This is a genomic window from Candidatus Pantoea symbiotica (genome assembly GCF_056491525.1).
The window spans coordinates 3,214,136-3,271,806 of the sequence record NZ_JBSZHR010000002.1; the positions used below are offsets into that span (position 1 = coordinate 3,214,136).

At 55.5% G+C, this 57,671-nt stretch carries 52 protein-coding genes (2 of these 52 running past the window's edge); 21 read left to right on the top strand and 31 right to left on the bottom strand.

The window, feature by feature from the left end:
- Positions 1–462: the end of a membrane-bound lytic murein transglycosylase MltC gene (gene mltC, locus ACXIZX_RS15405; RefSeq protein WP_008107227.1), read on the top strand. Its footprint begins 618 nt before the window's first position; 462 of the gene's 1,080 nt are visible here — the last part of the coding sequence; the start codon falls outside the window, past its left edge; it ends in the stop codon at positions 460–462.
- A gap of 91 nt (positions 463–553) precedes the next feature.
- On the opposite strand, the gene ACXIZX_RS15410 is transcribed toward mltC, so the two are convergent.
- Entirely contained in the window at positions 554–2,701 is a 2,148-nt protein-coding gene (locus ACXIZX_RS15410; RefSeq protein WP_479404477.1) for an ornithine decarboxylase, read from the bottom strand.
- 208 nt (positions 2,702–2,909) lie between these two features.
- Between ACXIZX_RS15410 and acuI the strand changes: the two genes are divergently transcribed.
- Positions 2,910–3,893 carry an acrylyl-CoA reductase (NADPH) gene (acuI, locus tag ACXIZX_RS15415; RefSeq protein ID WP_179452185.1) on the top strand — a complete coding sequence of 328 codons (984 nt, stop codon included), beginning with the start codon at positions 2,910–2,912 and terminating at the stop codon, positions 3,891–3,893.
- Positions 3,894–4,286: 393 nt separating this feature from the next.
- Here acuI and ACXIZX_RS15420 read toward each other — a convergent pair whose 3' ends face one another.
- Genes ACXIZX_RS15420 through ACXIZX_RS15440 form a run of 5 tightly spaced genes read right to left on the bottom strand, consistent with a single transcriptional unit; the run spans position 4,287 to position 10,276 of the window.
- On the bottom strand, positions 4,287–5,066 hold the full coding sequence (locus ACXIZX_RS15420; protein ID WP_479404478.1) for a heme ABC transporter ATP-binding protein: 780 nt from the start codon (positions 5,064–5,066) through the stop codon (positions 4,287–4,289).
- On the bottom strand, positions 5,063–6,061 hold the full coding sequence (locus tag ACXIZX_RS15425; protein ID WP_479404479.1) for a FecCD family ABC transporter permease: 999 nt from the start codon (positions 6,059–6,061) through the stop codon (positions 5,063–5,065). Before ACXIZX_RS15425 ends, ACXIZX_RS15420 begins: the two co-directional genes overlap by 4 nt.
- Positions 6,054–6,875, bottom strand: coding sequence for a heme/hemin ABC transporter substrate-binding protein (locus ACXIZX_RS15430; protein WP_479404480.1), 822 nt, complete (start codon positions 6,873–6,875; stop codon positions 6,054–6,056). The genes ACXIZX_RS15425 and ACXIZX_RS15430 overlap by 8 nt, the downstream gene beginning before the upstream one ends.
- Entirely contained in the window at positions 6,872–7,894 is a 1,023-nt protein-coding gene (locus ACXIZX_RS15435; RefSeq protein ID WP_479404481.1) for a hemin-degrading factor, read from the bottom strand. Before ACXIZX_RS15435 ends, ACXIZX_RS15430 begins: the two co-directional genes overlap by 4 nt.
- A gap of 48 nt (positions 7,895–7,942) precedes the next feature.
- Positions 7,943–10,276 carry a TonB-dependent receptor domain-containing protein gene (locus ACXIZX_RS15440; RefSeq protein ID WP_479404482.1) on the bottom strand — a complete coding sequence of 778 codons (2,334 nt, stop codon included), beginning with the start codon at positions 10,274–10,276 and terminating at the stop codon, positions 7,943–7,945.
- Positions 10,277–10,497: 221 nt separating this feature from the next.
- Between ACXIZX_RS15440 and ACXIZX_RS15445 the strand changes: the two genes are divergently transcribed.
- Positions 10,498–10,785 (top strand): Rdx family protein, encoded by a 288-nt coding sequence (locus ACXIZX_RS15445; RefSeq protein ID WP_154192485.1) that lies wholly within the window; start codon positions 10,498–10,500, stop codon positions 10,783–10,785.
- Positions 10,786–10,844: 59 nt separating this feature from the next.
- Here ACXIZX_RS15445 and ACXIZX_RS15450 read toward each other — a convergent pair whose 3' ends face one another.
- From ACXIZX_RS15450 to ACXIZX_RS15460, 3 genes are all read right to left on the bottom strand, one after another.
- Positions 10,845–11,384: a PadR family transcriptional regulator gene (locus ACXIZX_RS15450; protein WP_479404483.1), complete on the bottom strand. Its 540-nt coding sequence runs from the start codon at positions 11,382–11,384 to the stop codon at positions 10,845–10,847.
- Positions 11,385–11,473: 89 nt separating this feature from the next.
- Positions 11,474–12,256, bottom strand: coding sequence for a siderophore-interacting protein (locus tag ACXIZX_RS15455; protein WP_479404484.1), 783 nt, complete (start codon positions 12,254–12,256; stop codon positions 11,474–11,476).
- Between the two features lie 243 nt (positions 12,257–12,499).
- The gene (locus tag ACXIZX_RS15460; protein WP_162129952.1) at positions 12,500–12,643 is read right to left on the bottom strand and encodes a hypothetical protein; all 144 of its coding nucleotides are present in this window, start codon (positions 12,641–12,643) and stop codon (positions 12,500–12,502) included.
- Between ACXIZX_RS15460 and ACXIZX_RS15465 the strand changes: the two genes are divergently transcribed.
- A complete protein-coding gene (locus tag ACXIZX_RS15465; protein WP_137386906.1) occupies positions 12,644–12,700 on the top strand; it encodes an SEC-C metal-binding domain-containing protein in 57 nt (18 codons plus the stop codon).
- A gap of 195 nt (positions 12,701–12,895) precedes the next feature.
- On the opposite strand, the gene ACXIZX_RS15470 is transcribed toward ACXIZX_RS15465, so the two are convergent.
- The 4 genes from ACXIZX_RS15470 to ACXIZX_RS15485 form a co-directional block, all read right to left on the bottom strand.
- Positions 12,896–13,762, bottom strand: a complete 867-nt coding sequence (locus ACXIZX_RS15470; RefSeq protein WP_008107201.1) for a helix-turn-helix domain-containing protein — start codon at positions 13,760–13,762, stop codon at positions 12,896–12,898.
- 222 nt (positions 13,763–13,984) lie between these two features.
- Positions 13,985–14,152, bottom strand: a complete 168-nt coding sequence (locus tag ACXIZX_RS15475; RefSeq protein ID WP_008107199.1) for a DUF2474 domain-containing protein — start codon at positions 14,150–14,152, stop codon at positions 13,985–13,987.
- A gap of 1 nt (position 14,153) precedes the next feature.
- Positions 14,154–15,158 carry a cytochrome d ubiquinol oxidase subunit II gene (gene cydB / locus ACXIZX_RS15480; RefSeq protein ID WP_008107197.1) on the bottom strand — a complete coding sequence of 335 codons (1,005 nt, stop codon included), beginning with the start codon at positions 15,156–15,158 and terminating at the stop codon, positions 14,154–14,156.
- Between the two features lies 1 nt (position 15,159).
- Positions 15,160–16,581, bottom strand: coding sequence for a cytochrome ubiquinol oxidase subunit I (locus ACXIZX_RS15485; protein WP_008107195.1), 1,422 nt, complete (start codon positions 16,579–16,581; stop codon positions 15,160–15,162).
- Between the two features lie 564 nt (positions 16,582–17,145).
- Here ACXIZX_RS15485 and yghX point away from each other — a divergent pair.
- The gene (yghX, locus tag ACXIZX_RS15490) at positions 17,146–18,036 is read left to right on the top strand and encodes a YghX family hydrolase (protein ID WP_479404485.1); all 891 of its coding nucleotides are present in this window, start codon (positions 17,146–17,148) and stop codon (positions 18,034–18,036) included.
- Positions 18,037–18,113: 77 nt separating this feature from the next.
- On the opposite strand, the gene ACXIZX_RS15495 is transcribed toward yghX, so the two are convergent.
- The gene (locus ACXIZX_RS15495) at positions 18,114–18,476 is read right to left on the bottom strand and encodes a winged helix-turn-helix transcriptional regulator (RefSeq protein ID WP_008107191.1); all 363 of its coding nucleotides are present in this window, start codon (positions 18,474–18,476) and stop codon (positions 18,114–18,116) included.
- 97 nt (positions 18,477–18,573) lie between these two features.
- Between ACXIZX_RS15495 and ACXIZX_RS15500 the strand changes: the two genes are divergently transcribed.
- Positions 18,574–19,428, top strand: coding sequence for an SDR family oxidoreductase (locus ACXIZX_RS15500; RefSeq protein WP_479404486.1), 855 nt, complete (start codon positions 18,574–18,576; stop codon positions 19,426–19,428).
- Positions 19,429–19,751: 323 nt separating this feature from the next.
- Positions 19,752–21,410: an alpha,alpha-trehalase TreF gene (treF, locus tag ACXIZX_RS15505; RefSeq protein WP_052026007.1), complete on the top strand. Its 1,659-nt coding sequence runs from the start codon at positions 19,752–19,754 to the stop codon at positions 21,408–21,410.
- 87 nt (positions 21,411–21,497) lie between these two features.
- Here treF and ACXIZX_RS15510 read toward each other — a convergent pair whose 3' ends face one another.
- On the bottom strand, positions 21,498–22,316 hold the full coding sequence (locus ACXIZX_RS15510) for an alpha/beta fold hydrolase (RefSeq protein ID WP_179452175.1): 819 nt from the start codon (positions 22,314–22,316) through the stop codon (positions 21,498–21,500).
- Positions 22,317–22,532: 216 nt separating this feature from the next.
- Between ACXIZX_RS15510 and ACXIZX_RS15515 the strand changes: the two genes are divergently transcribed.
- A complete protein-coding gene (locus ACXIZX_RS15515) occupies positions 22,533–24,122 on the top strand; it encodes an MFS transporter (protein ID WP_179452174.1) in 1,590 nt (529 codons plus the stop codon).
- On the opposite strand, the gene ACXIZX_RS15520 is transcribed toward ACXIZX_RS15515, so the two are convergent.
- The gene (locus ACXIZX_RS15520; RefSeq protein WP_479404487.1) at positions 24,123–25,031 is read right to left on the bottom strand and encodes a LysR family transcriptional regulator; all 909 of its coding nucleotides are present in this window, start codon (positions 25,029–25,031) and stop codon (positions 24,123–24,125) included.
- Positions 25,032–25,177: 146 nt separating this feature from the next.
- Here ACXIZX_RS15520 and ACXIZX_RS15525 point away from each other — a divergent pair, with 146 nt between their 5' ends.
- Positions 25,178–27,046: an amidohydrolase gene (locus tag ACXIZX_RS15525; protein ID WP_479404488.1), complete on the top strand. Its 1,869-nt coding sequence runs from the start codon at positions 25,178–25,180 to the stop codon at positions 27,044–27,046.
- 90 nt (positions 27,047–27,136) lie between these two features.
- Here ACXIZX_RS15525 and ACXIZX_RS15530 read toward each other — a convergent pair whose 3' ends face one another.
- On the bottom strand, positions 27,137–28,084 hold the full coding sequence (locus ACXIZX_RS15530; RefSeq protein ID WP_479404489.1) for a diguanylate cyclase domain-containing protein: 948 nt from the start codon (positions 28,082–28,084) through the stop codon (positions 27,137–27,139).
- A 379-nt stretch (positions 28,085–28,463) separates the two neighbouring features.
- Here ACXIZX_RS15530 and ACXIZX_RS15535 point away from each other — a divergent pair, with 379 nt between their 5' ends.
- From ACXIZX_RS15535 to ACXIZX_RS15550, 4 genes are all read left to right on the top strand, one after another.
- Positions 28,464–31,709, top strand: a complete 3,246-nt coding sequence (locus ACXIZX_RS15535; RefSeq protein ID WP_479404490.1) for a transporter substrate-binding domain-containing protein — start codon at positions 28,464–28,466, stop codon at positions 31,707–31,709.
- Positions 31,706–32,410: a response regulator gene (locus ACXIZX_RS15540; protein WP_479404491.1), complete on the top strand. Its 705-nt coding sequence runs from the start codon at positions 31,706–31,708 to the stop codon at positions 32,408–32,410. The genes ACXIZX_RS15535 and ACXIZX_RS15540 overlap by 4 nt, the downstream gene beginning before the upstream one ends.
- Before the next feature lie 131 nt (positions 32,411–32,541).
- Positions 32,542–33,606 carry a mannonate dehydratase gene (gene uxuA, locus ACXIZX_RS15545; protein WP_479404492.1) on the top strand — a complete coding sequence of 355 codons (1,065 nt, stop codon included), beginning with the start codon at positions 32,542–32,544 and terminating at the stop codon, positions 33,604–33,606.
- 153 nt (positions 33,607–33,759) lie between these two features.
- Positions 33,760–34,173 (top strand): ester cyclase, encoded by a 414-nt coding sequence (locus ACXIZX_RS15550; protein WP_479404493.1) that lies wholly within the window; start codon positions 33,760–33,762, stop codon positions 34,171–34,173.
- Here the strand turns inward: ACXIZX_RS15550 and ACXIZX_RS15555 are convergent.
- The 12 genes from ACXIZX_RS15555 to ACXIZX_RS15610 form a co-directional block, all read right to left on the bottom strand.
- A complete protein-coding gene (locus tag ACXIZX_RS15555; protein ID WP_179452167.1) occupies positions 34,156–34,578 on the bottom strand; it encodes a MarR family winged helix-turn-helix transcriptional regulator in 423 nt (140 codons plus the stop codon). The two genes, ACXIZX_RS15550 and ACXIZX_RS15555, sit on opposite strands and share 18 nt — an antisense overlap.
- Before the next feature lie 118 nt (positions 34,579–34,696).
- The gene (fabF, locus tag ACXIZX_RS15560; protein WP_479404494.1) at positions 34,697–35,959 is read right to left on the bottom strand and encodes a beta-ketoacyl-ACP synthase II; all 1,263 of its coding nucleotides are present in this window, start codon (positions 35,957–35,959) and stop codon (positions 34,697–34,699) included.
- Positions 35,960–35,995: 36 nt separating this feature from the next.
- Positions 35,996–36,538, bottom strand: a complete 543-nt coding sequence (locus tag ACXIZX_RS15565) for a winged helix-turn-helix transcriptional regulator (protein ID WP_479404495.1) — start codon at positions 36,536–36,538, stop codon at positions 35,996–35,998.
- A gap of 127 nt (positions 36,539–36,665) precedes the next feature.
- A complete protein-coding gene (locus ACXIZX_RS15570) occupies positions 36,666–37,358 on the bottom strand; it encodes an amino acid ABC transporter permease (protein ID WP_479404496.1) in 693 nt (230 codons plus the stop codon).
- Positions 37,359–37,373: 15 nt separating this feature from the next.
- Positions 37,374–38,060, bottom strand: a complete 687-nt coding sequence (locus ACXIZX_RS15575; RefSeq protein ID WP_218889374.1) for an amino acid ABC transporter permease — start codon at positions 38,058–38,060, stop codon at positions 37,374–37,376.
- Between the two features lie 99 nt (positions 38,061–38,159).
- Positions 38,160–38,975 carry a transporter substrate-binding domain-containing protein gene (locus ACXIZX_RS15580; protein WP_154155229.1) on the bottom strand — a complete coding sequence of 272 codons (816 nt, stop codon included), beginning with the start codon at positions 38,973–38,975 and terminating at the stop codon, positions 38,160–38,162.
- A 20-nt stretch (positions 38,976–38,995) separates the two neighbouring features.
- Positions 38,996–39,733, bottom strand: coding sequence for an amino acid ABC transporter ATP-binding protein (locus tag ACXIZX_RS15585; protein ID WP_008107154.1), 738 nt, complete (start codon positions 39,731–39,733; stop codon positions 38,996–38,998).
- A 10-nt stretch (positions 39,734–39,743) separates the two neighbouring features.
- Positions 39,744–40,310 (bottom strand): peroxidase-related enzyme, encoded by a 567-nt coding sequence (locus ACXIZX_RS15590; RefSeq protein WP_008107152.1) that lies wholly within the window; start codon positions 40,308–40,310, stop codon positions 39,744–39,746.
- Entirely contained in the window at positions 40,307–40,789 is a 483-nt protein-coding gene (locus tag ACXIZX_RS15595) for a CMD domain-containing protein (protein ID WP_479404497.1), read from the bottom strand. The genes ACXIZX_RS15590 and ACXIZX_RS15595 overlap by 4 nt, the downstream gene beginning before the upstream one ends.
- A complete protein-coding gene (locus ACXIZX_RS15600; RefSeq protein ID WP_479404498.1) occupies positions 40,786–42,240 on the bottom strand; it encodes an NAD(P)-binding domain-containing protein in 1,455 nt (484 codons plus the stop codon). The genes ACXIZX_RS15595 and ACXIZX_RS15600 overlap by 4 nt, the downstream gene beginning before the upstream one ends.
- 297 nt (positions 42,241–42,537) lie before the next feature.
- The gene (locus ACXIZX_RS15605; protein ID WP_479404499.1) at positions 42,538–43,497 is read right to left on the bottom strand and encodes a LysR family transcriptional regulator; all 960 of its coding nucleotides are present in this window, start codon (positions 43,495–43,497) and stop codon (positions 42,538–42,540) included.
- A gap of 100 nt (positions 43,498–43,597) precedes the next feature.
- Positions 43,598–44,506: a LysR family transcriptional regulator gene (locus ACXIZX_RS15610; protein ID WP_479404500.1), complete on the bottom strand. Its 909-nt coding sequence runs from the start codon at positions 44,504–44,506 to the stop codon at positions 43,598–43,600.
- Positions 44,507–44,636: 130 nt separating this feature from the next.
- Here ACXIZX_RS15610 and ACXIZX_RS15615 point away from each other — a divergent pair, with 130 nt between their 5' ends.
- From ACXIZX_RS15615 to ACXIZX_RS15645, 7 genes are all read left to right on the top strand, one after another.
- Positions 44,637–45,947, top strand: coding sequence for an MFS transporter (locus ACXIZX_RS15615; protein ID WP_179452158.1), 1,311 nt, complete (start codon positions 44,637–44,639; stop codon positions 45,945–45,947).
- 14 nt (positions 45,948–45,961) lie between these two features.
- Positions 45,962–47,050, top strand: a complete 1,089-nt coding sequence (locus tag ACXIZX_RS15620) for a tartrate dehydrogenase (protein ID WP_179452157.1) — start codon at positions 45,962–45,964, stop codon at positions 47,048–47,050.
- A gap of 140 nt (positions 47,051–47,190) precedes the next feature.
- The gene (locus ACXIZX_RS15625) at positions 47,191–48,597 is read left to right on the top strand and encodes an MFS transporter (protein ID WP_179452156.1); all 1,407 of its coding nucleotides are present in this window, start codon (positions 47,191–47,193) and stop codon (positions 48,595–48,597) included.
- 412 nt (positions 48,598–49,009) lie between these two features.
- On the top strand, positions 49,010–49,192 hold the full coding sequence (locus tag ACXIZX_RS15630; protein WP_007893075.1) for a con-10 family general stress protein: 183 nt from the start codon (positions 49,010–49,012) through the stop codon (positions 49,190–49,192).
- Between the two features lie 509 nt (positions 49,193–49,701).
- Positions 49,702–51,984 (top strand): autotransporter outer membrane beta-barrel domain-containing protein, encoded by a 2,283-nt coding sequence (locus ACXIZX_RS15635; protein WP_179452155.1) that lies wholly within the window; start codon positions 49,702–49,704, stop codon positions 51,982–51,984.
- Positions 51,985–52,152: 168 nt separating this feature from the next.
- The gene (locus ACXIZX_RS15640; RefSeq protein WP_479404501.1) at positions 52,153–52,770 is read left to right on the top strand and encodes a glutathione S-transferase family protein; all 618 of its coding nucleotides are present in this window, start codon (positions 52,153–52,155) and stop codon (positions 52,768–52,770) included.
- Between the two features lie 10 nt (positions 52,771–52,780).
- Positions 52,781–54,823, top strand: a complete 2,043-nt coding sequence (locus tag ACXIZX_RS15645; protein WP_479404502.1) for a 2Fe-2S iron-sulfur cluster-binding protein — start codon at positions 52,781–52,783, stop codon at positions 54,821–54,823.
- A gap of 18 nt (positions 54,824–54,841) precedes the next feature.
- Here ACXIZX_RS15645 and ACXIZX_RS15650 read toward each other — a convergent pair whose 3' ends face one another.
- Entirely contained in the window at positions 54,842–55,858 is a 1,017-nt protein-coding gene (locus tag ACXIZX_RS15650) for an NADP-dependent oxidoreductase (protein WP_479404883.1), read from the bottom strand.
- Between the two features lie 91 nt (positions 55,859–55,949).
- On the opposite strand from ACXIZX_RS15650, the gene ACXIZX_RS15655 reads away from it, so the two are divergent.
- Entirely contained in the window at positions 55,950–56,846 is an 897-nt protein-coding gene (locus tag ACXIZX_RS15655; RefSeq protein ID WP_179452152.1) for a LysR family transcriptional regulator, read from the top strand.
- A 58-nt stretch (positions 56,847–56,904) separates the two neighbouring features.
- On the opposite strand, the gene ACXIZX_RS15660 is transcribed toward ACXIZX_RS15655, so the two are convergent.
- Positions 56,905–57,671, bottom strand: the 3' portion of a protein-coding gene (locus ACXIZX_RS15660; protein ID WP_479404884.1) for a hypothetical protein. The gene runs 148 nt beyond the window's last position; 767 of the gene's 915 nt are visible here — the last part of the coding sequence; its start codon lies off the right edge, out of view; its stop codon occupies positions 56,905–56,907.

Below are 57,671 nucleotides of genomic sequence, written 5' to 3' on the forward strand. Positions count from 1 at the left end.
GCGTCATTGATTCTGGCGATTATGCAAATTGAATCGAGCTTCAACCCGTATGCGGTGAGCCATGCTGATGCGCTGGGACTGATGCAGGTGGTGCAGCACACCGCCGGTGTCGATGTGTTCCGCATGAAAGGCAAAGGCGGCAAACCAAGCCGCAGCTATCTGCTTGATCCTGAGAATAATATTGATGCGGGCACCGCGTATTTGTCGCTGCTGCAGAGAAGTTATTTAGGTGGGATTCAGGATCCGACATCACGGCGTTATGCGGTGATTACGGCGTACAACGGCGGTGCGGGCAGCGTGCTGCGCGTGTTCTCCAGCGATAAGGATCGCGCGTTCTCGTCAATAAATAGTATGTCGCCGACGGAAGTTTACCAGACGCTGACCACCAACCATCCATCTGCGGAATCACGTCGTTATCTGTATAAAGTGAGCCAGGCGCAGCGCAGTTATCGTCGGTTTTAATGCGGTGCGTTGATTGAAACGGTGGGCATAAATGCCCACCCTACGCGTAGGGTCGCCATTCATGGCGACCTTTTTAATAATTACGCAAATCTCACACCATCATATTCGCCACTAGACACAAACGTCCGCTCTCATCTTCTTCGGTGTAAACCCCTTGCAGCTCCGGCGAGAAGCCCGGCAGCAGGTTGATGCCCTCTTCCAGCGCGAGGAAATAACGCTGCACTGCACCGCCCCACACTTCGCCAGGCACCACGCAAAGCACGCCCGGCGGGTACGGCAAGGCGCCTTCGGCCGCAATGCGCCCTTCGGCTTTGGCAATCGGTACCAGCTCCACTTCGCCACGAATGTAGGCCTGATGCGCATCCTGTGGATTCACTTTCACCGGCGGGAAGCAGGCTGAACGGAACATCGCTTTCTGCAGATCCTTAACGTCGAAACTTACGTAGAGATCGTGCATCTCCTGACACAAGCGGCGCAGCGTGTAACCTTTGTAGCGCTCGATATTCTTGCGATACACGCTCGGCAACACTTCCGCCAGCAGCGCATCCTCGCGCACGTGCTGCTCAAACTGCACCAGCATCGCCACCAGATGCGCCATCTTCTCTGGCGTTTCCGCTGGCGTCAGCAGGAACAGAATCGAATTGAGATCGCACTTCTCCGGCACGATGCCGTTCTCGCGCAGATAGTTGGCCAGAATAGTCGCTGGAATACCGAAGCTGGTGTACTCACCGCTGGCAGCGTCAATGCCCGGCGTGGTAAGCAGCAGCTTGCAGGGATCAACCAGATACTGTTGCTGCGCGTAACCTTCAAATCCGTGCCACTTCGCGCCCGGTTCAAGGCTGAAGTAAGCGGGATCGGCGGCGATAGCTTCCGTTTCCGCCGCTTGCCACAGCTTGCCGTGGACCTTTTCCGGCAGGAACGGCTGGATCATCTCGCAACGTTCCAGAATCGCTTTGCGGGCATCAATGCCGATGGTGACGCACTCGTGCCACATGCTGCGTCCCGCCTCGCCTTGGTGCATGCGGGCGTTGATATCCAGCGCGGCAAACAGCGGATAGAACGGGCTGGTTGAGGCGTGCAGCATAAACGCATTATTGAGGCGCTTGTGCGGACAGAAACGCTTTTGCCCACGGATGTGATTGTCTTTCTTGTGGATTTGCGACGTCTGCGAGAAACCGGCCAGCTGCTTGTGCACCGATTGCGTCACAAAGATGCCCGGATCGTTCTCGTTCAACTCCAGCGTCAGCGGCGAACAGCCAGCCATCAACGGAATAAACTGCTCGTAGCCGACCCATGCCGAATCGAACAGGATGTAATCGCACAGATGGCCGATGCGATCGACCACCTGACGCGCGTTATACACCGTGCCGTCGTAGGTGCCGAGCTGAATAATCGCCAGACGGAAAGGTCGCTGATCGTTGGCGCGCTCAGGCGCCACTTTGGCGATTTCTTCACGCAGATAAGCATCGTCAAAACAGTGCGCGTCAATGCCGCCGATAAAGCCAAACGGATTACGCGCTGCTTCCAGATAGACCGGCGTCGCGCCCGCCTGAATCAGCGCGCCGTGATGGTTGGATTTGTGGTTGTTGCGGTCAAACAGCACCAGATCACCGCGCGTCAGCAGCGCGTTGGTCACCACTTTGTTGGCGCTGGACGTGCCGTTGAGCACGAAGTAGGTTTTGTCGGCGTTAAACACTTTCGCCGCAAACTTCTGCGCATCTTTGGCTGAGCCTTCGTGGATCAGCAGATCGCCGAGCTTAACGTCGGCGTTGCACATATCAGAACGGAAGACGTTCTCGCCGTAGAACTCATAAAACTGACGTCCCGCCGGATGTTTGCGGAAGAAAGCGCCGCCCTGATGTCCCGGACAGGCAAAGGTGCTGTTCTGCATATCGACGTAGCGCGTTAGCGTGTCGAAGAACGGTGGCAGCAACTCGGCTTCATAGGCCTGCGCGGCCTCTTCCAACGCATCCCACTCTTCTGGCGCGCCGTTGATTTCACCGGTGACGCCGGGCAGCTTCAGCACTTCTTCATCGAACGCATTGGCGACAAACACCGGCAGATTAAAGCCGATTTTGCGTAACAGCGTCAGCACGCCACTGCGCGTGTCCGACAAGGTGATCACGACCGCAGCGACATCGGTAAAGTCGGTATTGTCCAGCGTCACCACGTCGCGCGCAGTGTTCAGACTAAGGGTTGGCGCTACAGCAACGCTGGCAGCAATTTTCAATGGGTTCATAACACAAATCCCTGAGAGAGGATGAGTGGGTGCCGATGGCACAGCAATGAGGAGGTTTCCTCGGCGAAGTAAATCTGGGAGTTGATCACTAACTGGGGCGCAATAATGTCATCTTTTTTTTGCGGGAACAACCCGCGGCGGGTAAGGGTTGGGTAAGGCAAAAAAAGGAGTACTATTACCCCACTTTCCTCAACCAGCCGGAGGCTGCATGTTCAAGGCATTGGTCATTGAAAATGATGAACAGGGATACCGCACATCCCTGAAAGATCTGTCAGAAAAACAACTGCCCGATCAGGATGTCACCCTCGAAGTAAGCTACTCCACGCTCAACTACAAAGACGCGCTCGCCATCTGCAACAAAGGCCCGATTGTGCGGCAATTCCCGATGGTGCCCGGCATCGATTTTGTTGGCCGGGTGATCAGCAGCCGCCATGCCGAATGGCAGCAGGACGACGTGGCGCTACTCACCGGCTGGGGCGTAGGCGAGAAACATTGGGGCGGACTGGCGCAGAAAGCCAGCGTCTCGGGCGACTGGCTGGTGAAAGTACCGGCCGCACTGAGCCCGCTGCAAACCATGGCGATTGGCACCGCTGGCTTCACCGCCATGCTATGCGTGCTGGCGCTGGAAAAACAGGGCATCACGCCGCAGCACGGCCCGGTTTTGGTGACGGGCGCGAGCGGCGGCGTTGGCAGTTTCAGCGTCAGCTTACTGGCGCGTCTCGGCTATGAGGTTATTGCTTCCAGCGGTCGCGCCAGCGATAGCGATTACCTGATCAACACGCTTGGCGCCTCGTCGATTATCGATCGTGCAGAACTGAGCGAGCCGGGCAAACCGCTGGCAAAAGAGCGCTGGGCGGCGGCGATTGATAGCGTTGGCAGCCACACGCTGGCCAATGTGTTAGCGGGCATCAAGCGCGATGGCGTGGTAGCAGCGTGCGGCATGGCACAAGGTTTGGATCTGCCGACCAGCGTCGCGCCATTCATTCTGCGCGGCGTGGTGCTAGCGGGCGTAGATAGCGTGATGTGCGCGAAACCGCTGCGTCAGCAGGCGTGGCAGCGCCTGGCGGAACTGGTGGATGGCGACCTGTTGCAGCAGTTAACCAAGGTGATTCCGCTGAGCGAAGCGCGCGAAGGTGCCGAGCAATTGTTAGCGGGTAAAGTACGCGGACGTTTGATCGTCGATTGCCGCTGATGTATTCGTAGGGTCGCCATTCATGGCGACCTTATACACATCAATCACGGCCAGGTGGGCATAAATGCCCACCCTACAAAACCCTGCACGTAGGGTCGCCTTTCATGGCGATCTTATACACATCAATCACGTCCTGGTGGGCATAAATGCCCACCCTACGAAAACCCTACGTGCATAAATGCCCACCCTACAAAACCCTGCACGTAGGGTCGCCATTCATGGCGACCTTGTACACATCAATCACGGCCTGGTGGGCATAAATGCCCACCCTACGAAAACCCTACGTGCATAAATGCCCACCCTACAAAACCCTGCACGTAGGGTCGCCATTCATGGCGACCTTGTACGCATGAATCACCACCTGGTGGGCATGAATGCCCACCCTACGAAACATCATGCGCGCAGCTGAATCTGCGGCCTGCCCTTCTCATCCTGCATCACCACATCCAGTTCCGCCTGATACCAGCGCGTCAACGTGCTTTCAGTCATCACTTCATGCGGCGCGCCTTCTGCCACCAACTTGCCCTGATGCAGCAACAGCACGCGATCCGACCACAGCGACGCGAGATTCAGATCGTGCAGCACAGTACAAACGCTGAAGCGCCCGTTGCGCGTCAGGCGATGCAGCAAACGCAAACTGTGCTGCTGCCAGAACAGATCCAGCGCGGAAGTGGGTTCGTCGAGAAACAGCCAGCCGCGCGGACCATCGTCATGCCACAGCTGAGCCAGCACGCGCGCCAGCTGCACGCGCTGCTGTTCACCACCGGAAAGCGATCGATAATCACGCTTTGCCAGCTCAAGGCTGCCGGTAATCTGCATCACTTCTTCGATTACCGCTTTGGATTGACCGCCCGGCCAGGGCGCACGCCCCATCGCCACCACATCGGCGGCGGGCAGCGGAAAACTCACGCTATTTTGCTGACGCATCACCGCGCGGCGCTGCGCCAGCGGTTCGCGCGGCCAATCATTTAGGGGCCGATCGCCGAGCCAGCATTCACCCGCTTCAGGCGTGAGAAACCCGGTGAGTAAACGCAGCAGCGTGGATTTCCCCGCGCCGTTGGGGCCGATCAGCGCGATCATTTCGCCAGGCTGTAAAGTCAGGGAAACGTCGTCGATCAAGGCGCGTGAGCCGTGGCTAAAACGCAGTCCGCGCGCCTGCATGCAGTCACTCATTCATCCCCCTTGGGCTCTCGCAGAATCAGCCAGAGAAACCACGGACCGCCCAGCAGGCTGGTTAATAAGCCAACCGGCATTTCCGCCGGCACCACCACCGTGCGCGCCAGCGTATCGGCCAGCAGCAGCAAAATCGCGCCCGCCAGCGCCGATCCCGGCAGCATCCAGCGATGATCGCTGCCGAGACAGAAGCGCATCAGGTGCGGCACCACTAAACCGACAAAGCCGATAATGCCGCTCACCGCCACGGCGGTGCCCACCAGCAACGCGCTCAGCACCAGCAGCTGACGCTGCGTGCGTTTAACGTCAATGCCCATGTAATGCGCATCCTCTTCGCCGAGTTGCAGCAAGTTGAGACGACGCGCGCGCAGCTGAATCGCCATCAATGCCGGCAGAATCAGCACTGCGCACACCATCAAACTTGGCCACTGCGCCGCGCTCAAACTGCCCATGCCCCACAGCGCTAGCTGACGCAGCTGCTGATCGTTACTCAGCCACGACAGCACGCCAACCGCCGCACCGCACAAGGCATTGATGGCGATGCCGACCAACAGCAAGCGCGACAAATTGCCCAGCGCCAGACGGCTAAAACTGAAGATCAGCAGCGTCACCACCAAACTACCCATAAAGGCAGCGAGGGTTGGCAGCCACAGCGCCAGCAACGGCGGCAAGCCGAGCGGGATGACAATCGATATCGCCACCGCCAACCCCGCTCCGCTGCTGATGCCGAGCAAACCGGGATCGGCCAGCGGATTGCGAAACAATCCCTGCATCACCGCGCCGGATACCGCCAGCGCCATGCCGAGCAACACCGCCAGCAGCACGCGCGGCAGACGGATGTTGATCCAGATTTGCCACGCCATATCGCTCAGCGGCGCACGCAGCAAGGTGCGCATTGAAAGCGGCATCGCGCCGAAGTTGGCGGCCATCAGCATTAATATCAGCGTGCTGATGGCCATCAACAGCAGCCAGCGCATCACCGATGCATTAGTCATGTTTTATAGCTTCAGCGGCACGGCGCAACTTCACAATCGCACCCGGCGTATCAAGACCAAAGCTCAGCAGCGCCATCTCATCCACCACCAGCAAAGCGCGATGCTGACCGGCTGGCGTCAGTGCCAAACCGGGCAGCGCCCACACTTTCTCTTCGCCGCCCAGCGTACGCAGGCCATCTTCACCCACCACGATCAAATCCGGTGCGGCTGCGACCACGCCTTCCTGCGACAGCTGCTGATAGTGCGGCACCGCCGCCATCGCGTTGATCAGACCAGCGCTGCGAATCGCGCCGTCCGCGCCGGTTTGCGCGCCCGCCGCCTGGGTGCGCATGCCGCCGTGCGCCATGATAAACAGCACTTTAACTGGCAGAGATTGTTGCGGGATCTGCGCGCGCTGTTTGTTGACCTTTTCAATCAACGCGTTGGCTTCATCTTCACGATGCAGCGCCTTGCCGATGGTGGCGATTTTTTCCGGGATGGCGTCGAGGCTGTTTTTGCCGGTGACATCCACCACCTTCACGCCCGCCTGCTCCACCTGCTGCAATACCAGCGACGGTTTTGCCAGCTCGCTGCTCAGCACCAGCGTCGGCTTCAGTGCCAGAATCCCTTCGGCATTCAGCTGACGCATATAACCGACATCCGGCAGCTTGTTGGCCTGCGCCGGATGCTGGCTGGTGCTGTCGCGCGCCACCAGATCCTGCTGCGCATCCAATGCGTAGATGATCTGCGTGACGTCACCGCCAATCGAGATCACCCGCTCGGCCGCTACAGCGGGCAGCGCCAGCGCAGTCAGCAGCAACAAAAGTTTTTTCATGCTAACGCCTCCAGCGACATTACCTGCTCGCGCCAGCGCGCCTGCTCCGGCGTGCCTTCGCTGCGCTGACCGTACAGCTGCGCGATCTGCGTGCCGTCGGCGGCAAACAGTTCCAGGCTGGTGACGAAGCCGTCGCCGCTTGGTTTGCGCGTCACCCAACTTTCGCTGATGTGATCCGCCATTAAATGCAGCGTGAAACTCGGATTGAAAATGTTGATCCAGTTATCCATCGGCATCAGCTTCTCTACCGCGCCGGTAAAGATCTGCGTGCAGCCACGGTTGCCGATGAAAATCATGATTTCGTTGCCATCCTGCTGCGCCAGATCCAGCAACTGTGCCAGCGCGTCATTGCTCACCTGACGCGCCAGATCGTCCGCCACCGCGCGGAACGCCTGCGGGCGCGAGATGTTGTGACGCTTCAGCAGACCAAAGAACTGATGCACATCGGTGATGGCGCGCCATTCGGCTTCCACTTTGCTGGCATCAATCGCGTTGCTGTATTGCGGCGCGCTGGCGGGTTGCGGATCTAACGCCGCCGCGTTCTCTTGCACGAACTCCGCAATCAACGCATCCCACGCGGCGAAATCGGTGTTGTCGGTGGTGTAGATTTTCAGCACCGCATCAGCGTGGCGATCAAAAATCTGGATGCTTTGACGTTCTCCATGAGCGCTCTGCTCGCGCAGGAAGAATGCGCTGTGCCACTGACTCGGGAACAGACGCTGATCGAGCGCACGCGGGTTGAGAATCAGTCCGGCGTGTTCGCCGAGGTGCAGGTTTTCATATTTGCCCACCTGCTCGTGGACTGCATATTCATTGCGGGTAATGCTTTTGGTTTCACCTACCGCCGCCAGTGCCGCCAGCAGCGCAGGGAAATCGGTTTTTAACGCCTTTGTATCCTGGCCAACACGCGCTTCACACAGCTGCGCTTCGCCAATGCCCATCAATGCCGCGAGATCGCGGGCGTACTTTTTCGGATGCTCGCCTTTTAGCGCCAGATAGTGATCGTAACGTGGGTTCATTGCCTTGCTCCATGAAAATGCCCTGCGCTGCCGCAGGGCGAAAAGTGATTAGAAATCGACGTTCACACCCAACTGGAAGGTGCGGCCTGGCATCACCGCCAGGTTGATGTCATTGCGTTCCTGGGCATTGCTGCTGGTCAGCGTGCGGCTGCTGGTGTAATCCCAGTATTTGCGATCGGTAATGTTGTAGATGCCGCCGCTCAGCTTGACGTTTTTCGTCGCCTGCCAGTAAGCCGTCGCATCCACCATGCCGTAACCCGGTACGCGCATATATTCCGAGGTGGAATCAGTGATTGCCGTGCCGGTGTTGGTGTAGCTTTCGCGGTTGGTCGCCGTGGCCTGTTTGCCTTTCACGAAAGTGGCGGTCAGCGCTGCGCCGTAGCCGCGTGCTTTGTCATCCCACGCCAGGCCGACAATCGCTTTCAGTGGCGCGACGCTATCGAGATCGATGTACTTGTCACCGGCGTAGCTGGACTTCGATTTACCTTCGTTATAGCCCAGCGCAAAGGTGCTGCTTAGGCCATCGACCTGCGGGAACCAGGTGCCGTAATTCACTTTGGTGGCGATCTCAGCACCATAAATGTAGGCCTTATCGCGGTTTTCAGCCTGATAGCTGGTGTAGATGTTGCTCGGTACGTTGACGAACATCTCCGGATTGGCCGAGCGACGATAGCGGGTGTAAGCGATGAAGTTTTTGTACTGGTTGTAGAACACCGAGGTATTGACCGTTACGCCTTCAGTCGCCTGGCCTTTCAGGCCCCACTCGAAGTTGTTGCTGGTTTCGGTTTTCAGATCGGTGTTACCAATCAGCGCATACTGCGCGCTCCCCGCGTAGCTGGAGCCAAGGTTCCATGAACCATACAGCTGGCTGGTGGTAGGGAACTGCACGCCGCGTTTATATTGCAGATAGGTGGTTAGCGCTGGCGTTAAGTCGTACTGGAAGGTCAGCGATGGCAGCACTTGCGTATCGGAGTTGGTTTTGCCGTACAGCGCATCGACCTGCTCTTCGGTCAGCACCGTGCTGCCGTTAGTCAGATCGCCCAGATCCTTGGGTTTGGTGCTTTGATACATCACGCGCACGCCGGGAATAACCGCGAAGTTGTGGCTATCAAGATCGAAATTGATCTTATCTTGCAGGTAACCTGCCACCGCGAAGGTGCGGCTGTCAGACTGCGGCTGCGTGATGGCGCTAAAGGTGCTCGGCGTTGGCTCCTGACGGAACGGACGCTCGCTGTTATCCAGGCGCGCGTTGACACCGGCACTCAGCTCATGACGGCCCAGCGTTTTGGTGCCGCGCGTGTCGAAGCCATAGGTATCGACGTTGAAATCAGAGTAAACAAAGCCGTACTGGCTGGCGCTGGTTGGCAGATACGTATTGTCGTGCGCCTGCGTTTGCTGCCAGTAAAGGCGCGTGGTCAGCGTATCGATAAAGTCGTTGTACGGCGTCCACTCATCCGCAAGATTGATGCCCCAGCGGCGCGTATCACTCTGCTGCTGCGCGGTGCCCCAAACGGTGTTGCCGCTGGTGTCCCAGGTATCGTAATGGCTGTGATTGGTTTTGTGATAGTAATCGAAAGTAGCGCTCAGCTTATGTTGATCGTTCGGCTGCCAGATACCGGAGGTCATAAAGGCGTCAGAGTGCCAGTTGGCCGGATAAGCATCGATCACGCCGCTGTTGTTCTCGGTCTCCTGACCATCGCGACGACTGTAAACAAACAGGCCACGCAACTCGTCATCGCCGGCGGCGGCGGTGATGCCGTTGTGCCAGCTACGATTCGATGAGTCGTAACCGCTCTGATAACCGAAGTAAGTATTTTTGTCGCTGCTAAGGTAATCGTCGGCGCTTTTGTTATGGAACGAGACGTTACCGCCAATCGAGGTATTCGGCTGATCCACCGCCGTGGCGCCCTTCTCGATATCAACGCTGCCGAACATGTAGGGATCGATGTAATCGCGGCCAATACCAAAGGTGTTGTTGCCGGTGCGGCTGACGTAAGGACGTCCTGTGGCATCCGGAATCGGAATGCCGTCGATATCCATGCCGACGCGGTTACTCTCCAGGCCACGAATGTTGTAACCGGTATAGCCCGCGCGGTCGAAACCGCTTTTGCCGGCCGAGGATCCGCCGCTTGAACCGGTGGCGCTGATCAGCGGCTCATAACGCATAATCGAGCCGAAATCATTCGCGCCGCGTTTTTGCAACTCTTGTGCCGTAATGGTGGTTTTATTACCGGCCTGCTGTTTTGGCGCGGTGACGGTGAGAACCGGTTCATTGCTGGTGCTGTCGCTGGCGGCAAAGCTGCAAGCGGCATGAATGGCTGAAGATAAGATGGCAACTTTGAAAAGACGTTGCTGGGCCGTTCCCTGAAAGAGTGAAGACATGCGCGAAATACCTGGTTAATTGTTAGTATTCGCTCACTTGCTTGCTGCCTGAAAGTACGGGCTTTGGTTAAAAGACCGTAAAAAAATATGGACTTATTTTATGTAATAAATGATGTCGACAGGAATGTAATGCAAGTGGTAATCATTATCAACTAGCAGTAAGCTAAGATGTATCTTGGACCGCACATTTTGTTAACTTCATTATCTAAACGAGACAGGTTATGTCACAAAAACCAGCGATTACCATTCATTACTGCACACAATGTAACTGGCTGCTGCGTTCCGCCTGGATGGCGCAGGAACTGCTGCATACGTTTGCCGAGGATTTAAGTGCAGTGACGCTAAAGCCGGGAACCGGCGGCGTGTTTGAAATCACCATTGATGGTCAGGTGATTTGGGAGCGTAAGCAGGAAGGCGGATTTCCGGATGCGGCTGCGCTGAAGCAGCGCGTGCGCGATATTTGCTGGCCGGACCGCGCGTTGGGGCATGTGGATAAAAAGAAGAGTTGATTTTGGTTGGTGCGGTTTTCTGGGCGGTCGCCATGAATGGCGACCCTACGTTCGTCATGCTAACTTTTGGCGATTTTCTCGGCCGCCTGATGCAACGCTTCAATCACGATTTCCAGCGCCTCCTCCGAAATATCTTCCTGCGCCAGACGATGATTCAAGGTGTGTTTGATCAGGTGAATCGCCTGCTCAACCTGCGGAATGCTGCGGTTATTCACCAGAATCGCCAGTGAGGTTAAGCGCTCGATAATCGCATCCACATTGTCACGATTCTCCGCCAGCAGCGCCACGCCGCTCTCATTCAGCGCATAGGCTTTCCGCGATGCCTGCGCATCGACCACGCGAATCGCATCCATCTCTTCGAGCAGCGTCAGGTTGGGATAAATAATGCCGGGACTCGGGGAATATTCCCCTTTGGAGAGCTCTTCAACCGATTTGATCAGCTCATAACCGTGCGCAGAACTGTTGGCCAGAAAGTGCAGCATTAACAGGCGGATATCGCTGGCATCCAGCATCCGCTCCCGACGCTTCTTACGTGCGCCTGCACAGACGGCACGCTGTGCGTGATCGGACTGCCATGGAAAATCCCGCTGCTGTTTCATTGCCTTCCTGAGCGCTAATTAAGGGAGGTTGATAGTAGTCTGCCACCTGGCAAAATTCAACACAGGCGGCAGCGCGCGCGGCGTTTGCGTTATTTCTGATGCCAATAAGCTACGGCGCGCACGAAATCGGTATTTGCACCGCGTCCCTGGGTGAAGTAATCGCTCAGCAATTTCACCGCTTCGCCCTCGCCGGTCAGCCAGATGAAGTATTCGGTGGCGGGCAGCGCAATCTGATCCAGCTGTGCCGTTATCGGTGCCAGGTTATCGGCCTGCATGCTGCCGCTTCCCAACCAGCTCACCTGCACATTCGGCAAATCACCGAGATAATCGCGCCCGGTGGCTTCATCGGCATAGGCCAGCAGGTGAATTTCCTGCGCCTGGATTTCAGTGTAACGACGTTTAAAGGCCGGCAAACCGGTCTCATCACAGACGTAAATCTGGCAGGCATAATCTGTTGGTATCACCAACGAACCGCGCGGGCCGCCCATCGCAATTTGATCGCCCACTTTGGCTTGGTTTGCCCAGCTGCTGGCAACGCCGCCATCGTGGATGTAGAAATCGATGGTCAGAGAATCGACGCCGTTAAATTCCAGCGGCGTGTAATCACGCGCGGCAGGACGCACGCCATTTGGCCAAACGATGCCTTCATCGGTGATCTGCGGCAGCGCCAACTCAGCACCGGCATGTTCCGGGAAGAACACTTTGATGTGATCGTCAAACGATGGCGAGTTGAAGCCAGCAAGATCGCTGCCGTTGAAAACAATGCGCCAGAATTCACCGGCAATCAGCGTTTTGCTGACCACGGTGATATGGCGGAAACGCAGTTCATTGCGCACGCGGCGTGGCGCGCGTTCGGAAGGGGTAGTTTGCAAGTGGTGTCTCCCTAAAAGATAGTGAAAGTCATTCTCATCTGATGGGGAGAGAATAGTTATGATATATCTTCGACGCAATGCCGAAAAATGCTATCTGGGTGTTTGGTCGCCAGAATGGTACGCGCCATCGCAAAGGTCGCCATGAATGGCGACCCTACGGAAGGCATGTGCGAATGTAGGGGCGTCATTTATGACGACCTTCATAAAGGCTGCAGCAGATGGGAATTTTGTGACGGGACGAGATTAAGCCTGGTGATTGCCGCAGGTTACGAAACTGCCATCATCCTGGCTATGTTTCGGCAGCACATTGTCGCCGAGAATTTCATGCTGCGCGCAATGAGGTTGATGCGGATGCAGTCCGCCCGGCGGTGAAAAAGGCTCAGCCATCTGTGCACTTGCCAGCGAAGAAAACGCTACAAGCGCTGTCATGAGGAACAACGGTAGAAGTCGCATAATTTTTTTGTCTGTTCACTATAGCGGCCCGGAATGGACCAGAAATGCAGGTGATTATCCAGCCTGATGTGTGGCGGCTGGTGATTTACGCGGCCAATCAGGTTTCGATGAAGAATTTTACGCCGATTACCGCCTTGAGTTTATAAAATCGTGCGGTTTGTCACGGTTTACCGCACGAATTATGCATTACTTATCCGCCACCGGAATATAGAAGGTGCCTTGCAGCAGATCGGGCGTGCTGTATTTCAGATCCAGCTTGAGCAAATCTTTGCCCGCACGGCGTGCTACGCCCAGCGCTGGCAGGTGGTTGTAGTAAATCTCCGCGGTGAACGCGTTGATCTCTTCCGGCGCACCGTGCCAGTCAATCTCCGCATACAAACCACTTTCTCCGGTCCAGTTCTGCACGTTGCGCGGCAGTACATCGGCGTACTGACTTTCCAGCGCCTGGAACAGGCTGATGTGCTGCTGATCGGCAGAATGTACGCCTGGACTGAACTGGAAGCCCAGCCAGCCGCGATTCACGTGCTGACCAGCAAAAGCGATGAAGTCGCGCGTGTGCTGCGCCACCACATGGTTGTGGTGATCGATGTACTCCCCGAAGCGACATTCCCACTCAATCACTTCACCACACAGTTGAATCTCCGGCTTCTGCGCCAGACGCGCATTGACCCACTCACGCTGCGTGGAGATGCGGCTGTGGAAATCCTTCATCAGCATCTCCGGAATGCGGCGATAGGCACCCGGCGTCATTGAGAAGTGACTTTTAAACACGCGGGTAAAATTCTGCTGATTATCAAAGCCAAAGCGCACCGCAATATCAATCAGCGGCATGCTGGTCAAACGCAGCGCCATCGCCGCCATAGTCAGACGACGTTTGCGCGTGTAGGACGCCAGGGTTTGCCCGGTCATCTCTTTGAACATGCGCTGCATGTGCCATTTGGAGTAACCGGATTTCAGGGTAATCAGATCGATGTTGAGCTCGTCGGTCAGGTTCGCTTCTATCCAGTCCACCAGATCGTTGATGTACTGTTTTTTTACATTCAGGCTGAGCATGATTTTGATGGTCGAATGAGGTGGTTAACGTAATGAATTTGCGTTATTCGTCACATAAATATAACAAAAACGTATTACTAACGTAAGGAAGAGTAAACGTACCGAAGCGGGAAAAGCATTAATTGCTTAGGTTACTAACGTTTTTTTGATCGTGGAAATAAAAAAGGTCGCCATGAATGGCGACCCTACGGGGATATCAACGGATGCGACCGGTGCAAGGACTCAGTGCGAACGCATGCCCGCTGCCGTCATCATCATACGAAACAGTGATGCCACCACACCGAGTGCCAGCACGCTTGCGCCGTAAATGACCACCAGCCACATCAACTGCTTCCACCACGGAATCTTCGTTTCAGAGTGAGTTTTCATGTTGCTGACCTCGGTTTTCATATCAATGGTATCCTTCGTCGGCTTTGATTTTTCCGCGGAACACGTAGTAACTCCAGAAGGTGTAACCCAGAATGACCGGAATAATCAGCAAGCCGCCCACCAGCATAAACGCCTGGCTGCTCGCCGGAGACGCTGCCTGCCAAATGGTGATTGACGGTGGAATGATGTTCGGCCAGATGCTGATGCCAAGGCCCGAGAAGCCAAGGAAAATCAGCGCCAGCGTCAGGATGAACGGCGAGTAATGCGCTTCACGTTTGATGGCGCGCACAATCCCCCACGAACACAGCACTACCAGCACCGGAACCGGCAGGAACCAGAACAGGTTCGGACGCGAGAACCAGCGCTGCGCGATATCCGCATGCGTCAGCGGCGTCCAGATACTGATAATGCCCACCACCAGCAGCAGCGTCAGCGTCAGCGGTGTCGCCAGCGCAGACATCTTACGGTGCAGGTCGTGTTCGGTTTTCATGATCAGCCAGGTACAACCCAGCAGCGCATAGGCGATCACCAGACCAACGCCGCAGAACAGCGGGAACGGCGCTAACCAGCTCATCGCTGAACCCGCATATTCACGGCCAACCACCGGGAAACCATTCAGGATGGCGCCAACCGCCACGCCCTGACTGAAGGTGGCCAGCAGTGAACCGGCAATAAACGACTTATCCCAGAACGGACGGTGTTCTACCGTAGCTTTAAAGCGGAACTCAAAAGCGACACCACGGAAGATCAGGCCAATCAGCATCGCCGTCAAAGGAATCGACAGCGCATCCAACAGCACCGAATATGCCAGCGGGAACGCGCCGTACAGCGCCGCGCCGCCCAGCACCAGCCAGGTTTCGTTGCCATCCCAAACCGGAGCAACGGTGTTAACCATCATGTCGCGTTCGATGGGATCTTTGTTAAACGGCAACAGCAGGCCAATGCCGAGATCGAAGCCATCCATCACGATGTACATCAAGGTGCCAAACACAATGATGGCAAACCAGATAATTGAAAAGTCGATCATCTTAGTGCTCCCCACTCTTTTCGCTATGGGTTTTGGCCGCCGACAACGGACGCGCTGGCGTGTGATGCTGACCCGGACCACCGTGATCAACCTCTTTACCTTCGCCGGTCACCGGACCCTCTTTGATCAGACGCATCATGTAGAGGTAACCGACACCAAACACCGACGAATAGACCAGAATGAACGCCAGCAGGCTGATGCTCATGTGCATATCGCCATGTGCGGAGACCGCATCAATGGTGCGCTGCACGCCATAGACCACCCAAGGCTGACGCCCAATTTCGGTAGTAAACCAGCCAGCCAGAATGGCGATCAAACCCGATGGCCCCATCAGCAGCGTGAACCACAGGAACGGACGCGAGTGATACAAACGGCCTTTGAAACGCAGCCACAAAGAGACCACGCCGAGCGTAATCATCAGCAGGCCCAGCGCCACCATCACGCGGAATGACCAGAAGATGATGGTGGAGTTCGGACGGTCCTCTTTCGGGAAGCTCTTCAGCGCAGGGATCTGCTTGTCGAGGCTGTGCGTCAGAATCAGGCTGCCGAGGTACGGGATTTCCAGCGCGTACTTGGTGCGCTCTTGCTCCATATCCGGCACACCGAACAGAATCAGCGGCGAGGCTTCACCTGGCTTGTTTTCCCAGTGTCCTTCAATCGCCGCGATTTTCGCTGGCTGATGCTCAAGGGTGTTCAGGCCGTGCGCATCACCAATCATCGCCTGAATCGGTGCCACAATCAGCGCCATCCACAATGCCATCGAGAACATCTTACGAATCGCTGGATTGTCGTTACCGCGCAGCAAATGCCATGCGCCCGACGCACCGACAAAGAAGGCGCTAGCGAGGAAGGCACCCACCGACATATGGAACAAGCGATAAGGGAACGAGGGGTTGAAGATGATTTTCAGCCAATCTTCCGGCACCACGATGCCGTTCTGGATGATGTAGCCCTGCGGCGTATGCATCCAGCTGTTTGACGCCAGAATCCAGAAGGTGGAGAAGATGGTGCCGAGCGCAACCATGCAGGTTGCGAAGAAGTGCAAGCCAGGACCGACGCGGTTCCAGCCAAACAGCATCACGCCAAGGAAGCCCGCTTCAAGGAAGAACGCGGTTAACACTTCATAGGTGAGCAGCGGGCCGGTAATACTGCCAGCAAACTGTGAGAAACCACTCCAGTTAGTACCGAACTGGTACGCCATCACCAATCCGGATACCACGCCCATGCCGAAGTTAACGGCAAAAGCTTTCGACCAGAAATGGTAGAGATCGCGATAGGTCTCGTTACGGGTTTTCAGCCACATCCCTTCAAGCACCGCCAGGAAACTGGCGAGACCGATAGTGATGGCTGGAAAGATAATATGGAAGGAAACAGTAAATGCGAACTGAATCCTGGCCAGATGAAAGGCGTCTAATCCAAACATTGCTTACCTCATTGCCACAAATTACACCGAATTTTTACTTATAATTAACAAGCAGAGCGCAGCGGTTATTTCGCCGTGCTTAAAGAAATGTCGCGCCAATGTAAAAGGAAGTGGTGCGAACGAAAAGATACAGGGGAAGTCGGTAAAACTATAACAGTGTTTTTTGATTTCGATCATTGTTTTCAGCAGAAACTAATACTTTAAAATCACTATGTTAAGGTTAATCACCCTCACTCATTGTGACAATATTGTTATTATTTTACGTTTATTCCTGCTGTGCTTATCAGGTAACCACTTCATTTATTTATTTTTTAGTGCGCAGAAAAAAGGCGTTATTTACTGCTCCTCATTAGAGCATGTAAATATTTCCGGACAGCTCGGGATGATCAGAATTGTTAATTAAAAGATAATTAATTTAAAACGAAAAGCGTAATTCCTGCTGCTTATTGGTGACGTGATGTAAACGTGGTGACGTTAACCTGCTGCGGCATGGCATTTGCCAGCGGCGACAAGCTGTGCTTTTTTAGAGCAGTAATCAACCAGTTAAACAGCGAAGGAGAGGTTATGGCCCGTCTTACTGCACAGGATTTCCCTCAGGAACTGCTCGAGCTTTACGATTACTACGCCCACGGCAAAATCAGCAAACGTGAATTTATCTCGATGGCGGCGAAATTCACCGTTGCGGGCATGGCGGGCGCGACATTATTGAGCGCGATGAGCCCCAATTATGCGCTGGCGCAGCAGGTGGAATTTACCGATCCGGCGATCAAACCGGAGTACATTCACTATCCATCACCGCAAGGTCACGGCGAGGTGCGCGGCTATCTGGTGCGTCCGGCCAATGCAACCGGCAAAGTGCCTGCAGTGGTGGTGGTGCACGAGAATCGTGGCCTTAATCCCTACATTGAAGACGTGGCGCGACGCGTAGCGAAAGCCGGTTATATCGCGCTGGCACCGGATGGCTTGAGCTCTTTGGGCGGTTATCCGGGCAATGATGATGAAGGCAAAACGATGCAGGCCAAAGTCGACCCAACCAAGTTGATGAATGACTTCTTCGCCGCCATTGATTTCCTGATGCATCACGAGGAAGGCACCGGCAAAGTAGGCATCACCGGCTTCTGCTACGGCGGCGGCGTAGCCAATGCGGCTGCGGTCGCGTTTCCCGATTTAGCCTGCGCGGTGCCGTTTTATGGCCGTCAGCCTAAAGCCGAAGAAGTGCCGCGCATCAAAGCGCCGCTGTTGTTGCACTACGCCGCGCTGGATAAAGGCATCAACGAAGGCTGGCCAGCCTATGAAGAGGCGTTGAAGGCCAATAACAAAGTCTTCGAAGGCTATGTTTATCCCGGCGTGAATCATGGCTTCCATAATGATTCGACGCCGCGTTATGACAAAGCCGCCGCCGAATTAGCCTGGAGCCGCACGCTGGGTTGGTTTGAGAAGTATTTGCACGCCTGATTGCTGTGGTCGCCATAAATGGCGACCCTACTAATTCCACTGCATCGTTTGTAGGATCGCCATTCATGGCGACCTTCTCAATGCGCCTTCAATATCCGATGCACATTGCTCTCCAGCCAATCCGCCAGCCCTGTCACCTGCCCTTCCACTTCACGGCCTAACGACGTCAAACGATACTCGACGTGTGGCGGCACCACTTCATAGGCAATGCGCTCAACAAAACCATCCTCTTCCATATAGCGCAGCGTCTGCGCCAGCATGCGTTCGCTGACGCCGCCAATCTTGCGACGCAGCTCGCTAAAGCGCAGAGTTTCTTCGCGCAGCGCCAGTAAAATCAGTACGCTCCAGCGGCTGGTAATGCGTTTCAACACTTCGCGCGACGGGCAGTTCACGTTAAGCAACTCACCGCGCGTAAATTTTTCACTCATCTTTTCAGACATTTAACTCCCCCATTTCAAACTAACAAATCTGTAAGTACTTACTAAAAGTTAGTTTATCGCTTAGGCTGTTTTCATACCAGTTCAAAAGGAGAACATCATGATTGCGATTACAGGTGCCACAGGCCAACTGGGCCGTTTGGTGATTAACGAGTTACTGAAAAAAGTGCCGGCTAGCGACATCATTGCAGCGGTGCGTTCGCCGGAGAAAGCGGCCGATCTGCAAGCATTGGGCGTGACGCTGCGTGCGGCGGATTACAGCAAACCGGAAACGCTGCAGAGCGCCTTTGCTGGTGTCGATAAGCTGCTGCTGATCTCTTCGAGTGAAGTCGGCCAGCGTGAAGCGCAGCACAAGGCGGTGATCGATGCGGCAAAAGCCGCCGGCGTTGGCTTTATCGCCTACACCAGCTTGCTACATGCCGATACATCGCCGTTGGGATTAGGTGTTGAGCATCGTGCGACTGAAGCGCAGCTGAAAGCCTCCGGCATTCCGTTCGCGCTGCTGCGTAACGGCTGGTACACCGAAAACTACGCGGCGAGTATTGCACCAGCGCTGGCGCATCATGCCTTTATTGGTGCGGTGGGTGAAGGTCGCATCGCCTCTGCGGCGCGCGCTGATTATGCGGCTGCGGCAGCCGAAGTGATCAGCCGTGACGACCAGGCTGGCAAAGTGTATGAACTAGCTGGCGATGACAGCTACACGCTGGCGCAGTTCAGCGCCGAGATTGCCAAACAGTCGGGCGAGCAAGTGGATTACATCAACCTGCCACAGGCCGAATTTGCCGCCGCGCTGAAAGGTGCCGGTTTGCCGGATGGCTTGTCCGAGATGCTGGCGGATTCAGATGCCGGTGCCGAAAAAGGCGGATTGTTCGATGATAGCCATACGCTGAGCAAACTGATTGGCCGTGCGACCACGCCGTATGCGGAAGTGATTAAGGCGGCGTTACAGAAGTAAGGTTAACCAGGTTGGCATTTATGCCGACCTGGTCAATCACCGCTGCGTTTGCCATCAATTGATCAAGCCATCCCATGCTTTTTCACGCAAATTTTAGCGATTTTCTTAAATACAGATAATTCTGCGTACCTATTTAAACATCCATCCTAAACGCCGCTTTCATTTCCTGAAATATAGTCCGTTGTAATCGCTGAAAAATCGCAAAAACACCGGATCCATCGACATGATTTATTACGTTCATAGATAAATCGCATTGTTGTTTCGCCCGTTCAGAGCTCTATAATTTGTTCTTTACGCATTCAAGAATTTACCAGGAGGCTGCTATTAATACTAACCAACAGCAATATAACGCTTTCGAGGATCGACGCGCTGATGCTGAACTGGAGTATCAATATAATCCTCATGAGTTCGTTCGCGAAGGTATGCAGGATTCGGAGCCGGAACCCGAGCTGATTGAAGGTCTGCCCGCGCCGGATGCGCTGACGCCTGCCGATCGCTACATGGAACTGTTTGAGCAAGTGCAGACATCGCACATATTTGCCGACAGCAAAACGTTCCCGGACTGCGCACCAAAATTCGATCCGCTGGATATTTTAATTCGTTTTCGTCGTCGTAAACGCGCAGCGGATTTTGATCTGGAAGCATTCGTGCACGAACATTTTTATTCGCCTCAGGTGAATGAGAGTTTTTATGTTTCCAATCCGGATAAAACCTTAACTGAACATATTGACGATCTGTGGCCGGTGTTAACCAAAATGCCGCAGCAACATTTAGCGCACTCATCGCTGCTGCCGTTGCCAAAACCCTATGTGGTACCCGGCGGTCGATTTGGAGAAACCTATTACTGGGACTCCTACTTCAGCATGCTCGGTCTGGCCGATGCGGGCCGAGACGATCTGCTGCGTCACATGGCGGATAACTTTGCCTGGCTGATTGATAACTACGGTCACGTGCCGAACGGCAACCGGACTTACTACCTCAGCCGCTCTCAGCCGCCGGTATTCGCGCTGATGGTCGAACTGTTTGAAGAGGATGGCATTCGCGGGGCGAAACGCTATCTCGATCAGTTGATGAAAGAGTATCAGTTCTGGATGGATGGCGCGGGCGAGTTGATGCCGCATCAGGCCTATCGCCACGTGGTGCGCATGCCGGATGGTTCGCTGCTCAACCGTTACTGGGACGATCGCGACACGCCGCGCGATGAATCGTGGCTGGAAGATATTGAAACCGCGAAGAAATCGGGTCGTCCGGCGAATGAGGTGTATCGCGATCTGCGTGCCGGTGCCGCATCGGGCTGGGATTACTCCTCACGCTGGCTGCGCGATCCGCAGCGTCTGGCGAGTATTCGCACCACGCAATTTATTCCGATCGATCTCAACGCGTTCCTTTACAAGCTGGAGCTGATGATTTCGACGCTGTCCCACGCCAAAGGCGAAGAGCTAACGGCGCTGGCGTGGCAGAAAAAAGCCGATGCGCGTAAGCAGGCGATCCATCGCTATCTGTGGGATAACACCGCCGGTGTTTACCGCGATTACGACTGGCGCCGCGAGCGCTTTGGCGCCTTCACTGCCGCTGCGGTGGTGCCGCTGTTCCTTGGTCTCGCCTCACCCGAGCAGGCGCACTTGCAGGCCGTTGCGCTGCGTCATCTGTTGTTGACGCAAGGCGGTTTGCTGACCTCGATGGTGGAGAGCGGCGAGCAGTGGGATAAACCCAATGCATGGGCGCCGCTACAGTGGATGGCGGTTGTCGGTTTGAATCACTACGGTGAAGAGACGCTGGCGACAGAAATTGCCGTTAACTGGCTGAATACGGTGAACAATTTCTACTCACTGCATCATAAGCTGGTGGAGAAGTATGACATCAGCGGCGATCGTGCCCGTCCGGGTGGCGGTGGTGAATATCCGCTGCAGGACGGCTTCGGCTGGACCAACGGCGTGACGCGCAGATTGATGACCATGTATGGGCATTTGCTGGCAGATTGATTAATACGCACCGTAGGGTCGCCATTCATGGCGACCGTTTCACATATTGCGCATTTGGTCGCCATTAATGGCGACCGCTAACGACTTCTACTTCTGCAAAAACGCCAACAAATCCGCATTCAGCTGATCCTGATGCGTCACCGCAAATCCATGCGGACCGTTCTCATAAACCTTCAGCTCCGACCCTTCAATCATCTCATGCGCCAACTTACCGGTGGCTTCAAACGGCACGATCTGGTCGTTGCTGCCATGAATCACCAACGTCGGCACATCAACTTTAGCGATATCCGCGCGGAAATCGGTCTCAGAGAAGGCCGTGACACAATCAATCGTGCCTTTCAGCGACGCCAGCAGCGCGATGTTCAACGTCTGCGTCAGCACGCCATCAGAAACGGTTTGCCCGGCGTTGATGCCATAGAACGGCGTGGCGAACTCTTTGATAAATTGCGCGCGGTCTTTACGCAAACCCTCTTTAATGCCATCAAACGCGGCCTGCTCTACGCCTTCTGGATGATCGGCAGTCTTGCCGAATATCGGGGTTACCGCGCCCAGCAACACTAATCCTTTCACTTTCGCCGTGCCGTAGCGGCCGATATAGCGCGTCACATCGCCGCCACCCATTGAGAAGCCCACCAGCGTCACGTCGTCTAATTGCAGATGCTCAATCAGGCCATGAATATCATCGGCAAAGGTATCGTAATCGTAGCCTTCCCACGGCTGTTCAGAACGGCCAAAGCCGCGGCGGTCAAAGGCAATCACGCGGTAGCCGCGCTCAGCCAGGAAATTGAGTTGGCTATCCCACATATCGGCATCCAGCGGCCAGCCGTGGCTAAACAGCACCGGTTGGCCCTTGCCCCAATCTTTGAAGTAAAGGTTCACGCCGTCTTTAGTCTTGAAAGTGCTCATATTTTTGCTCCGTTAGTGAGTGATGTTGTGTCTGTCAATCAAACTACATCGAGCTATGGGAAAAACCTAAAGCAGAGATTTTGACAACTTGTTCAAGGTTTTTGGTGCTGCAAAGCTGTCAAAAAAGCCTGAACAAGTTGAGGAATTTTTTCCGCTATCAAGCACGCGGCGGGATTCGTAAGGTGCTTACATCGCCTCTCTTACAGGAACATGATGATGAGCCAGCCCACTTCCGCTACGTCGCGCAGCAGCGCTTTCTCACCCTTTGGTTACGGGCTGTTTGCCCTGATCTGGACCGCTTCAGTACTCGGCAACACCGGCAGCTTTATCCGCGATGTCGCCAGCGCCTGGCTGGTGACCGGACTCTCCGATAACCCCACGGCGGTGGCGTTGATGCAAACCGCCGCCACTTTGCCGGTGTTCCTGCTGGCGCTGCCGGCTGGCGTGCTGTCGGATATCGTCGATCGCCGCCGCCTGCTGATTGTAGTGCAAATACTCATGGCCAGCGTCAGTGGCACCTTGCTGCTGCTGTCGCACAATAACTGGCTCACGGTGGAATGGTTGATCGGCCTGACCTTCGTCGGCGGCATTGGCGCAGCGCTGTTTGGTCCCGCCTGGCAGGCGATTGTGCCGGAGCTGGTGCCGCGTCATGAGTTGAAAAATGCCGTGGCGCTCAACTCGCTCGGCATCAATATCGCGCGCGCCATTGGTCCGGCGACCGGCGGTTTGCTGCTGGCAAGTCTGGGAGCGATGGCGGCTTATGGCGCCGATGTGGCGAGCTACTTTTTCGTCATCGCCGCGCTGCTGTTGTGGAAGCGCCCAGCGAAAGCCAAAACCGAACTGAATGAACACTTCTTTGGCGCGTTTCGTGCCGGGCTACGCTATGTGCGGGCCAGCCACGATCTGCATCGCGTGCTGCTGCGTGCAGCGCTCTACTTCGCCTTTGCCAGCGCTATTTGGGCGCTGCTGCCGCTGGTGGCGCGCAGCATGCTGCACGGTACTGCAGGCTTCTACGGCCTGCTGCTCGGTGCCGTCGGCGGCGGTGCGATTGCCGGTGCGCTACTGCTGCCGCGCCTGCGCAGCGTATTGAGTAACGATGGCTTGCTGCTGCTCTCGGCGCTGCTGAGTGCGCTGGTGATGCTGGCGCTGGCGTTCAGTCCGCCGCAGTGGCTGGCGTTGCTATTGATGCTGGTGCTGGGCGTGGGCTGGATCATCGCGCTAACCACCTTAAACGGCGTGGCGCAGGCGGTGCTGCCGGATTGGGTGCGCGGTCGCGGGTTAGCGGTCTATTTGATGGTGTTCAACGGCACGCTGGCGGGCGGCAGTTTGGCGTGGGGCTTGATTGCGCAGCATGCGGGACTCGGCAATACGCTGCTAATTGCCGGAGCGGGATTGATTATTAGCGCGCTGCTACTGAAGCGTCTGGTGTTGCCCGCCGGTGAAGCCGACCTGCAACCGTCGCTGCACTGGGCGGAACCGCAGCTGGATGCCGATACCGATGTGCGTCGCGGGCCGGTGTTGATTCAGATCCGCTATCGCGTGCTGCCAGAAGATCGCGCCGCCTTTAAACAGGCGATCCACAAGCTGGCGCATGCTCGTCGTCGCGACGGCGCGTATTCATGGGGATTGATGGCGCAAACCGACGATCCCAACGCGTTGCTGGAGTGGTTTTTGGTTGAGTCGTGGCAGGAGCATTTACGCCAGCACCAGCGCGTTTCCCACGCTGATGCCGAGTTACAGCAGACGGTGCTGCAATACCATCAGGGCGAGGAAGCGCCGTTGGTCAGCCACCATATCGCCATCTGATTAAGCCGGCAGATAGACATCGCGCAAACCTGGCAGCGTGAGTAAGCGCTCACGCCACCAGGTTGCCGCATTACCGCAGGCGCTTTCGTTCCACGCCAGATACGCCATATCACGGCGGCATTCGCTATCCAGCTGACGCGCCACCAGCGCGCCGCTTGCCAGATGTGGACGCGCCAGATAAAGCGGCAGATAGCCGCAGCCCAGGCCATCCAGCTGCGCCTGCAGTTTGGTAGGGAAATCATGCACGCTCAGGGTTTTCTGCTCATCCAGCACGCGTAAATCAATGCCCGTGCCGTGGCGCGAAGAGTCATGCACCGTAACGGCGCGATACTGCCGGATCTGCTCGCGCGGCAGCGGTTCCGGCGCGGTAGCGAGCGGATGATCAGGCGCGACGGCAAACACATACTCAAGCCAACCCAGCGGCTGGCAGACAATCTCTTTGCGCGTGGCGGGTTCCTGCACCGCGCCAAAGACAATGTCCGCTTCGCCGTAGTTGAGCGCTTCCCAGCAGCCGGAAAGGACATCCTGGCGGAATTGCAGCTGGGTGTGCGGATGCTCCTGATAAAACTCATCGATCAGCGGCGTCAAAATGCTAAACGGCACCGATGCATCTACGCTTATTACCAGCTGGCTCTCCCAACCGCTCTCCACGTAGCGCGCCTGCTGTTCCAGCTCATTCACCGCGCGCAGCAGCGTGCGCCCTTTCTCCAGCATCAGGCGGCCGGTGGGCGTAAAGGTGGCGCGATGGCCGGAACGATCGAGCAGCGTGATTTTGAGATCGCTCTCCATTTTCTGCACGGTGTAGCTCAATGCAGACGCGGTTTTGAACAGCCGCGCCGCTGCGGCAGCAAAGGTGCCGTGGCGATCCAGTGCGTCCAAAATCAACAGCGCCTCAAGGTTTAAACGCATGGCCAATCCTCCCCAAAAATTGTTGAACAACAACCCAAAAACAATCCGTTATCAATAACTGCTCTCATTTCGTATTTTTTTAACCAACGAAGCAAGCGCTTTAACACTGACTCAGCCCGCAACGCGAAATCTTTTGGAGAATGATGATGACAACGGCCTCACTGATTTTTACTAACGGCAAGTTCCACACCGTCGATCGCACTAATCCGCTGGCAAGCGCCGTGGCGATTAAAGACGGCAAATTTCTTGCCGTAGGCAGCGAAGCCGAGGTGATGCGCTTCGCCGGCAATGACACGCAGATTATTGACGCCAAAGGCCATACCGGCATTCCCGGCCTCAATGATTCGCACCTGCATCTGATTCGCGGCGGGCTGAATTACAACCTTGAGTTGCGCTGGGAAGGTGTACCGTCGCTGGTGGATGCGCTGCGCATGCTGCGCGATCAGGCGCTGCGTACGCCGTCGCCGCAATGGGTGCGCGTAGTCGGCGGCTGGAGTGAGTTCCAGTTTGCCGAACGCCGCATGCCGACGCTGGATGAGATCAACGCCGCCGCGCCGGACACGCCGGTATTTATCCTGCATCTCTACGATCGCGCCCTGCTCAACCGTGCGGCGCTGCGCGTGGTCGGCTACACCAAAGACACGCCGAACCCGCCGGGCGGCGAGATCCAGCGTGACAGCAATGGCAATCCTACCGGCATGCTAATTGCCCGCCCTAACGCCATGCTGCTGTACGCCACGCTGGCGAAAGGTCCAAAATTACCGCTGGAACAGCAGGTTAACTCCACGCGTCAGTTTATGCGCGAGCTCAATCGCCTCGGCCTGACCAGCGCCATTGACGCGGGCGGCGGTTTCCAAAACTTTCCAGATGATTACGATGTGATTTCCGAACTGCATGCCAAAAAGCAGCTGACGGTGCGCATCGCCTACAACCTGTTTACCCAGAATCCCGGCCACGAACTGCAGGACTTTGAGAAGTGGACCGATATGCTGAAACCCGGTCAGGGCACCGATTTCCTGCGCCACAACGGCGCGGGCGAAATGCTGGTGTTCTCAGCGGCAGACTTTGAAGACTTCCTCGAACCGCGCCCCGATCTCGCGCCGGGCATGGAAGATGAGCTGGAGCGCGTGGTGCGACATCTGGTAGAGCATCGCTGGCCGTTCCGCCTGCATGCGACTTACAACGAATCGATCAGCCGCATGCTCGACGTGTTCGAAAAAGTGAACCGCGACATTCCGTTCAACGGCTTGCACTGGTTCTTCGACCACGCAGAAACCATCACCGAAGCCAATATCGAGCGGGTTAAAGCGCTGGGCGGCGGATTGGCGGTGCAGCATCGTATGGCGTTTCAGGGCGAATATTTTGTTGATCGCTACGGCAAAGAGGCCGCCAAACAGACGCCGCCGGTGGCGCGCATGCTGGAAGCCGGCGTGCCGGTGGGATTGGGCACTGATGCTACCCGCGTTGCCAGCTACAACCCGTGGACCGCGCTCTACTGGCTGGTCTCCGGGCGCACCGTCGGCGGCATGCAGCTGTACGATGACAATGCGCGTATTGACCGCGAAACCGCGCTGATGCTGTGGACCAAAGGCAGCGCCTGGTTCTCGAATGAGCAAAGCGCTAAAGGCGAGATTAAGGTCGGGCAGCTGGCGGATCTGGTGCTACTGTCGAAAGATTTCTTCAGCGTGCCGGAAGAGGAGATCAAAGGGATTGAGTCGGTGCTGACGCTGGTGGATGGCGAAGTGGTGTATGCCGCAGGCGGATTTACGCCGCTGTCACCGCCGCCCGTGCCGGTGCTGCCTGAATGGTCGCCGGTAGTGACGGTGCCAGGCCACTATCGCAGCGCACCGCCGCAAGCGAATGGTCGCGCCGCCATGATACCAAAAGTACACCAGTGCAGCGGCCCGTGTGGCGTGCACAGTCACTCGCACGATGTGGCGCGCCAGTCATCGGTGCCGGTGTCGGATAATAATGCGTTCTGGGGGGCGCTGGGATGCTCGTGTTTTGCGTTTTAAGTAAGAGGCCAAACCGTTGTCGTAGGGGCGCCATTTATGGCGACCAAATGCGCAATATGTGAAACGGTCGCCATGAATGGCGACCCTACATCAACCCGCTAACCCAAAACCCTGCTTACCGTTCTTCTTGATCTGATACATCGCCTCATCGGCGCGCGTCAGCGCCTCATCGAAGTTGTCGCGCTCCTGTACCTGGGCAATACCAATCGATGCACCAATCTGCGCGTGGCCGTTATCAATATCAAACGGCGTCAGCGCAGCATCCAGCACCGCCTGCAGCAAAATGCGTACTTTCGGATAGTCGATCAGGAACGGCATCAGCAGCACAAACTCATCGCCGCCAAGTCGGCCAATCACCACGTTTGGTGGCAACACGTCGGTGATGCGCTGACTCAGCTGAATCAACACCTCATCACCGCTGCGATGCCCCAGCGTGTCGTTAACGTGTTTGAAGTTATCAAGATCGATAAACGCCACACACAGCGGTCCCTGCGCTTTCATCTTGCTGAACTGCGTATGCAGCGCGTGGCGGTTGGTCAGTCCGGTAAGCGGATCGTGATGCGCCAGCGATGAGAGCTGCGCTTCGTACTGCTTCTCTTTGGTCATATCGATATGCGTGCCGGTGACTTTAATCGGATTGCCCGCTTCATCCCATTCGGTGACGCGTCCGCGGTCCAGCACCCATTTGATGTTGTCGTTCTTGCCCAGCATGCGGTGCAGCGCTTCGTAGTAAGGCGCGCGCCCTTCTATATGATCGTAAAAGGCTTTCAGCACTTCGTCGGCGTCATCCGGATGCAGGCGATCGCGCCACACATCAAACTGGGCTTTGGTCTCTTTCGGCTGAAAACCCAGCATCGCGCCCCAGCGGCGGTTAAAAATCACCAGTTTGCCGCTGGGAATATCCAGCTGCCACAAACATAAACCGGTTCCATCCAGCGCTGCACTCAGCTTATTACGCGCGTCATGCGCTATACGCTTTAATCGCGCATTATGCTTTTTCAGGTTCTGAATCTGCTGACGTAGCGCTTCTTCTGACATGGTCGGCTGATGGAGAGGAAATAAGCGCTATTTTGCCTGCCAGGAAGTTTCTGTAAATAAAACAAATGAAAAGCCGATTAGCAGCGGTAAATTGGAGAAACTTCAGGAGTTACGTCGAAAGTTTCCAGTGAAAACAGCTGACTAAACTTACTTAAGTACCAGCATTTAATAAACTCTACGTTATTCATCTGCTTAAACATCTCAACTCACCTATTGTTATCCGCGCACCATTTTTCAGATATTTCTTAACTGACATTTAATTCCTGCAGAGTTGCGTGCCGCTATGTGATGAAACCTGACGCAGCTAACACACCGTCAGAAGGTTGCGCGGCCACGCTGGCGGTGCAGAACGCTGACATAGATGGTTGAGAGTTGATTCGTGGGCAAACGCATTCTGAGCATGATTTTCCTGTTGGGCTGGTGCTTCCCTGCCTGGGGTGCTTCCACACTCAACTTCACGCCACGTTACGGATTGATTTCCCCGGAAGTCACCCTCAATCCTGAAAGCCAGCGCTGGCTGGCGCGCCATGCGGTATTACGCGTGGGCGTCTGGAGCCATACTTTACCGCCTTATTCGGTGGAATTTGAAAAGAATGCTTTTGAGGGGCTATCCGCCGATTACCTCGCCATCGTCGCCAAAACGCTTGACCTGCCAGTGGAAATCAAACGCTATAAGACTCGGCTGGAGTTGGTTGATGCGCTCAATAACAAGCAAGTCGATCTGATTCCCTATTATCCGCAGGCCGCCAATCACGAGACGAAACTGGCGCTCAGCATTCCGTATTCACTAGCGCAAAGTGTGTTGATCAGCCGTCGTCAGGCAAAATTTGATCGCGAATTAAAAGACAGCCGCTATCGCCTGATGTACTACGGCGATGATGAGTTGCGAAATCTGCTGCATAAACGTTATCCCAATGCGAGCTTAGCTCCCGCGTCGCCTCCACTCTGGGCGTATACCGATACAGCCTTAAATGAAGACACCGTGTTCTGGAGCAACTCTGCTACACAACGTTATTTGTCACAGCGCGGTCTGCAGAACATTATTGAAGGTCATAGCACGCCTTACATGAACGACGTGGATGCTCGCTTTGCCACACGCGCCAACAATGCGCCATTGATCGCCGCGATTAATGAGATTCTGACCAATATTCCGCTGCGTAACGCAGTACAGATCGCGGAAGCATGGGGACTGGATTATCAGTCTGTGGTGAAAAACCATCCGCTGGATCTAAGCGAAGCCGAGACGCGCTGGCTGGCGCAGCACCGGGACATCACGGTGAATTATGATCCGACACATCTGCCTTTCACCTTTCTGGATGGCAAGCAGCGCATCGCCGGGCTGAGCGTGGAGTTGCTGAAACTCATCTCACAGCGCACCGGTATCCGCTTTCGTTACCAACCGATGCAAGGTTTGAGCTCCATGCGCGATGCGCTGGTTAACCAACGCGATTCTCTGATCGTTGTGAGCGATGCCGCTTCCCAGCAAAGCGATCACATCCGCTATACGCGCACCTATATCTATTCGCCCTTGGTAGTGATGACACGCAGCGACAGCAAATGGCGCAGCTTTGATGAGATGGCAGGTAAACGCATCGGTATTTATGAGCGCTCCTATTATCGTTTTGATCTGCGTCAGCGCTGGCCTGCCATCGATTTTAGTGAAAATGCCGTTTCAATCGATGCACTCGGGCAGCTACAGGATAAGCAGGTTGACGGCTTTATCGTGCCTTATGAATCCGCGCAATATTTACTGAATAACCACTTCAATGACCGCTTCAGAGTGGCGTTTGTCGCGCCGTTGCCGATGTTTCGCATGGCGATGGCCGCCAATGCGGCGGATGAACACCTCATCTCAATCCTGAATAAAGCATTGTCGGATATTCCCCAACCTACGATGCAATCTCTGATGGAGCGTTGGATCAAATACACGCCACCGGCCACCAGCACTTCATGGCAGAGCTATCGCAGCTACGTGCTGCGCATCGTTGCCGTGGCTGGCGTCTGCCTGCTGTTTTTCCTGTGCCGCAACCATCTGCTGAAGTCTTCGCTGGCGAAGCAACGCCAGCATGAACGAGAAATGAGTAGCCAACTGCACTACATCGAAACCCTGCTGGATGATGTCCATAAGGCCAAACGGGCTGCGTTGCGCTCTAGCGAGGCCAAAAGCACGTTTCTCTCACATATGAGTCACGAAATTCGCACCCCGCTCGCGGCGCTGATTGGCTTGCTAGAGATTGAGCATTTAGGCCAAAGCGATCCCCAGCAACGACAGAAAAATATCGATTTGGCGTGGCAATCTTCACGTTCGCTGCTGTCACTGGTGGGCGACATACTCGACCTGGCGAAAATCGAATCCGGCCATTTCAGCATTCGTCTTCTGCCGATGTCGCTAAGCGATGTGGTGCACGATACCGAAGCGCTCTTTCGCCAGGTGGCCCATAACAAAGGGCTGGCACTGAATGTAATGCTGGATATCGATCAAGATGCAGTGCTGTTTGATCCCGTTGCGCTGAAGCAAATCCTGGCGAATCTGGTCAGTAATGCCATCAAGTTCACTACGCATGGCGAAGTTGAAGTGGCGTTGTATCAGGCCGAAGTCAGCAAACCCGAATACGTACTCGAAGTGTGTGACAGCGGCGTTGGCCTGACACCCGAGCAACAAAAAGCCATTTTCGAACCCTTTATTCAGGTTGATCAGGGCACTAATCGCGTCAGTGGTACCGGCCTTGGCCTCAACATTTGCCGTCGCCTGGCGGTGATGCTGGGCACCGAGTTGCATGTAGAGAGTGAACCGAATGTAGGAAGCGTGTTCATGCTGCGCTTTACCGCCCAGCCTGCGACGTTGACCGACGCAGAAGTTGAGCCGGTGGAAGAAGTTCCGCAGGTGTCACTCAGAATGCTAATTGTCGATGACAACGCCACTAATCGCCTGCTGCTGGCGCAGCAACTACGTTATGCCGGACATCATGTGCTGGTGGCGGAAGGCGGTGAAGAGGCGCTGGCATTGTGGCGCGAACACGAAGTTGATCGCGTCATCACCGACTGCAATATGCCCGGCATGGATGGCTTTGAATTTACCCGCCAGTTACGTATTGAGGAGAAGCTACTAAACCGGCGTGCGGTACCGATTTATGGCCTGACGGCGATGGCCGAAGAGCGCGTAGCACAACTCGCGACGCAGGCTGGCATGGATGGTTGCCTGTTTAAACCGCTTGAGCGCACGCAACTGCTGCGGGTGGTCACTGGCAATATCGCCAGCAGCACACGCAATGAAACCCTGCTCACTTTGGAAAACCTGGCAGCCAACGATCCGCAAGCCTGGTGCGATCTGGTCACCACCGCACAGCAACAAAATGCGCGCGACCTTGCTCAACTGCAGCAAGCCGCTCTGGCAGAGGATTTCGCGGGTGCACGCCACGCCGCTCATCAATTACTCGGCAGCGCCAAATTGCTGCGAGCTGAAAGTCTGCAACAGAGTTGCCTCGCCGCCGAACAGGCAGCAGAGCAACGAGAGAGTGTGTTTTTGCAACAACTGATACCCGCAGTTACCACCGCAGTTGCAGAACTGGAAGCGCTCTTCCATCACGCACTGAAAAAGAATCCCAATAATGAGGTAAAACCATGAAACAAGATGCAATCTGGCAGGTTGCCGTATTAGATGATCATCCACTGATCGGCAAAGCTATTCAGTACCGACTGGCGCAGGAAGCGCTGCTGGATCTGGCGGGTGCTTTCTCTCAGCGTCAGCAGTTGATGGCTTTTTTACAGCGTCACTCAGTAGATGTCCTGGTGTTGGACTACATGCTTGGCGAGGAGGAACTCGATGGCCTGCAGATGGTAAAACAGCTGCGCGTGCGTTATCCGGAGATGAAAATTTTGGTTTCCTCAGCGGTGGAAAAACCCGCGATAGTCCAGTTGCTGTTGAAAGCAGGTGTACATGGCTTTGTGGGTAAAAGCGAAGATCAGGAAGTGCTGATTGCCGCCTTGCACCAGGTTTGCCGTAACAAGCGTTTTCTCACCCGCGACATGTTGCTGGAGATGGACAAGTTTCAGGAAAGCGACCGGGAAATGCATGATTACCTGCTGCCGCGCGAGCTCGGCGATGACATTGCATTACTGCTACGTGAGCTAAGCCCGCGCGAGCTGGAAGTGATCCGCTGCTATCTTGACGGCTTAAGCGTCACGCAGATCGCCGGTAAATACGCGCGCAGTCGCAAAACCATTAGCGGGCAAAAGCAGACCGCGCTACGCAAACTGGGGCTGCGATCCGATCTGGAATTATTCAAATACAAGGAGCATTTCAGTGAGCTGGCCGTTCATCTTTGAGTTTCTCTTAATGCGGATAAATTGTGTTCTGTGACGCGGATCAAGGCTTATTGAACGCGCCACGCTGTCATGATGTTTACTAGAATGGTAGTTTATCAGTTATCACAGACACGATAACGGTGGATGACATTATGCAACTGACAATGCGTTGGTTTGGTCCGAAAGAAGATAAAGTTTCGCTGGAATTTATTCGTCAGGTGCCGGGCGTGCGCGGCGTAGTGGGCGCGCTGTATGACGTGCCGGTGGGCGAAACCTGGCCGAAAGAGAAGATTAACGCGCTGGTTGAGCAGGTGCATGCCGCCGGGCTCACCGTGGAAGTGATCGAAAGCGTCAACATTCACGACGACATCAAAATCGGTCTGCCGAGCCGCGACCAATATATCGAAAATTATAAGCAGAGCATCCGCAACCTGGCCGAGGTTGGCGTGAAGGTGATTTGCTACAACTTCATGCCGGTATTCGACTGGATGAAGACCGACATGAACTACGTGCTGCCAGACGGCTCGCTCACCATGGCGTTCGAGAAGAAAGGCATCGATAAGAGCCTCGACGAGGTGGTACAGGAAGTGCTGGGCAACTCCAACGGTTTCGCCCTGCCGGGCTGGGAACCGGAACGTCTGGCAAAAGTGCAGGATCTGTTTGCTCAATACAAAGATGTGGATGACGCGAAACTGCGCGAAAACCTCTCTTACTTCCTGAAAGCGGTGATCCCGGTATGTGAAGAAGTGGGCGTGAAGATGGCGATCCACCCGGACGATCCACCGTATTCGATCTTCGGCCTGCCGCGCGTGGTGAAGAACCGCGACGATCTCGACTGGATCTGTAACGTGGTCGATTCTGAGGCCAACGGCATCACGCTGTGTACCGGATCGATTGCCGAAGATCCGAGTAATGATGTGTACGCTATTCTGGCTGAATTCTCGCGCCGCAAACGCATTCCGTTTGCCCATGTGCGTAACATCAAGATTATTCAGGATAAAGATTTCTACGAGTGCGCGCACCCAACGGAATACGGTTCGCTGGATATGTATAAAGTGCTGCAGTCGATGCATGACAACGGCTTCGATGGCTACATCCGTTCGGATCACGGCCGCTTTATCTGGGGCGAAACCGGCCGTCCGGGCTACGGCTTGTACGACCGCGCGCTGGGCACCACCTATCTGCTGGGATTGTGGGAAGCGCTGGGCAAGCGCTGAGTTTTACGCGGTGCGCACATTTGCGCCATCGTAGGGTCGCCATTCATGGCGACCTTCCCAACCAAACACACCGCACAAGCTATCAAACTCCCCCTTCCAACTTGCCGTTAAATATATACAGTTAAACTGTATATATTTAACGGAGACTTCCCCATGTCAGAACTAAACAAAGCCGTTGTACGTCGCTTCAATCAGCAGGTGATTGCCGAAGGCGACCGCCAGGCTTTCGATCAACTCGTTGCCGAAAACTTCATTAACCGCTCAGCGCCAGCGGGCGCACCCAGCGATCGCGAAAGTCTCTGGCACACTTTCGATCAGATCCTGCGCCCCGCTTTCTCCGATCTACAGGTGCATATAGAAGCTCAAATCGCCGAGCGCGATTGGGTCACCACGCGCAAAACGATAACCGGCGTTCACAACGGATCGCTGATGGGCATCGCACCCACCGGTTTACCTGTAACCATTGCGGTGATTGATATGGTGCGAATTGAACAGGGAAAATACGCGGAGCATTGGGGCATGAACACGCTGGCGGCGGTGATGGCGCAGCTACAGCAGTTTGCGTAACGCAGCCAGCCCTTTTTGCAGATCGTCGCGATCCTGCTGCCCGAGCGTTGCATCGATGCGCGCCGCAATCCACGCTGCGCGCTGTTCACGTGCGTCGGCCAGCGCAGCGCGTGCCTGATCGCTCAACACGATCACCTGCGCCCGCGCGTCATGCGCGCTTTTTTGCCGCAGCACCAAACCTTGCGCCTCCAACTCGTTGATCACTAAACGCATGCTTTGATGCTTCACGCCGCGCAGACGCGCGAGATCGGCGATAGAGAGCGCGTCATGGCTATCGAGCAGATCCAGGGTTTCATATTGCGAGGTGCGCACGGTCGCGGTGCTGACGCGGACGTTGCGTACGAAGTGACTAATCAGCTGACGGAGCTCTTCCGCCAGCTGCTGGGTTGCAATTTCAGTGCTCAAAGGGGGCCATTCCTGCGCGCTATCGTTGCCGTATTATAGGAAGGTGCGCATGAATGCGCACCCTACGAAAACCTGTCCAAACGACCGTTTTACGCTTAACTGACGTGCATCAGAAAACCTATTGCCAGGCTTTAAACAACAAACTGGCATTCACACCGCCAAAGCCAAAACCGTTGGAGAGCGCATAGGTCATCGCCGTTGGCTGCGGTTTTAGCGCCACCAGATTCATCCCGGCTGCCGCTTCATCCGGATGCTGCAGATTCAGCGTCGGCGGAGCAACCTGATCGCGCAGCGCCAGAATCGAGAAGATCGCTTCTACGCCACCCGCTGCACCAAGCAGATGTCCGGTGGCCGATTTGGTGGAGGTGATCGCCACCTCGCTGCCAGAGAACAGCGAACTAATTGCTGCCAGTTCGCCCTTGTCGCCGACCGGCGTCGACGTGGCATGCGCATTAATATGATGCACCTCGCTCGCGGTAATGCCCGCCTGCGCCAGCGCGGTTTCCATCGCCCGACGCGCGCCTTCGCCATTTTCCGGACCGGCGGTGAGATGGTAAGCATCGGCGCTGGTGCCGTAACCTACCAGCTCCGCCAGCGGTATTGCGCCGCGCGCCTCTGCATGTTCCAGCGATTCAATCACCAGCAATCCCGCGCCCTCGCCCATCACAAAACCGTCGCGGTCACGATCAAACGGACGTGAAGCCTGATCAGGACGATCGTTAAAACCGCCTGACATCGCCTTCGCTGCGGCAAATCCGGCCAGGCTCACGCGATGGATCGCCGCTTCGGTGCCCCCGCACAGCGCAATATCCGCTTCGCCGCTGCGAATCATTCGTGCCGCATCGCCAATCGCCTGCGCACCCGCCGCACAAGCCGTTACCGGCGCGCCAATCGGCCCACGAAAACCGTGCGCAATCGAAACGTGTCCGGCCGCCAGATTGGCGAGAAAAGAAGGAATGGTAAACGGCGACAAACGACGCGGCCCACGCTCGGCGGTGGTTTCAACCGCGTTGGCGATCTCATTAAAACCGCCGATGCCGGTGGCGATCACCGTGGCGGTGCGCTGCTGCTGCGCGCTATCTTGCGGGAACCAGTTAGCCTGCGTCAGCGCTTCATGCGCCGCCACCAGCGCGAACTCGATAAAGCGATCCATCTTCTTGCGATCTTTGGCGGCAATAATGCCGTCGGGATTGAAACCATGCTGTGGATCCTGCTCCAGCGTCGGCACCTGTCCCGCCACTTTACAGGCGATATCCTGCACCATCTCCGGCGGTAAGGCGCTGATGCCCGATTTTCCCGCCAGCAGCGACTGCCATACCGCTTCAGTGCCGCAGCCCAGCGGCGATACCAACCCCATGCCGGTAATGACAATTCGTTTCATCTTTAACTCCTTAATCTGCAGGTGCTGAGTTGCACTTCAGCGTGATGAGTGCAGCGCCGGCGGCGCGAATTTCTGGGTGTTATCTCCGGCGCGCTTTTTCTGCAGATAATCATGGCGATAGTGCATCATCGGCTCCGCTGCCGGGCCGGGCACCATCTGATATTTATCCAGCGTCAGCGGCTGACCGTTTTCGCTATCGACCATCTGCATCTTCACCGGGCGCTGCGTGGCGGTTTCCACCAGCTGCATTTGACGACCTTCCGGCGAGAAATGGGTGCTGCCCCATTCGGTCAGCGCCAGAATCACACCGCGAAAATCGCGGCCAACAGCCGTCAGGTGATATTCGAAGCGTGCCGGGCTGGTGCTGTAACACACCTTCTCCAGCAAGCCATCGTCCACCAGCTCTTTCAGCCGCCGCGACAAGATGTTGGGCGCCACGCCGCTGCTTTTCTGGAACTCATCGAAGCGGGTAAAACCGGCCAGCGCATCGCGCATGATCAGTATGCTCCAGCCATCGCCAATGCGCCCAAGGCTGCGTGCAATGGGACAAGGCATGTTGTAGAGCGGTTGGTTTTTCAAGGTGGGTTATCCGACATCGGTGTGATGGCGGATACTGTTGCAGAGTCACTTTCATTTTGCAAGTAACTTGCAGAATGAAAGTTTGTAATGCAGTTTATGTAGGGTCGCCATTTATGGCGACCTGGGTTTACGTCCGCACCCGCAACCTCGCCTCGATTTTGTCGGCGATCTTGGTCACCACATACGCAATCACCATGTAAAACACCACCGCCACCAGGAAGGCTTCGAGATAGTAGAAATTCAGCGCCGCCGCCAGCTGCGCCTGGGCAAAGATATCCACCACTTCGATGGCAAACGCCAGCGACAGCGCTTTCATGATCACCATAAAGGCGTTGGCCAGATCGGGAATCGCCGCCACGATAATCTGCGGGAACATCACGCGACGGAACAACTGGCCGCCACTGTAGCCGAGCGACAGCGCCGCATCCGATTGTCCGCTATCAAACGAGTTAAGCGCGCCCTTCCACACTTCCGCCTGAAACGCCGCGACGCAGGCGCTCAGGGCGACGATGATGATCACCCAGTTCGGCAGCGAGTGTGCATTCACTTTCACGCCAAACAGCGTGGCGACGAAGTCCAGCGCCGGTGGCAAACCGTAATAGGCGAGGAAAATCACCACCACCATCGGCACACCTTTAAAGGCAATCTTGTACGCGATCACCAACTGGCGCAGCACTGGAATGCGGCGATGTTCAATAAAGGCAAACAGCCCGCCGAGCAGCGTTGAGCAGATAAACACCGTCACCGCCATCAGCAACGTCACCGGCACCGCATCGAGAATGCTCCAGAAGTCCGGCAGCAAAACCTCAAGATCAAACATGGTTTCTCTCCCTCATCAGACGCTGGTGAATTTGACGCGTGCAGCGGTTTTCGAGCTGTACTTCGCGTGACGTTGTTCGAAGAAACGGATAATCAACCAAGCCACGCCGCACAGCAGCGAATAGAGCACTGCCAGCACCAGATAAGTGCCGAACTGATATTGGTTGTAGTCGCGTTCCATGATCAGATGCGCAGTCGCCATCACATCCGCCGCACCGATGTACATCACCAGCGCCACGTTATGAATCAGATAGATAATCGCATTGCCGTAACCTGGTAGCGCATAGTGCACCGCTTGCGGACCAACAATGCGCAGCATTTTCTGGCGGAAGCTGTAACCCATGCTGTCGGCGGCGTCGTGCTGGCCGCTCTCCACGGCGAGAAACGCCGGGCGCATCACTTCCGACAGATAACCGCCGTGATACAGGCTCAGGCCAATCATCGCCGCGATATTGGCGGTGACAAAATCGCTGAAGCCAAACTGCTCGGCCACCAGCGGCAAGCCATAAAAGGCGACAAACAGCTGCAGCACCACCGGCACGCTGCGCGCGTATGAGACGTACAAATCTACACACTGGCTGATGACCGGGATGCGGCGCACGCGGAATACGGTGGCGATTAGCGCCAGGAAGAACCCGACGATCATCGCGACAAACATTATGCCAAGCGTCAACGGCAGCGCCGAGAGCAGCTCGGGAATCATCGAAGTCAGATTCACGGTGAAACACTCCTGCTAAAAAAGAGTCGGTGAATGCGTTGTAGGGGCGGCCCTTCCAACGCATCATCGAGCACAGTGAATCGCTTACTTCATATACTTAGAAACGTCTTCGCCAAACCACTTCTGCGCCAGCTTATCCAGCGTGCCGTCGGCTTTCAGCTGTTGCAGCGTTTTGTTGATGTCGTCGTTCAGCGCCTGGTTCTCGGCAGAGCGGTGAATCAGCACGTAGGTGTTATTGATGGCAACCGGCTCGCTGGCTTTGATCGCCAGTTTCTGGTTGTCGATCACCGTTTGCTCGCCGAGGTTTGAAGGCAGGATCAGCGCATCATATTTGCCACGCTGCACCTCTTTCAGGCGATCCGGATAAGGCACACCCGCGCTCGAGGCTTTGATCTCAACCTTGTCGTTGGGATTTTCCTGCTGCCACTGCGTCACGAATTTGTACACGCCGCCACCTGCGGTGACCGGCACGATATTCTTGCCGACCAGATCTTTCATGCTATTGATGGTGCTATCGCTGCGGCTGTAAATCTTCATCAGGCTGGCACCGATTGGCGCATCCGGGATCAGGAACTGTTTGCTGCGCGTTGGCGCTTTGTAATAGCCGCCGGTTGCCATGTCATATTTGCCAGTGGCGAGGCCGGTTTCCTGGGCGATATCCGCCGCACCTTCCATCACGAATTTGTACTGCGGCAGCTTGGCGTTGATGGCTTTCAGCACGTCCGGCTCGTAGCCCTGCGGCTCGTGACCAATCGCGCCCCACGACAGCGGTTTAGATTCCGCTGCGGTGGCAATTTTGATGGTGCGCACCGCATCCGCGAAGCTGTTACCGCTGATCAGTGCCAGAGCGATGATGCCAGGCGCGGCCAGGCGACGTAATGTGGTTTTGATTGCAGGCATGTCGTTGATTCCTTTAATTATTAGAATACGCGTTCTGAATTGAGGAACTGAGCAAGTCGCGGCAGGGTTGGATTTTCGAACATCTCAGTCGGGCTGCCCTGCGCGGCCACCACGCCCTGATCCATAAAGACGATGCGGTTCGAGATACTTTTGGCAAACTGCATTTCGTGCGTCACCAGCAGCGAGGTAATGCCGGAGGACGCCACATCTTTAATCACTTTCAGCACCTCGCCCACCAGCTCCGGATCGAGCGATGAGGTTGGTTCATCAAACAGCATCACATCAGGGCGCACCGCCAGCGCGCGGGCGATGCCGGTACGCTGCAGCTGGCCACCGGAAAGCTGCGACGGATAGTGATCGAGCTTGGCGCCCAATCCGACGCGCTCCAGCTCCTGCACGGCGATGTCGCGCGCTTGCTGTTTGCTTTTGCGTTGAATGACGATCAGCGGATCCATCACGTTTTCCAGCACCGTCATGTTTTTGAACACGTTGAACTGCTGGAATACCATCGCGGTACGCAGGCGGATCGCCTGGATCGCCGCTTTATCCGGTGACTGATAATCCATGCGGATCTGATCGAGCTGAATGGTGCCCGACGCCGGTTTGGCCAGATAGTTAATGCAGCGCAGCAGCGTAGTTTTACCGGTGCCGCTTGGCCCGATGATCGACACCACATCGCCGCGTTTCACCGACAGATCAACACCTTTCAGGATCGGCGTGCTGCCGTAAGAGAGCTTAATATCGTTGAGTTCTAACATGCAGCAGCCCTTATTTGTTCAGGTCAGCATGGCCAAGCACATGCATCAGACGGTTGGCCCAGCCAAAAATGGCGATGGCGTGGATCAGATCGATAATCTCCTGATCGTTCATGCCGACCGCGCGCAGTGCCGCCATATCCTCGGCGCTGGCTTCGGACGGCGTCACCGACAGGCGACGGGCAAAACGGTAGATCGCCGCATCACGCTCGCCGAGCACATCCGCACGATCAAAGTAGATGGCGCTCACCACCGCATCACTCTCCGCCAGCTGCGCATGGCGACGCGCATGTACCACCGCGCAATATTTGCAGCCGTTGACGATAGACGCACCCAGCGCACCGAGTTCACGATCCGCACGATCCAGCCCGCCATCGACATACATAATGGCGTTGAACAGCACGGTACGCGCTACGTAGCTGTCGGGATCGTGCGCTAACGTGCGCACATATTCGGAAATCTTCTTGTTGGATGGCGTCACTTTCATCGCATCGAGCTGCGCGGGCGTGGCGTCTTCTACTTCCACCGGCGCGATATACGGGTGCCAATGCAGTGGCTTGAGATTAACCGACGGAATCATGCAGACCTCAACAAACGTAATCCGGCCGCGACGCGCATCTGGAAGTTAACAAAAGCGATCAGCTCGGAGAGCGCCACAATCTGCGGATTGCTCAAGCCAGCCTGTTCCAGCAAGCGAATGTGCTGCTCGGTGGCGTTCATTGGCTGCTGGGTAACGAGATCGGCGTGGCGCGCAATCGTCGCCAGCGGTTCTGGCAGATCGTTTGCGCCTGCCGCCAGCGCCAGCAGCGCCTCGGACGGCTGCAACGCCGCCAGCTGCGTCTGATAATCCTGTTGCAGCTCGGCATCGTGGTTCAGCTGCGCCATACGCTGCGCCAGCGCCAAACGCACATCCGGCGCTAAGCCCTGATCGTCGTTTGGTGCCAGCACCGAGATGCGGCACTGTTCCGCGCCGTCAACAAATTCCGGGCGCAGGCGGCGCGTGCCGTACAGCGCATCTTCGGCGTTTAAGCCGACTGCGCGATCAATTGCGTCACTCACTGCGCATTCTCCTGGTTGAGTAAGGGCGTGGAATCCACCCATTCGTCGCCCTGCAATTCAGGGGTATCAAAAGCCTGTAAGTTGGCGTAATGCTGCTCGACGTCTTCGGCAAACAGCGAAGCGGTGATACCGCGCACCAGACGATCGGCACCGGCGCTTACCGCCGGAATATCGCCGGAGACTTTGCCGTGCGTCAGCATCGCGGCATCGTTGAAGCAGTGAATGTGCGCCAATAGCGGACATGCGCCTGGCGTCAGTTCGCGGAATTCAAAAGCGGGGCCGAGATCCGGCGCTTCCAGCAAACCGGGACGCGGCGCGCCCATTTCTGGCTGATAGCATCCGTCGTGCCAGCTGCGGATATGCGGTGCGATGGCGGCAAACTCCGGGCGACCGTGGAAATCGTTGCTAAAACCGGTAGCAGCAATCAGGAAGTCATAGCAGAACGGGCCTTGCGTAGTTTCGATTAGCAGGCCATCGGCTTCTTCTTTCACCGCATTGATGCCGCAATCAAGCAAGAAGCGCGCATTGGCATGGCGCGACACGCGCAGCGTTGAGGAGCGCGGCGGCGGCGTTTGTGTGGTGGCGGTGTAATCGACAAACTTCCACTTCCACGCGTCCGGCAACTGATGCATGCCGTGCACCACGCCCTGGCTGCCGATGCCGGTCATTTTGTTGATGCGCGGCATCTGCTTACGACGAATCAGCAAATCTACCGCGCCCGCGCCGTGTTCCAGCGCGGTGGCGGCGTTATCCATCGAGGATGCGCCCGCGCCAATCACCGCAATGCGTTTGCCTTTTAGGGAAGAGAAATCAATGTCGTCGGCGGAGTGCGCCCAGAACTGGCGGCTAATACCTTGCAGGAAATCCGGCACGGCGAAACCGCCAAGGCCAGAACGTCCGGTGGCCAGCACTAAACGGCGGGTGTAAATGCGGCCGGTTTCGGCACCGCTGAGATCGAGGGCAATCAGATCATCGGCAAAGGCAATGTTGTTGATGCGCACATTGTTGCGCACCGGCAGATTCAGCACCTTGCGATACCAAATCAGGTAATCCATCCATTGCGCTTTGGGAATTTTATCCAGCTCTTGCCAGGCTTCTTTGCCCCACTGCGCGGTGAACCACGCGCGGAACGTCAGTTGCGCCATGCCGAGCGCCGGGCCGTGCAGTGATTTCGGTGAACGCAGCGTTTCCATGCGCGCAAAGGTCACCCACGGACCTTCCAGCCCGGCGGGTGCGGCGTCATACGCCACTACATTGCTGATGCCGGTGAACTGCAATTTCGCCAGCGCCGCCAGCCCGCACATGCCCGCGCCGATTACCACCACGTCACGCACCGGCGCGCCGTCCTGCGTGCGCTCGGGCACCCAGGATTTCGCGGGCAGTTCAAGATATTCCAGATCCTGCTGAAGCTGAGCTTCCAGCGCGGCAAGGCCATCGGCGGCATAAGTCATACACGTTTTCCCAGAAATAAGCGGCAGCCAGAGTGCGGACGAAACCACTAAAGCGCGTTAGTGACTATGCATTTCCATTATCCTGATAACACATAGTTAATGGTTAATAATCACTAAAACACATAGTAAGAGCTAAGGCTTCGCATAATCCTCTTGCCCTAAAACAGAGTCAATAATCTCGCTCAGCTTTTGACCAATGGATTTCTTATATCTTATGCCGGAAATGTTATAAGCAGGTTTGACGTTCGAACGTAGGGTCGCCATTCATGGCGACCTTGCTAATCACCGCACAACACTTTATTCCTGATTAATCAGCCGCATAATACGCGGATGTTCACTGGCGGGCAGACGCTCAAAACCCGGCAACAGAGTGGCGGCAGCATCCGCCAGGGCCTCAATCAAGGCCTGCGCAGCCGTTGAAATTTGCCGTCCCTGCGGCGTAATCACGCCAAAGTAGTAAGGAATATCCTCCTCCAGTGGACGAATCGCCACACCGGCCAGCGGCATGCCCCACGCTGTGACAGGTTCGAGGATCGCCACGCCAAGCCCGGCGCGCACGCAGCCAAGAATATTGGCGGAGGAGTTGGTTTCGATGGTTTCGTGCAGCGGCGTTTTGACCTTTTTCAACGCTTTTTCGTAGCGTCCGCGCAGCCGCTGCGGGCTCCACGGCGCAATCAACCGCCGTCCCGCCAGGCTGCTCAACGACAGTTGAGATTGCGCAGCCAGTTCATCGTTCTCCGGCAACGCCACCACGCACTGCGACTGCCCAATCCAGTGCAGCTCCACCGCGTGATGCTCGAGCGGCAAGCTGCATAAGCCGAGATCGGCTTCGGCAGTGATCACCGCATGCGCCGTCTGCACTGCGGATTCGCTGATGATCTGCACTTTGTTCTGCAAATTGAGCGCGGCCAGCGCCTGCGGCAGCAAACCCGCCGCCAGTGCAGGCGTGGCGGCAATGCTCAACGGGCGATGTTGCTGATGGGCGATCTCCTGCGCACGCAGGCGAATCTGCTGCAGTGAGAGCAGCGCTTTCTGCACGTATTGATGCAGCTGCAGCGCCTCTTCCGAGGGATGAATACGTGGCCCGTTGCGGATAAACAGCGGATAACCCAGCGATTGTTCCAGCTCCTGAATCAAACGCGACACCGCCGGCTGCGAGCGATTGAGCGCCTTCGCCGCCGCGGTGACGCTTCCGGCAGAGATCACCGCCGAGAAGGCTTCCAGCTGCCGCAAATCCAGGTCGTTTAAAATGGTCATCGCGCGATTTTTCCCTAACTCATTGATCGTTCCCGACATTGGCGCGGGAAATATTCCATCATAGAGAGAGTAGTGGGAATTAGCCACCGGCTGGATGAGGCTATAATTTCGCCGTCAGCTCACGCTGATGCTCATGCAGCAAACCCAGCATATCCAATAGAAAACTATCTTCGTTGCCCTTCTGCCAGGCAATACTCAGCGGCAAACCTTTAATCTCTTCAGGCAATTCCAGCGCGATATAACTGACGCTGTCGCTGTTCATGGTGCGATACGAAGCGGGCACCACCGCTAATCCCAGTCCGGCAGAAACCAGGCTCAGAATGGTTTGCTTCTCTTCGGCGAACTGGGCGATATGCGGCGTGAATCCTGCCAGTTTGAACAGGCTCATGGTGAGATCGTGACTGTGCGGGCGTGTGCGACGGTCGGGAATGATCATCGCTTCATGCTGAAAATCGGCCACTGCCACTCGTGCGCGCTGCGCCAGCGCATGCTGGATTGGCACCGCCAGCACGCAGCTTTCGCGGGTAATAAAGCGCACTGCTAATGTCGCATCAATACTTTGCGGCTCGCGAATAAAAATCATATCCAGCCAGCCCGACTTTAATTTCGGAATTAAATTAATCGTTTTGTCTTCAATAATATGAATATCGCTGTGAGGATGCAGCGGAACAAATAAATTAAGTAACGCCGGAACTAATCCACGCGCGGCACTATCAATTGCACCAATACGTAATGTGCGACGTTCATCTTTTAATCCCACTTTAAAACGTTTAGCCAGCGCATCAAATTGATCGATTAATTTGCTGGCATCGTCAAAAAAGAGTGCGCCTTCGGCGGTTAATGAAACATTACGCGTCGATCGATTTAACAGACGCACGCCAAGGTCCTCTTCCAGTAAACGAATGAAGCGAGAAAGTGACGCAGGCATCATTTCCATCTTTTGTGCTGCGCGGCCAAAATGCAGTTCTTTACCCACCGCAACAAAGCAACGCAATTGATTTATATCCACATTCCCCTCACCCGTTGATTATGCAAATAGTTTATATAATCCACATCTGATGATAAGCCAAAACAAAACTGCATACTGAACTCGATTACAAAAAAATAACACCACCCTACACAATCTGGAGCACTTTAATATGAACTCTCACCTCGAAAAAAGGGTGATGCGTAAAGTGACGTTACGCATTGTGCCCTTCATCATGCTGCTCTACTTCATCGCTTTTCTCGATCGCGTCAATATTGGTTTTGCTGCATTAACCATGAATCAGGATTTAGGTTTCTCGCCCACGGTATTTGGCTTTGGTGCCGGAATCTTTTTCCTCGGTTATTTTCTGTTTGAAGTACCGTCGAATTTAATTCTGCATAAAGTCGGCGCCCGCATCTGGATTGCGCGCGTCATGATCACCTGGGGATTGGTTTCCGGCTGCATGGCTTTTGTGCAGGGCACCACCAGCTTTTACGTGCTGCGCTTTCTGCTGGGCGTGGCGGAAGCCGGATTCTTCCCCGGCATCATCCTCTATCTCAGCTACTGGTTCCCGGCGGCGAAACGGGCGCAGGTCACCGCCATCTTTATGGCTGCCGCGCCGCTTTCCACCGCGCTGGGATCGCCAATTTCTGCTGCGTTACTGGAGATGCACGGCCTACTGGGCTACGCCGGTTGGCAATGGATGTTTGTGCTGGAGGCGATTCCGGCGCTGCTGTTCGGCATCGTGGTGCTGTTTTACCTCACCGACCGCCCGGCAAAAGCCAAATGGCTAACCGATGAGGAGCGTACGTGGCTGGAAACCACCATGCAGGCCGAAGAGCAGGCGCGCGCCGTCAAAAATAGCCACAGCAGCGCATGGCGCGGACTGATGGATAAACGGGTGTTAGCGCTGGCGCTGGTTTACTTCGGTACGTCAGCGGGTTTGTACACGCTCGGCATCTGGTCGCCGCAGATCATCCGCAGCTTCGGCGCATCCTCGATGGAGATCGGCTTCCTTAATGCCTTCCCGGCGGTGATCGGCGTGATCGGCATGATCCTGTGGGCGCGCCACTCCGACCGCACCAAAGAGCGCAGCTGGCATGTGATTGGTGCCTGTTTGCTGGCGGCGGCTGGCCTGATTTATGCCGGTAACGTCAGCACGCTGTTCACCGTGATCATCGCCCTGACGCTGGTCACCGTCGGCATCAGCGCCTCAAAACCGCCGCTGTGGAGCATGCCGACCTTATTCCTGAGCGGCCCGGCGGCGGCGGCGGGCATCGCCACCATCAATTCCATCGGCAACCTTGGCGGCTTTGTCGGCCCGATGATGATTGGCGTAATCCGCCAGCAAACCGGCAGCTATACGTGGGGCCTCTATTTCGTGGCGGGACTGCTGGCGCTGTCGGCCATTGTGGTTCTGCTGCTCGCCGCCAGCGGTAACCGAGCGCAAACGGCGAAAATCCCTCATCCTCATACTCATTGATCTGGAGAAACAACATGCGTAACTATTCGATTGCCGCAATCCCTGCGGATGGTATTGGCCCGGAAGTGATCTCTGCTGGCGTGGAAGTGCTGCACGCGTTGACGCGTCACGATCCTCAGCTCAAGTTCAACGTGCAGACTTTTGACTGGGGCTCGGATTACTACAAGCAACACGGCGTGATGATGCCGGAAGATGGCCTGCAAACTCTGAAGAAGTTTGATGCGATTTATTTTGGCGCGGTCGGTGCGCCCGACGTGCCGGATCACATCACGCTGTGGGGTTTGCGTTTGCCAATTTGTCAGGGCTTTGACCAGTACGCCAACGTGCGTCCCACCAAAATTCTGCCGGGCGTCACCTCACCGCTGCGCAATCGTGGCCCCGGCGATCTCGACTGGGTGATTGTGCGGGAAAACTCAGAAGGCGAATATTCCGGTAACGGCGGCCGCGCGCATCGTGGTTTGCCGGAAGAAGTTGGCACCGAAGTGGCGATCTTCACCCGCGTTGGCGTGACGCGCATTATGCGTTATGCCTTCAAACTGGCGCAGTCGCGTCCGCGCAAGCTGCTGACGGTGGTGACCAAATCCAACGCCCAGCGTCACGGCATGGTGATGTGGGATGAGATTGCCGCCGAAGTGGCGCAGGAGTTTCCGGACGTGCAGTGGGACAAAATGCTGGTCGATGCGATGACGCATCGCATGACGCTGCATCCGCAGAGCCTCGACACCATTGTTGCCACCAATCTGCACGCCGATATTCTGTCGGATCTGGCCGGTGCGCTGGCGGGCAGTTTAGGCGTTGCGCCTACCGCTAATATCGATCCTGAACGTCGCTTCCCGTCGATGTTTGAACCGATTCACGGCTCGGCTTTTGATATCACCGGCAAAGGCATCGCCAATCCGATCGCCACGTTCTGGACGGCGGTACAGATGCTGGAGCATCTCGGCGAGCGCGACGCAGCGGCGCTGATTATGCAAGGGATCGAATATGTCTGCGCGCAGGGCATTCTGACACCGGATGTTGGCGGCACGGCGAATACCGCAGAGGTGACGAAAGCGGTGGTGGCGTTTATTGAGGCCAAAGCTAACGTGGCTGAAGCCGTCTGATTTAATCGGGTGAGCATTGTTGTGGTCGCCATGAATGGCGACCCCACGACGGCATCAACATTTTGCTAAACAATTCGGTTTGCACCTGCCGCGCTTTTCATTAAAAGTCTTTGCATCCTTCTGTTTTCGCAGGTCCTCGCATGATCGACTCAGGCAGAGAAGCCAAACCGAATTCCCATCATACCCTGCTGTTAGCGTTATTGGTTGCAGTGACCTTCTTTATGGAAAACCTCGATGCCACGGTGATCACCACCGCGATTCCGCAAATGGCGCGGGATTTCGCCTCCAGCCCGGTGGCGCTGAACATTGGCGTCAGCGCCTATTTACTGGCAGTGGCGGTGTTCATTCCGATGAGCGGCTGGCTGGCGGAGCGCTTTGGCGCGCGTACCGTTTTTGCCAGCGCCATCCTGATTTTCACTCTCGCCTCGATCCTATGTGGATTGAGCGACACGCTCGCGATGTTCACGCTGAGCCGTATTCTGCAAGGCATAGGCGGCGCGATGATGGTGCCGGTCGGTCGCATGGTGGTGCTGCGCGTCACTGAGAAAAAGGAGATGGTGAAAACCATCGCCTTTATTACCTGGCCGGGTTTGATTGCGCCGGTGCTCGGCCCGCCGCTGGGCGGTTTGATTGTCACGTACGGGCATTGGCCGTGGATTTTCTGGCTCAATATTCCGCTCGGCATCCTTGCCATCATCGCCACCGCTTATCTGGTGCCACAGTTCAAAGCTGAACAGCGGAGGCCGTTTGACGTGCGCGGCTTTGTGCTGACCGCCACCGCCTGCACCTCTTTGATTATTGCGCTGGAAGCGCTCGGGCAGATGCATCTCAATTTTGGTATTCCGTTGTTGCTGCTTGGCGTGCTGTGCAGCTGGCTGGCGTATCGTCACAGCTTCCGCCATCCGCAGCCGCTGCTGCCGTTTAGCGCGATGAAAATTGCCACCTTCCGCAATGCGGTAATTGGCGGCTCGTTCTTCCGCGCCTCAATCAATGCAGTGCCCTATTTGCTGCCGTTGCTGTTTCAGCTTGGCTTTGGCTGGAGCGCGGCGCAGGCCGGAGCCATGGTGTTGTGGGTATTTGCCGGCAATCTGGCGATGAAACCGGCCACCACCTGGCTGATGAAACGCTGGGGTTTTCGTCGCGTGTTGATGATCAATGGCGTGATCAGTTTGGTGGCGATGCTCGGCTGCTTGCTGCTTAAGCCATCGCTGGGTTACTTCGCCATCGCCGTGATTCTGTTTATCGGCGGGCTGTCGCGCTCGCTGCAGTTCAGCTGCTACAACAGCCTGGGCTTCGCTGATGTGCCGCAAAGTAAGATGAGCGATGCCTCGGTGGTATTTAGCATCTTCTTCCAGTTCAGCATGAGCGCGGGCATCGCGTTGGCGGCGTTGTTCCTGCGCGCATCGATGCTGTGGCAGGAACATAGCGAAATCGCGCAGAGCGATATTCATATCGCTTTCGCCGGTGTGGCGTTGTTGGTGCTGTTGTCGCTGTTTGACGTGTTGAGACTGGAGAAAAATGCCGGTGCGCAAGTGCTGGTCAAATAATATTCGCGCACTATTTAACGTTAAAAACGTTAATAGTGCGCTTCGCTTAAAAATAATCACTTTCACATAAGGATTTATATTTTTTACACCCATTTTAAGATAATGACTAATGATGCGAATGCTTACCAAATCTTAAGTAAAAAACGAAATATCAGGAATGCTGATTAATTTCATCACATTGAAAGAGAAAAATTTTAAAGGCGAAGCGGCAATATATTTATATTGACCAGAGGAGCACGCAAAAATAATTATTACCCGCCTCTATCACTCCTTTGCAGACAGAAAAATTCCTCAGCATTATCAAGGAAGATGAGATAACTCCTAATTACCCGTTGTTGTGCGTTAGGCTTTAACGACTAACCTTAAGTGGTAAGTGAAATATGCGTTATCCCCTTTATCTGAGGTATTGATTATGACAACACCACGTGGCGGTTCTGGCAATTTTGCCATGGACCCAGAAAGAGCTCGCGAAGCGGGTAAAAAAGGCGGCCAATTGAGCGGCGGGAATTTTCGAAATAATCCTGAACGTGCAATTGAAGCAGGACGAAAAGGCGGTAAGAAAAGCCGTCGTGTCGTCGATAAATCACCCGAATAACTTTGTTGCGGCTATTAAAATTATTAGCCGCAATCTTTTTATTATCAGAAGATAAAAACCTACGAAAAATAACACCCCGTCTTTATAAAAATTCCACTTTGAGACGTTTCTCGTTGCTAATAATGGAGACAATTAAATAACAAAAACATCAAACCGCCATATACCCTCAATAAATATCGCACCAAATAATCTTCTTGTTTTTATTTTATCGCTCACCTACACTCCGCAAAAATAATTCACCGCAGTCATCACTAATATAAACCATAACTCTAAATAGTTACTTATTACTTAAATAGTCTTCTCAAAACGGCAGAAACATAAACTTCGCCGTGCGGGAGAACAATTATTGGATTGCCTGTTATTTATAAAAACATACCTCTGAACGGTGAGTATTCCTGCTGTAATTTTTAAACAACGGAGATCACGTGCACACTCAACGCCGCTTCAGAACGATTATCAAAAATCACTCTATCCCATTAATTAGTATCCTATTAATAGCGAAAACACCCTTGCAAACCGCCAGCGCGGCGAGCAGTGTCATTGCGCCAGATAGCTATAGTCACATACTTAACTATTCGGACGATTACGTTATTAGTTCGGGTGACACTATTAATTCCAACTCAGCGAAAAATGACACACTTTCAATTAACGATCCCAACTTAGCGCTGTATGGTCCTGTTGAGTCGGTTTCGTTACACAATTACGGAATCATCAATAATGGATTCAACACTCATAATTTAGCCGCCGTTTCATTTTTCACCAAAGACGGCAAGCTTGATAACAGCGGTAACATCAGCGGCTGGGACTTCAGCGTCATTATGGCTGGCGGAAAAAGCGCGATCGTAAACAACGGGCAAATCATTGCCAATAATGGCGTTGCACTGTTGAGCTTTGCCGATGAAACCGCGCTGCTTAATAACGGGGTAATACAGGGTTACACCAGCGCGATTGATGCGGAAAACAGCACGAGGGTACGGATTACCAACCTGGGTAATATCACTAGCCAGCAGCAGCCCGCTGTAATTCTGCACAGCGATAGCCAACTCTCTAACGCCGGTGTCATCGCCAGTCAAAATGCTCCCGCGCTATTACTAACCGGTTCTGGCAACGCCATTACCCTGAGTAATCACTCTGCCCTGAACGGCGGCAGCAATATTGCGCTGATGAGCCAGGGTGAAGCTAACCACTTGATTTTGGAGGGTGATGGCAGTGAGAACGGCAATTTCTTCGCCGACACGGCCCAGCACGGATTGTCTGCCATTACCTCCACAGCCAGCAGCCGCTGGGCGCTTAATGGTGATGTGGCGTCCTGGGGCGCGAGTGACGATGTGATGACCATTGCCGGGCAGTTACAACTGGCGGGACATACGGTGATTGCCGGCGGTGGCGGCGCGACCGTGCAGCCGGGTGGACAATTACAGCTGATGAACGGCGGCACGCTCACCGGCAACCTCGTCAATAACGGCGAGATTAGCGTTAATCCGGGAAACAACTTTCACGGTAATCCCTTTGTGATCAAAGGCAATTACACCGGTAATGCCAACAGCCAGCTCACCTTTAGCGGAGCCTTAGAGGACGACAATTCGGCGCTGAATCCACTGGTGATCAACGGCAACACCGCTGGTACCAGCCAGGTTACGGTGATTAATACCGGCGGCAACGGCGCACAAACCCAGCAAGGTATAACGCTTATCAAGATTAATGGCAGTTCCGCTGCTAATGCCTTCGTGCAGAAAGGTCGTATCGTGGCGGGCAGTTATGAGTACTTTTTGCAGCAGGGAACGCCGAATGCAGCCAACGATCAAAGCTGGTATCTGCGCTCTTCTTTACCGCCTGCAGCACCGATCGTTATGCCGATGGCAGCGCCGCAAACCAGCGCGATCCTGCGACCCGAAGTGGGCGCTTACGCAGCGAACATGGCCGCCAGCAACACACTCTTTATCCATCGATTACAGGATCGTCTCACTGCAACTGCGGCGGGATCGTCAATGTGGTTACGTCAAACCGGTACGCAGCAGCGTGCGCAAGCGGGAAGCCAGCTTACTGATCGCAGCAACCAATATATGGTGCAGATGGGGGCCGATCTGCTGACGCTGCAAACCAGTGAACAGAGTGCGCTTCACCTCGGCGTCATGGCGGGCTACGGCAACCATCACGGCAAAACCACTTCACGTATCACTGGCTTTGCCACTGAACATACACTTAGCGGTTACAGCGGCGGTATCAGCGCCACCTGGTATGCGGATGAAGCTCGCCGTTTAGGACTCTACAGTGATAACTGGCTGCAATTTAGCCGCTTTGAGAATCACGTGAAGGGAGACGATTTAAGCGCTGAAACCTGGCGTTCGCAAGGCGTAACGGCCGCCACCGAATGGGGCTATCGGGCAGTATTTTCGCTGAGCGATCAAACCCAACTGCTACTGCAGCCGCTATTACAGATCGCATGGATGAATGTGCGCGCCAGCGATCATCAAGAGCAGAGCGGCAGCTCAGTGCGTTTCACCGGTGATGGCAATGTTGCAACCCGCGTCGGCGTCAGAGTGGAGCTGCAAACGAGCCGGTTAACGCCCTACGCTGAAGCCAGCGCGTTGCACAACAGCCGCGCTTTTGGCGGCCAAATGGACGATCGCGTGGTGGAAATTGAGGGAACGAAGCACATTGCTGAAGTGAAAGCCGGTATTCGCGCCGACCTGTTTTCTGGTCTGGAGATCGCTGTTGAGGGCAACGCGCAGCAAGGCACGGATCATTATAGAAATCTGGGCGGTGCGCTCACGCTGCTGGCACATTTCTAAGAGTGCTTATTGCCCTCCGCCTGTTGCGGAGGGCTTTATTGCCTCCCACGATTCTTCCATTTTTCGCAACAATGACTTCGCTAACCCGGCTATTCTGCCGCTGAATGGTCTGTGCGAACCTTAGTTATCACCGGGGCTCATCCCGTGCAACACCTAAGGAACCGCAACATGAAACTCTATCACTTCCCGCTTTCTGGTCATGCTCACCGCGCACGTCTGTTCCTGTCGCTGCTGGATTTGCCGCATGAGGTTATCGATGTCGATCTCAAATCTGGCGAGAACAAAACGCCGGAATTCCTCGCCATGAATCCGTTTGGTCAGGTGCCGGTGCTGGAGGATGACGGCGTGTTTATTGCCGATTCCAACGCCATTCTGGTCTATCTGGCGAAGAAAAGCGGTCGCAGCGAATGGCTGCCGGAAGATGCAGCTGGCGCGGCGGCAGTACAGCGCTGGCTGACCGTTGCTGCCGGAGATATCGCCTTTGGTCCGGCAGCGGCGCGGTTGATTACCGTGTTTGGTCGCCCGTTCAATTCCGAAGAGGTGATTGGCCGCGCACATCTGGTGCTGTCACGCATTGAGAAGCATCTCGAAGGCCGTGAATGGCTGGTCGGCGATGGCCCGACAATCGCTGACATCGCGCAATACAGCTATATCGTCGGTGCGCCAGAAGGCAATGTCGATCTCTCCGGCTATCCGGCGGTGAACGCGCTGCTGCGTCGTATCGAAGCGCTGCCGGGCTTTGTGCCCTTCCCCCAAACTGCGGCTGGCCTGCGCAGCATCGCCTGAGTCCACCATTATGAGCAAGAAACTACCGGTTTGGCATCAGGGTGAAATCGCGCTGCAGCAGCAGGCGGGCGTGGCGGAACGCATGGCGGAAGTCGGCCAGCGGGTGATCCGCGATCACATGCCCGATCAACATCGAGACTTCTACGCACAGCTGCCGTTTATTGTGGCGGGCAGCGTTGATGCGCACGGCGATGCTTGGGCCACGCTGCTGGAAGGCCAACCCGGTTTTGTCTTCTCGCCGAATGCCACCACGCTGGATATTGAGGCGCGTCCGCATCAAGGCGATCCGGCGGCGGCGGGCATGCAGGATGGCGCGCCGGTTGGGCTGCTCGGCATCGAGCTGCACACGCGGCGTCGCAACCGCATGAACGGCGTGCTGCAGACGATTGGCGGCGGTTTTCGCGTGCAGGTGCAGCAGAGTTTTGGCAACTGCCCGCGCTATATCCAGCTGCGTGATTTTCACTATGCCCGCGATCCCGCCGAACCTTATCGCGGTGAGGTGGAAACCCTGAGCGCGCTGGATGATGCCGCCCGCGCCACCATTGCCGCGGCGGATACCTTCTACGTCGCCACCTATGCCGAACGTCAGGTTGATGCCTCGCATCGTGGCGGTAAAGCGGGCTTCGTGCGCGTCAGCGAAGATGGGCTGCTAACCATTCCCGACTTCAACGGCAATCTGTTTTTCAACACGCTCGGCAACATTCACCAGAATGGCAAAGCGGGATTGCTGTTTATTGATTACGCCAGCGGCGACACGCTGCAACTGAGCGGCGAAGCAGAAGTGATTCTCGACTCGCCACAGATCGCTGCCTTTCAGGGTGCCGAACGGCTGTGGACGTTTCGCCCACGCCGCATCGTGCGTCGTCGTGCCGCCCTCGCCTTGCGCTGGCTAACGCCTTCGGATGGCGCAGCACCCAGTTCGCTGATGACCGGCGACTGGCAAGCCGCCGACCAGCGCCTACGTGCGGCGGAGCTGGCAGCGCGCTGGCGTCCGTTCAAGGTGATGAAGGTGGTGGATGAGAGCGCCACCATCCGCTCGTTTCATTTGATGCCGGATGATGGCGCGGGTTTAGTGCCGCATCTGGCTGGTCAACATCTGCCGATTCGCGTGCAACTGCCCGGAATAGATAAGCCGCTGATGCGCGCCTATACACTTTCGGTTGCGCCGTCGGATGGCTTTTACCGCATCAGCGTCAAGCGTGATGGCGCGGTTTCGCGCTACCTGCACGATCATCTCCACATTGGGGATACGCTGGAAGCGCGTGCTCCGGCGGGTGATTTTACTATTGATGCCAGCGAACCACGTCCGGCGGTGCTGCTTGCCGCTGGCGTGGGCATCACGCCGATGCTGGCGATGCTGCGACATCTGATATACGAAGGGCAGCGCAAACAGCACCTGCGCCCAACGTTCCTGTTTCAGTCGGCACGCAGCAAGGTCGAGCGCCCTTTCGTGCGCGAACTCGACCAGTTGTTGGCGGCGGCGCATGGCGCGGTGAAACTGGTGCGCGTTCTGAGCCAGACGGCGGATGCAGAAGCAGATATCGATTACGATTTCGCAGGCCGCATTGATATGGCGCTGCTCTCGCAGGTGCTGCCTTTTAACGATTACGACTTCTATCTGTGCGGTCCACCGCAATTCACGCAAGCGCTGTACGACGGGCTGCGCGCCTTCAATATCGCCGATGATCGCATTCACGCCGAAGCTTTTGGGCCGTCGTCGCTGCAGCGTTCCCGCGATGTGGTGGCCGAAGAAAAACAGCTATTGCCGGTAGCAACGCAATCGGTGCCAGTGAAGTTTATGAATTCGCTGAAAGAGGCGCGCTGGACGCCAGATGCCGGTTCGCTGCTGGAGCTGGCGGAAGCGCGTGGCCTGAGCGCGGCGTACAGCTGCCGCACCGGACATTGCGGCAGCTGTAAAACCAAACTGCTGCAAGGCGCGGTGACTTACTCAACGCCACCGAGCGCGCAAGTGGCGGATGATGAAGTGCTGATCTGCTGCGCAAGACCGGCGCAGCAGGAAGGTGAGGTGCAGACGATTCAGCTGGCGCTGTGAGACGCCAATTGCCTTAAGTCAGGCGTTAATCAGCACGATTTTTCCCTGAATACTGCCGCGAGAAGCGCGCTCATGCGCGGCTGATGCTTGCGCCAACGGATAGGTGCTATCAACGATGATACGGATGATGCCTTGCTCAAGCAGGCGACCAGCTTCCACCAACTGACGGCCACTGGAACGCACTTGAGTGAATGAAACGGTAATCTCGCTTTTGACGGCCTCTTCGTGTCCCGAGAAGCCGATAGGATTCATCAGGAACAGCGCACCGCCCGGCTTGATGACGCTGAGAAAGCGCTCCATATTCGCACCGCCTACGGCATCAATCACCAGATCCACATCATGTGTAACAGACTCAGCGGCGGTCTTGTTGTAATCGATAAACTCATCGGCACCCAGTTCGCACAGCAGTGATTGATGCTTGCCGGAAGCCACCGCGATGACGTGCGCACCTTGCCACTTTGCAATCTGCACCGCCAAATGCCCAACCCCACCGCCTGCACCATTTACCATCACCTTCCGGCCTTTAAGCGGGATTGGAACATGCTGGAAAGACTGCAGCGGGTTCGGAGCATCGTGGCCGAGTTTGATCAGAAACTGCCACACGGTTAGCAATGACATTGGCGCACCGGCGGCCTCAACATGCGTTATCCCCGCCGGTTTCAATGCCAGCTCATTGGCAGGCACGCGCACGTATTCTGCATAAGCGCCGCTGCCGGTCATTATATCCTGCGGAAAACGCACCATCGCATAGACCTCATCGCCGATGCTGAAGCCCGAAACTTCTTCGCCTACTGCGGCAACAACACCTGAGATGTCGGTTCCCAAAATCATGGGAAAGACGGAGCTGGGTTGCCATTCCGGCGGCAGCGAACGATAACCCTCACGCAGATGGAGATCCGGCGGATTAAGGCTTGCGGCATGCACGCGCACCAGCACCTCACCGGCTTCGGCAATTGGTCGGGGGGCATCTTCATAATGCAGAACGTCCGGGCCGCCAAACTCATGCAATCGCACGGCTTTCATCGTATTGGTCATGATCATTTCGCTCTCTCATTGGTCTGATTGAGAAAGCGTAAGACTATTACGCCTGATTGATAATAAGGCTCCATTTCGCTTTAATAGTGCCATGAAGGAACAAATAGGTTTTGAAAGACTCACTGGCTTAATCGCCTTCGCCCGTGCTGGATCTCTCGGCAGTTACAGCGCTGCCGCCCGTTCGCTGTCGATTTCGCCCTCCGCGATTAGCAAAAGCATCCAGCGTCTGGAGACGCATCTCGGCATTACACTTTTCACCCGCACCACGCGTTCGCTCTCCTTCACGCCCGAAGGCCGCGACCTGCATGAACGCGTGCTTAAGTTGCTGCGGGATGCTGAAGAAATTGAACAGGTGGCGAAGTCAGCACGCTCCGAACCGGCGGGCACACTGCGCATTGCGACATCGCTGCCGATTGGCGTGCACATCATCGCACCTGCTATAGCCAGCTTTCGCCAACGCCATCCAAAAGTCATGATCGATTTGCGCATAAGTGATCAAATCTCGGATCTTGTGGAAGAGAGAATTGATATTGCGGTGCGCATCGGCGAGCTCGCCGATTCCTCGCTGATCGCCCGCCGACTCTCACCTTACCGACTCGGCTGTTATGCCTCGCCAGCGTATTTAGCCACGCATGGCATCCCACAGCATCCCGATGAGCTGGATAGCCATGAAACAGTCAATCTGCGCTATCAAAGTTCGGGACAAGTATTTCGCTGGCCGTTTCGCATCGGTGAGAAGGAAGTTGAAATCGTGCCGTCATCTGCTGTGATCGTTAATGCCAGTGAAGGCGTTCTGGCGGCAATTGCTGCGGGTGCAGGCATCGGCATGGCGACAAATTTTATGGCGGATTCTTGGGTTAAGCGCAACGAATTGGTGCCGGTTTTGGCCGATTTCGCCGTGGAGCGACACAATATCACCGCTATATGGCCTCAGAGCCGACGCAGTAATCCCGCGGTGCGTGCTTTTTTGGATATGCTGATTGATTAACTGAGGTTACCAAGACGGGAAAGTAATATTGCGGTAATCGTCAGTGGCAATATTCTCATTAAAAACTCATGGCCAGCCCCACGCCATATCCTTGCGTATTATTTCCGAACATATAACGTGCCACTATTCTTGTACGACTGATAAAAACCGGATATTTACTACTATCAAGCTCGAGCCCAACACCCAATGAATTTAAACTATCGAATCCTAATTGCCCACGCTGCTCACCCAAATATTCAGTGCGTGCAGCTTCAAGCACATAGCGCAAAGGACTTCCTAGTAACGTCCAATCTGAAACTGGAGCGCGACGACGTAAATAGAGCCCGAGGTTTTCCGCAGTGGCACTCCCGCTTACAGCCTCAGAACTATTACCGAAACTATTGAGCTCTTGATAGGAGTATCGCAACTCAACATCAATATCCTGCTCTTTGCTAAATAATTCATAATCCAACATTAGCGATCCTCCTAAGCCATACGCATTGAGGCGGCCACCATCCAGGAATTTGTAGTCTGCATCTTCAAATTTTTTTTGCAGAACAAAAGCGCCAATACGCAGATCACTGGCCATTGTACCTAAGGTGAAATTTGCGATGGGTCGCAGGACCCAATTGCCGCCGAGTTTATCCGTATGAAGTTTTATATCCCAGCCAATACCGCCAGTTGCAGTTAAGCTATTCCATTTAACCGGAATTTTGCGGCTTTCATTGCCATTAGAAACAACAAATTGGGGATCATATCGGCTGTAACCGAGTGTTCCTTCAAGATAGAGAGGAAATTCTTCACTTAGCGTTGCACCGCCGCCAAACTGAGTAATTGAAAGCGAGT

Coding starts and splice junctions, on each gene's coding strand:
- ACXIZX_RS15515 (WP_179452174.1), top strand. CDS start 22,533: ATGAGCCAGCCCACTTCCGCTACGTCGCGCAGCAGCGCTTTCTCACCC.
- ACXIZX_RS15620 (WP_179452157.1), top strand. CDS start 45,962: ATGCGTAACTATTCGATTGCCGCAATCCCTGCGGATGGTATTGGCCCG.
- uxuA (WP_479404492.1), top strand. CDS start 32,542: ATGCAACTGACAATGCGTTGGTTTGGTCCGAAAGAAGATAAAGTTTCG.
- ACXIZX_RS15600 (WP_479404498.1), bottom strand. CDS start 42,240: ATGACTTATGCCGCCGATGGCCTTGCCGCGCTGGAAGCTCAGCTTCAG.
- ACXIZX_RS15650 (WP_479404883.1), bottom strand. CDS start 55,858: ATGACCAATACGATGAAAGCCGTGCGATTGCATGAGTTTGGCGGCCCG.
- ACXIZX_RS15520 (WP_479404487.1), bottom strand. CDS start 25,031: ATGCGTTTAAACCTTGAGGCGCTGTTGATTTTGGACGCACTGGATCGC.
- ACXIZX_RS15500 (WP_479404486.1), top strand. CDS start 18,574: ATGATTGCGATTACAGGTGCCACAGGCCAACTGGGCCGTTTGGTGATT.
- ACXIZX_RS15590 (WP_008107152.1), bottom strand. CDS start 40,310: ATGATTCCGTCGGTTAATCTCAAGCCACTGCATTGGCACCCGTATATC.
- ACXIZX_RS15410 (WP_479404477.1), bottom strand. CDS start 2,701: ATGAACCCATTGAAAATTGCTGCCAGCGTTGCTGTAGCGCCAACCCTT.
- ACXIZX_RS15585 (WP_008107154.1), bottom strand. CDS start 39,733: ATGTTAGAACTCAACGATATTAAGCTCTCTTACGGCAGCACGCCGATC.
- ACXIZX_RS15540 (WP_479404491.1), top strand. CDS start 31,706: ATGAAACAAGATGCAATCTGGCAGGTTGCCGTATTAGATGATCATCCA.
- ACXIZX_RS15615 (WP_179452158.1), top strand. CDS start 44,637: ATGAACTCTCACCTCGAAAAAAGGGTGATGCGTAAAGTGACGTTACGC.
- ACXIZX_RS15640 (WP_479404501.1), top strand. CDS start 52,153: ATGAAACTCTATCACTTCCCGCTTTCTGGTCATGCTCACCGCGCACGT.
- ACXIZX_RS15525 (WP_479404488.1), top strand. CDS start 25,178: ATGACAACGGCCTCACTGATTTTTACTAACGGCAAGTTCCACACCGTC.
- ACXIZX_RS15440 (WP_479404482.1), bottom strand. CDS start 10,276: ATGTCTTCACTCTTTCAGGGAACGGCCCAGCAACGTCTTTTCAAAGTT.
- ACXIZX_RS15470 (WP_008107201.1), bottom strand. CDS start 13,762: ATGCTCAGCCTGAATGTAAAAAAACAGTACATCAACGATCTGGTGGAC.
- ACXIZX_RS15495 (WP_008107191.1), bottom strand. CDS start 18,476: ATGTCTGAAAAGATGAGTGAAAAATTTACGCGCGGTGAGTTGCTTAAC.
- ACXIZX_RS15550 (WP_479404493.1), top strand. CDS start 33,760: ATGTCAGAACTAAACAAAGCCGTTGTACGTCGCTTCAATCAGCAGGTG.
- ACXIZX_RS15435 (WP_479404481.1), bottom strand. CDS start 7,894: ATGAACCCACGTTACGATCACTATCTGGCGCTAAAAGGCGAGCATCCG.
- ACXIZX_RS15420 (WP_479404478.1), bottom strand. CDS start 5,066: ATGAGTGACTGCATGCAGGCGCGCGGACTGCGTTTTAGCCACGGCTCA.
- fabF (WP_479404494.1), bottom strand. CDS start 35,959: ATGAAACGAATTGTCATTACCGGCATGGGGTTGGTATCGCCGCTGGGC.
- ACXIZX_RS15425 (WP_479404479.1), bottom strand. CDS start 6,061: ATGACTAATGCATCGGTGATGCGCTGGCTGCTGTTGATGGCCATCAGC.
- ACXIZX_RS15655 (WP_179452152.1), top strand. CDS start 55,950: ATGAAGGAACAAATAGGTTTTGAAAGACTCACTGGCTTAATCGCCTTC.
- ACXIZX_RS15475 (WP_008107199.1), bottom strand. CDS start 14,152: ATGAAAACCGAGGTCAGCAACATGAAAACTCACTCTGAAACGAAGATT.
- ACXIZX_RS15605 (WP_479404499.1), bottom strand. CDS start 43,497: ATGACCATTTTAAACGACCTGGATTTGCGGCAGCTGGAAGCCTTCTCG.
- ACXIZX_RS15530 (WP_479404489.1), bottom strand. CDS start 28,084: ATGTCAGAAGAAGCGCTACGTCAGCAGATTCAGAACCTGAAAAAGCAT.
- ACXIZX_RS15485 (WP_008107195.1), bottom strand. CDS start 16,581: ATGTTTGGATTAGACGCCTTTCATCTGGCCAGGATTCAGTTCGCATTT.
- ACXIZX_RS15645 (WP_479404502.1), top strand. CDS start 52,781: ATGAGCAAGAAACTACCGGTTTGGCATCAGGGTGAAATCGCGCTGCAG.
- ACXIZX_RS15430 (WP_479404480.1), bottom strand. CDS start 6,875: ATGAAAAAACTTTTGTTGCTGCTGACTGCGCTGGCGCTGCCCGCTGTA.
- ACXIZX_RS15575 (WP_218889374.1), bottom strand. CDS start 38,060: ATGATTCCCGAGCTGCTCTCGGCGCTGCCGTTGACGCTTGGCATAATG.
- ACXIZX_RS15450 (WP_479404483.1), bottom strand. CDS start 11,384: ATGAAACAGCAGCGGGATTTTCCATGGCAGTCCGATCACGCACAGCGT.
- ACXIZX_RS15510 (WP_179452175.1), bottom strand. CDS start 22,316: ATGAGCACTTTCAAGACTAAAGACGGCGTGAACCTTTACTTCAAAGAT.
- ACXIZX_RS15580 (WP_154155229.1), bottom strand. CDS start 38,975: ATGCCTGCAATCAAAACCACATTACGTCGCCTGGCCGCGCCTGGCATC.
- ACXIZX_RS15460 (WP_162129952.1), bottom strand. CDS start 12,643: ATGGCTGAGCCTTTTTCACCGCCGGGCGGACTGCATCCGCATCAACCT.
- yghX (WP_479404485.1), top strand. CDS start 17,146: ATGGCCCGTCTTACTGCACAGGATTTCCCTCAGGAACTGCTCGAGCTT.
- ACXIZX_RS15570 (WP_479404496.1), bottom strand. CDS start 37,358: ATGTTTGATCTTGAGGTTTTGCTGCCGGACTTCTGGAGCATTCTCGAT.
- ACXIZX_RS15445 (WP_154192485.1), top strand. CDS start 10,498: ATGTCACAAAAACCAGCGATTACCATTCATTACTGCACACAATGTAAC.
- ACXIZX_RS15625 (WP_179452156.1), top strand. CDS start 47,191: ATGATCGACTCAGGCAGAGAAGCCAAACCGAATTCCCATCATACCCTG.
- acuI (WP_179452185.1), top strand. CDS start 2,910: ATGTTCAAGGCATTGGTCATTGAAAATGATGAACAGGGATACCGCACA.
- cydB (WP_008107197.1), bottom strand. CDS start 15,158: ATGATCGACTTTTCAATTATCTGGTTTGCCATCATTGTGTTTGGCACC.
- ACXIZX_RS15630 (WP_007893075.1), top strand. CDS start 49,010: ATGACAACACCACGTGGCGGTTCTGGCAATTTTGCCATGGACCCAGAA.